Below are 57,671 nucleotides of genomic sequence, written 5' to 3'. Positions count from 1 at the left end.
TCAAAAACTTGAAGTAGAGCTCGCCAGACTTGAGGAGAAAGTGATCCAACAAGCTGAGCAATTAGAAGCCGCAAAATCAGTAATACAGCAGAAGGAATCTGAAACGGCCGAAGCTCGCAACGAAATGAGAATCATCATTAAAGACAACAACATCGCGCGCCAGGCTATGCAGGAGAATCACGAGGCGGAAATCAAGATATACAAAGAAGAGCTGGATAAACGCAGTGAAGATTACAGTGCCCTTTCAGCGGAACTGGAAGCAGCCCGTTCCAGCAATGAAGCTCTACAGGAAAAGTTACGTCAGCAAGGAATCGAAAAGGAAGTCGCCAATAGCGAAGTTAAAAGTCTGAAGTCCGACGTCGTCAATAGGGAGCAGCAGATAGCATCCCTCAGAGAGCAAGTTACAAAGGTCGAGCAACTTCTCTCTAAAGAACGTCATTCGCACCAGCTCGAAAAACAAGAATCCCAACAAGAGCTTTCTGCAATCAAGGCTCGTAACGTATCGCTGTCCAACGACAATACACGGCTAGAGAATGATTGCGCCTTTCTTCGGTCTTTGATTCAGAAGTTTCAGATCTCTAGTGATCAGGCCGAAGATACTTCAGAAGACAGACGACCATAGCCAGCAGAGTAAACATCAGCGGCAATGACGATGCTTCTTAGCTCAGAGCTGTCCCAGGATTTCACCACGAATGGCCGATCTGAGATCATTGGCTCCGGGAACAATCACACTACGCAAAATTGGCGAGCCGGAAATCGATTCACGCGCGCGGCTGGCGAAGCGGTATAAATCCGGGCATCCCGAACTACTCTGTATGCGCCCTTTTGGAGCGCTAGCAGTTTTACCTGAGCTTAACTTCTTAGTTTGGCTCTTGACCACCATTGCTCTGAATCCTGGGTGCTGCTGTATGTGAGGCGCTGGCTAACGGCACCGATGCAGACGAAAGATGGTAAGCAGGAACGACGGAACGTTGGCACACCACAAGGTGGCCCGTTATCGCCAGTTCTGGCAAACCTGTTTCTGCATTATGCATTGGATCGTTGGCTGACCGTTCGTCATCCGGATATCCCATTCTGCCGATATGCAGATGACGGAATACTGCGTTGTCGAAGTGAGCGTGAGGCTCAGTATCTGCATTCCCAGCCAGATATGCGTGAGGTGGACCCAATAGCTATTCACAGAGATGCCCAACAAACGAGTATACTGGCCTGTGTTTGTCCAGGCTGCTCGGATAAATCACCATCAGCTCCTTGCTAAGGCCAGGCTCACTCACGGGAATAGCCACCAGACTTCCATTTTGGACCTCCTCCCGTACAGAACTTTCAAGCACCAACGATGCGCCAAGTCCGACCTTAACCGCTTGCTTGACGGCTTCGGTGCTACCCAGCTGCATAGATACCGTCGGAAATGGCCCATGCTCACCGAAGTAGGTCGCCAAAAGCCGGCCAGTGCCGGTGCCGGGTTCGCCGCCGATCAGAGCCATGTTAGACAGCGTATCGCGGTCGATATCGGTTCGACGGGCTAACGGGTGACCAGGCGGAACGATTAGAACAACGGGCTCGTTACGCCACGCCTGAGCATGGAATCCGGGTAGATCATGCCACCACTCCATAATCGCCACGTCCAGCTCACCGTCCGATAAATGCCGTGCAATAGTCGGATTGGAATCTATTACCACATCCACCTCGGGCCCTACGCCCAGCTCCTTGTAACGACGGATGTAGGGCTGGAGCATATAAATCCCAATATTGGAGCTCGCCCCAACGCGAAGTCGAGCCTCCATAATGGAAGATCTCGCCTGCTCCTCCAGCCGGAGCAGACTTCGGGCAAAAGGCAACAAGGTTAAGGCAGCCCGGGTTGGCTCACAGCCAGAGCGCCCCCTGTGGACCAATAAAACGCCAAGTTGGTTTTCGAGTTTTTGAAGGTGCTGGGACAGTGTGGGTTGTGCGATGTCCAACTGGCGGGCTGCGGCCTGAAACCCGTTGTGGTCCAGCACCGCCACGAAACTCTTCAGCCAGACAAGATTCAGCATGGGCCGCTCTCGCGGCCACTGGGATCATTGATCGCATCACCCGGCCGCTCACCCCGAAGCACTTGCAGAATGTTCCGAGCAGCGCGTTGCTCGATAGCCAGACGCACCTGGCTGACTGCCGATCCGATGTGAGCAGTAAACAGCGTGTTGGGGTGGGCCCTGAGCCCCTGGGCGATCTCCCTCGGACGATCTTCTCTCGCCCAATCTTCCATCTCAAACACATCAGCGGCGTACCCCCCCAACTGACCGGATTGAAGCGCTTGCAGAACACTACCCTCATCCACCACAGATCCACGGCAGGGATTGATAAGGAATGCGCCCGGTTTCATTCCTGTTAGCGTTTCGCGATTAATGGTGTGGAGGGTTTGCTCATTGAGCGCCAGTGCCAGGATCACAATATCTGACTGGGCCAGCAGCATCTTGAGGGGAGTATGGGACAAACCCAGTGCCTGCTCATGCTGCACGGGTAAACGTTCCGGCTGGGAATAGATTAAATCCGCTCCCCATCCGTTCAGGCGCTGCGCCACCGCTTGGCCGATGGCCCCCATACCCACAATACCAATCCGTGAGCCTTCGATCCCCTGCCCATAGAAGCGTGGTGTCCAGCCAGTAAATTCACCGGATCGAACGAAGTGGTCCGCCGCCTTGACTTGTCGGGTGAGACTGATCGTCAGCCCGACCGTTAGCTCTGCAGTAGGCACGGTTAGCAAATCCGGTACAAATGTCAGCCAAACCCCATGACGCGTGCAGGCATCCACATCAAAGTTGTCATAGCCTTTCAGGGCTGCACCAATCACCTTCAAGCGCGGACACCCCTGTAGGAACTCCACTCCAACTCGGTCTGGCATGAACGCCATCATCGCATCAGCGTCTGCAACGCGCGCAGCCACTTCCTCCTGGGGCAACGTGGCGCCGGATTGGTTGGTGACCAGCTCGCAATCTTGGGCAAGTTCATCCAGAACACTGTCATGGACCTTATGGGTTATCACAACCTTGGGTTTCATCGACGCTCCTTATTTGAATTTCTTACGAAGGCGGCCACTGAGACTGTCCACGACGGTGACCATCAACAAGATGACAATGAGAATGGCGCTGACTTCCTGATACTGCATGATTCTCAGCGAGCCCATCAATTCGAAGCCAATACCACCGGCACCCACCATGCCCATTACGGTCGAGGCACGGAAATTGTATTCCCAGCGATAAATGGACACGTCCGCGAATTGAGGAAGTACTTGTGGCAGCACGGCGTGATAGAGCACCTGCAAGCGAGTAGCGCCGGCAGCATCGGCCGCTTCCACTGGCGCCTCATCTACATGCTCAATCGCTTCGGCAAAAAACTTTCCAACCATGCCAATGGAGTGAAGACCGAGCGCCAGTACGCCAGGCAACGCCCCAAAACCAACAGCAGCCACGAAGATGATGCCCATGATCAGTTCCGGGACTGAACGCAAACCGTTTAAAAGGGTTCGAGTTACTTGGAACACCACCGGATGTGGAGAGGTGTTGCGCGCAGCCAGGAATGCCAGTGGCACAGACAAGGTTACTGCAATGGCAGTACCGGCAATGCTCATCGCAAGCGTGTCGATTAACGGCGACACCCAGCTGGCCACATTGGTGAAGTCAGGTGGAAGAGATTCGCCAATGAGTGTGCCTATGGCTGGCACGCCATTGGCAAGTGTATTGAAATTGAGCAGCCCTACGTACCAACTTGCGACAAAAATGATGAGCAGCACTAACAGCGACTGTCCGAGTTTTTTCCGCCAGCCTTTCGCGTGCTCATCCAGCACGGAGGCCGACGGGGCCGGCGACAGAGTCGCCGGTTCCGTCGTTGTATAGTTCATGGGGCACTCCTCACATTTTTGCGAAATCAAGATTGAGCAGGCCACCCATAGCGCGGATGACATCGTAATCTTCGTCGGTAATTGCCGCGAATCCCTCAGCCTTCAGGTTGTCGAGAATCTCCGGGTCATCGATCTGCAGAAAGGCTTTCTGAATGTTGCTCTTCAGCTCAGGGGCCAGGTTCGAACGCATGGCCCAGGGGTATTGAGGAAAGTCACCGCTGTAGCCCAGCACTTTGACCTTGCTCCGATCAATCAAACCGCGGTCCATCACATGCTCGAAGATAACTTCGGACAACCCTCCGGCGTCGGCATTGCCATTGGCGACGTTAACCGCAACAGCGTCATGGCTACCGACGAAATGAGCCTCATAGTCCTTTCCGGCTTCGAGCTCTGCCTTCTCAAGGAGTACGGTCTTGGGGATCAGGTGGCTGGAAGTGGATGCGCGGTCACCGTAGGCCATTTTCTTGCCTTTGATATCCGCGAAGGAGCCAACGCCAGAGTCCGCATTGGCAATAATGATGGAGCGATAAGTCGGCTTCCCGTCTACCACCATGGCGGCAAAGGGTTCAATGTCACTCTTACTCTTGGCCATCACATAGGACAACGGACCAAAGTAAGCCAGGTCAATTCGGCCAAAACGCATGGCTTCGATCATGGAGGAGTAATCGGTGGTAACAATCAGTTCTACTTCCTTACCAAGAGTGGTTTCGAGGTAATCCTTCAAAGGTTGGTTTCGCTTGATCAGTTCTGACGCGTTCTCATCCGGCAGCAAGGCAACTTTCAAAAGATCAGGGTCTGTATCTGCGGCATGGGCTGACCAATGGATGCCGAGCATCATTATCAGAGCCAGCAAAGAGTGAATCATTGTCTTCATTGTGCTATCTCCAGTACGTCTGTCGTTATCGGGGTGGTCTTAGGTTTATGGATGGCTGGTTTGCCTTCCGCAGCTACCACGCTGGGTGAACGGTGGTAAATCTCGTCCAGGTGTTTCGATTTCAGGTTTTCAGGAGCATCGTCAAAAACGATATGAGCGTTCGAAAGGCCGATGATCCGGTCTGCAAAACGCTGGGCGTATTCCAATTGGTGCAAGGAAATAACCGCGGTGATTCCATCTTCCTGACAAATATCGCGCAGTAGGCCGAGTACCTTTTCAGAAGTGGCCGGATCCAGGCTGGCAACGGGCTCATCGGCAAGAATCATGGATGGTTGCTGCACCAATGCTCTGGCGATTCCAACCCGCTGCTGCTGGCCGCCGGACAACTGATCTACTCGGGAAAGCGCTTTGTCAGCCAGACCTACGCGGTCGAGGCATTGCAGAGCCAACTCCAGGTCCTGCCGGGGCAGGGGAAGCAGGCTTCGCCAAGTACCGTGATACGCAAGTCTGCCTGTCAGCACATTCTGTAACGCGGTGTATCGTTCGATCAGCTGGTGATGCTGGAACACCATGGCGGTGCGGCTGCGGTGCTGTCGCAGGATTCTACGGTTGGTCAGTTCACCAAACTCGCCAGACACAACCTTCCCGGTTGTGGGCTTAACCAGGTGATTCAGTGAACGAAGCAGAGTGGATTTACCCGCGCCTGAAAGTCCCAGTAGCACGGTGAATTCGCCCTTGTGAAAGTGAACGTTGGTGGGTTTGAGCGCGAGGACGTTTCCCGGGTAGGTTACGCCCATACTCTCGACTCGAAGCATCACATTGGTTGATTGAGTTGGCGCCACAGGATCACCTTTTGCAATAAATAAGCTCGCCGTATTGCGAGTTACAATTGAACGGTAAAGCTGAGAGATGACACCGTCGTGTCACTGACGTGACAGGTTGATGAAGTGCTTTTGGTTCGCAAGGATTTTCCGAAGGGCTCTGTGAAATACATGGAGCTCAGCCAAAGTGGAACGAGCCACCCAGGAGCTTAAGCAACAAAAATTGCGTTCCACCGTCAGTCGGCGAATCTCACGGTACAGTTCGTCCGTGCTGAGTTCATCGAATTGCTTACCGACTATACTCTTGCCTTCGAGGAGGTCGGACGCGCTCTCCAATAGGTCGCGCTTCCAGGTGCTGATATGGTGGGGTGGATCTGGAAACGGGCAGCAATTCAAGGTGTGGCCTTAAGGGTGGGCAAGGAGGTGCTGCCAGCGCCCCATTCTACAGCATACAGCACGCTCTGATGACACGACAGGCAATCCAAGTACATATTGGATTTAGATTTCCGGGTTTTAGTCGAGCTTGAGTTGCACGCTGGGCATGGCTGCTTAAGGGCAGTGTTCGTTAGGCATTTCTCACAGCGAATATAGTATCCGAAGCGACCGTACTGCGCCGAAAGCGCGGATGTCTCACCGCAATTTTTACAACATATACGAATGGCTGGCTGATTTTGGGTTTTCTTTGGCTCAACAACGCTGCCAGCCAACTTTATATCCGACCCCAAGCTTTGTTCGAGTGGTTGCTGGTAACCCCTTAAAAACTCGAAAATTCGCTCCATTTCATCACATGTGAAACGGGGCTCGGATTTGGCAAAGCTTTTCAGACCGCTGTTCGAAGCTTCTGTTAGCTCCTTGACCTTTTCAACTAGAAATTCTGATTTTACGATATGCTTTGATATATCCGAGGGTATGTTGTCACGATCTAACCGAGCAGAACTCGAAATAGCAATCACAGTTTTGTACTGTCGAAGACCAAAGCCTTTTTGTATGCCCAGGAGCTTTCCAAGTAGCTGCGTGCTGTTATCTCTAAGTAGAGCCTTCAGGTTATCAATCTGCATTGCTGCTTGCTGAACCGGGGAGGCGATGCCAAACCACTGATCTTTGTATGATCGCTCCCATTCACCTGCAGAATTGACGCGGACTGATCCCTGAATACTCTTGCTTTCAATAACAATAAATCCAGCCTTGTAGATAATTAAGGGTATTCGGATTAGCTGGTTGATTTTCTCTTTGGCGTGCAATCACAGATTACACTTTCCCAACGGAAAAACTGGTTGGCGAGGCCTGGAACAAATGCGTAAGGATTGTGGTACTAGAGAATTCATCGCGCATCCTTCTGTCTACCTCGAACGCTCCCTTAGCGCGAATTTGTCCGATGTGCCACTGACTGCTGACAACACTCGTATGGAGTTTTCAACCTAAACCCGGATTCGATGTTCCCGTAAGTACTGGGTGTGGTAACTATGCATCAGGAAATTTAGCGCTTGACCTTCCCACAATAGGAAGGTTTATCTTTCTGGAATATCATCAGGAGATGCTTGTGGAGAAGACGAATGATGCATACTCAAGACAAATTGAATCCGTCGGCTGTGACGGTGACAAGCTTTCCCATCGAAGGTATGAGTTGCGCTTCCTGCGTCGGGCGCGTGGAGGCTGAACTCAAGAAGGTCGAGGGCGTTGACACTGTTACGGTGAACCTGGTGACCGAACGTGCCGATATCCAGTCCGCTTCGCCACTCGACCGCGGATCACTCATCAACGCTATCGAGAAAGCTGGCTATTCGGTGCCTGCTGAGACCACAGAGCTTTCCATCGAAGGTATGACCTGCGCGTCCTGTGTCGGTCGCGTCGAAAAGGCGCTCAAGGCTGTGCCCGGCGTCACCAGTGCCGTTGTCAACCTTGCGACTGAAAGAGCCACGATCCAGGGCAGCGCCGATGCGACCGCCTTGGTGACGGCTATCGAGAACGCGGGATATGATGCCAGGGTAATCGCGGCTGCTACGGGTAGCAGTCGGGGCGAGACCGATGAGCGCACCGAGAAGAAGGACGCGGAACGCCGTGGACTGACACGTGATTTCACGATTGCAGCGGTGTTGACCGTGCCTGTCTTCATTCTGGAGATGGGCTCACACCTCATTCCTGGCATGCACGACCTGATTGCCTCAACGATCGGCATGGAGACGAATTGGTATCTCCAGTTCGTGTTGACAACCATCGTTCTGTTCGTGCCGGGCATCCGCTTTTACCACAAGGGGTTTCCGGCCCTCGGGCGGCTTGCCCCCGACATGAACTCCCTGGTCGCGGTCGGCACCATGGCAGCCTATGGCTATTCGCTCGTGGCGACCTTCGCGCCGGGGTTCCTGCCCGACGGAGCCGTCAACGTCTACTTTGAGGCCGCCGCTGTTATCGTCACTCTCATCCTGCTCGGCCGGTTGCTGGAGGCTCGCGCCAAGGGACGCACCTCCGAGGCGATCAAGCGCCTGGTCGGCCTTCAGGCCAAGATGGCCCGTGTGCGCAGGGACGGAAAGACGGTCGAGTTGCCGATCGATTCCGTCCTGTCGGGAGATATCGTCGAGGTTCGTCCCGGCGATCGCATCCCGGTGGATGGCGAACTCATCGAAGGCGAAAGCTATGTCGATGAATCGATGATCACCGGCGAGCCGATCCCCGTCTCCAAGACGAACGGCAGCGAGGTCGTGGCCGGAACGGTGAACCAGAAAGGCGCGTTCGCCATCCGTGCGACGGCTGTCGGCGGCAACACCGTTCTGTCGCAGATCATCCGCATGGTGGAAGAAGCGCAGGGGTCGAAGCTGCCGATTCAGGCGCTGGTCGACAAGGTGACGATGTATTTCGTGCCGGCGGTCTTCGCCGTGGCCGCGCTCACCTTCGCTGCATGGCTTTATTTCGGCCCGTCGCCCGCGCTCACTTTCGCGCTGGTCAACGCCGTTGCGGTCCTGATCATCGCCTGCCCTTGCGCCATGGGGCTGGCCACACCGACCTCGATCATGGTGGGCACCGGCCGCGGTGCCGAGCTGGGCGTGCTCTTCCGCAAGGGCGAAGCGCTGCAACTGCTCAAGGACGCCAAGGTCGTCGCCGTTGACAAGACGGGCACGTTGACGGAAGGCAAACCCGCCTTGACCGACCTGGAACTGGCTGCTGGATTCGAACGTGCAAACGTCCTGGGTCTGATCGCGGCCGTCGAGGCCAAGTCCGAACACCCGATCGCCCGTGCGATCGTGAACGCCGCCGCGGAGAACATCTCACTGCCGGACGTGTCGAACTTCGAATCGGTGACGGGTTTTGGCGTGAAGGCTGAGGCCGGTGGCAAGCGGGTCGAGATAGGTGCTGACCGCTACATGAGCGAACTCGGTCACGACGTGGCGGCGTTCTCCAAGGTCGCCAAACGCCTCGGCGACGAGGGTAAGTCTCCGCTCTATGCTGCGATAGAGGGCAAGCTTGCGGCGATTATCGCCGTTGCCGACCCGATCAAGGAAACGACGCCTGCTGCCATCAAGGCCCTGCACGATCTCGGGCTCAAGGTCGCGATGATCACCGGCGACAACGCCCACACGGCCAAGGCCATCGCGGCGCGACTCGGGATCGACGAGGTGGTGGCGGAAGTGCTACCGGACGGCAAGGTCGACGCGGTGCGCCGCCTTAAGGGAGAGCACGGCAAGGTGGCGTTCGTCGGTGATGGCATCAACGACGCTCCCGCTCTGGCCGAAGCGGATGTAGGTCTTGCCATTGGCACAGGTACGGACATTGCCATTGAAGCGGCTGATGTGGTGCTGATGTCGGGTAACCTGCAAGGTGTGCCAAAGGCGATCGCCTTGTCGAAGGCAACCATCGACAACATCCGACAAAATCTGTTCTGGGCGTTTGCCTACAACACGGCTTTGATTCCGGTCGCGGCAGGTGTGCTCTATCCGGCCTACGACATCCTGCTTTCGCCCGTCTTCGCTGCCGGCGCCATGGCACTGTCGTCGGTGTTTGTACTCGGCAATGCACTGAGATTGCGTCATTTCCGCTCACCCATGGGGACGGACGACAACGACGTGTCGCAGAGACAGGTGGAATTTGCACAAGCGAAATAAGGACAACCGAGCCTGCCACAGTGCAGGCTTGATGTTATCTGGAGAGGCATGGCTATGAATATTGGAAAGGCAGCGGAGGCATCGGGTGTATCGGCGAAGATGATCCGCTACTACGAATCGATCGGCTTGATTCCGGAAGCGTTGCGAACTGAAGCTGGATACAGGGATTACTCGGACAAGGATGTGCAAACCCTGCGCTTCATCCGGCGCGCACGGGATCTCGGGTTTTCGGTGGCGCAGATGAATAAACTGGTTGCGCTCTGGCGCGACCGGGGTCGTGCGAGCGCCGACGTCAAACGTCTTGCGCTTGAGCATGTCGCGGAGCTTGAGCTCAAGGCGCGCGAACTCCAGGAAATGAGCCGTGCACTCAAGCACCTGGCGGAAAACTGCCAGGGCGACGCTCGGCCGGACTGCCCGATTATCAGCGGTCTGGCCGGGGATGGCGTAGTGAAAGGAACGCCTAAGGGTGAGCGAGAACTTAATTCCACGCGCTTCGGGGCTATCGGGATTGAACCCAATTGCACGCAACGTCGCGGGAAAGAGAAGCGCTGACGCGTCTACTTCAGAAGCGGCGTCCTTGCCCTGACCTGAATGATTACCCGGCAAGGTGCTGATTATCGTACCCAGCCTCGCGGATGGCATCACTGATACGCGCCTCATTGACCTGGCTGCGCACGGTGACCTCGGCGTGTTCTATATCTGTAGATATTTCCGCCTGTGGGTCGATACTTTTAATGGCTTTTTCGACGGCGGATGTGCAGTGGCCACAGGTCATGCCGTTAACGTTGAATCGATACATATCGAACTCCTTCACAGAATCAGAGAATTGAGGAACCTGATCGTCCCAGCGACCAATCTAGTCTTTCCAACGCTGGTAAGGTCAACTGCGGAGCCTCAGACTTTGATTTGTCGAGTGCTCTGTGCCGACGGGCTGCCAAATGCACGGCTATTGATAAGACCTGGCCGATGCCGACAGTCTCTCTGTGCAAGGCATGCAAACGCAGCCTTGACCTTCCAACCATTGGAACGATTACCCTTTTGTGAAAAGTCAGCGCAACCGGTGTTCGGTAATCGCACTAAACACAAAGGAGTTAATCGATATCCACAGAGTCCCCTTCTCACTCAGGCAGACCAGAGCGCCCACTCGGTCTGGCCTTGGCCGTTATCGCCACCGCCCAGCTCATGGTGGTGCTTGACGATACGATCGCAAATATTGCGTTGCCAACACTCCAGAATGACCTCGGAATCTCGGCAGCGAACCTGCCTTGGGTGATCAATGCGTATATTCTCGCCTTTGGCGGATTGCTCCTGTTCGGTGGCAGGCTGGGCGATCTGTATGGACGTCGGCGTATGTTGCAGGTCGGCATGGCGATCTTTACGGTTGCATCGCTTCTCGTTGGCCTGGCCCAGGACACCGTGAGCATGATTGCCTCGCGCGGCCTCCAAGGGTTCGGCGCAGCATTGACAGCGCCCAATGCCCTGGCGTTGATCGCCACGACCTTTCCGGAAGGCAAGGAGCGCAACAAGGCCATGGCCGTCTACGGAGCAATGTCTGGCCTTGGCATTATTGCTGGATTGATTCTTGGAGGATTTCTGACAGGCCTGCTTGGCTGGCGTTGGGCGTTCTTCATCAATGTACCCATCGGTTTGGCGGTGCTCACTGGTTCGAGAACACTTGTCGAAGCGGAATTGCACAAGGGACGCCCCGACCTGACGGGAGCGCTTTCCAGCATCATCGGCATGGCAGCACTCGTCTATGGAATTACCCGTGGTGGTGAACATGGCTGGACCGATGGCATTACGCTCATTGCATTCGCCACTACGGCTATCCTGCTGCCGCTGTTCTTGGTTTTACAGTCGCGCAGCAGTGATCCACTTTTGCCGCTCCGCTTGTTCAAGGATCGCAACCGATCCGGTTCGTACCTGGCCATGCTGCTGCTGGGCTTCGGCCCCATGGGCATGATCTATTTGCTGACGCTCTATTTGCAGCACATCCTCAGCTATAGCCCGACCCTGACCGCCATGGCGTTTCTGCCCTTTGGGGTGGGTATCATCATTGGTGCTGTTGTCAGTTCAAAGCTTGTCATGCGCTTTACGCCGCGCGAGGTCGCAGCTCCGGCTGCGCTGGTCGCTAGCGCTGCATTGTTCTGGCTTTCGACCATCGGGCAACAACTCGACTATAGCTGGCACTTCATGCCAGCCGCCTTCCTCACCGCCTTCGGTTTCGTGGGAGCGGTCATTGCGCTGGCATTGACGGCCGTGAAGGGTGTGCAAGCACAGGAGACCGGCATCGCATCGGCGTTGTTCAACGCGTCGCAACAGATTGGTGTTGCGTTGGGGCTGGCTATCCTTTCGAGCATTTCTGTCTCCGTCACGGCCAGTCGGATGCCCGAGGCATTTGCTTCTCTGTATCGCGGTCGGGAAGTCGGCGATGCCGAACTGGTGCAGTCAGCCGGTGATGCGCTGATTCAGGGTTATGGCTTGGGACTTGCGGCGAGCGGGGTTGCTCTTGGCATCGCAGCCATCATCGTGGCCGTACTTGTCAACGCCAGGAAAGGACAGGTTTCCACACTTGGCGATAGTCCCTTGCATTGACCGGTTCTTCTTCCCTTTACGGCGCAGTCTGCCAAACCCGTACTGCGCCACACTGATGATTAATGGGAATCTGTCGCAATAGCTATGGAGCTTCCACCATGAGGAGAACACCGCATGACCGAAATGCCCGACAACATCCTGCACCTGCCTGAGTACCAGGTGCTGGGCTGCAAATCCACCGACGACGAAATGCACTTCCAGGTGGACGCGCCCGATCCCATCGCCTGCGAGGAATGCGGCGTGCAGGGTGAGTTCGTACGGTTCGGCAAGCGTGACGTTCCCTATCGTGATCTGCCCATCCACGGTAAGCGGGTCACTCTCTGGGTGGTCCGCCGCCGATACACCTGCCGGGCCTGCAAGACAACATTCAGGCCCCAGCTACCGGAGATGGTGGACGGATTCCGTATGACACTGCGGCTGCATGAGTACGTGGAGAAGGAATCCTTCAACCACCCCTACACCTTTGTGGCGGCACAGACCGGCCTGGACGAGAAGACGGTGCGCGACATCTTCAACGCCCGCGCCGAGTTCCTGGGGCGCTGGCACCGCTTCGAGACGCCCCGCATTCTGGGCATCGACGAGCTATACCTGAACAAGCGCTACCGCTGCATTCTGACCAACATTGAGGAGCGAACCCTGCTCGACCTGCTGGCCACCCGCCGCCAGGACGTGGTGACCAACTACCTGATGAAGCTGAAAGACCGGCAGAAGGTCGAGATCGTCAGCATGGACATGTGGAACCCCTACCGGGCAGCGGTCAAGGCTGTGCTGCCCCAGGCCCGTATCGTGGTCGATAAGTTCCATGTGGTGCGCATGGCGAACGATGCCCTGGAAAAGGTCCGCAAGGGCCTCAGAAAGGAGCTGAAACCCTCCCAGAGCCGGACTCTCAAGGGAGACCGGAAACTCCTGCTGAAACGCGCTCACGAAGTATCAGACCGGGAACGCCTCATTATGGAGACCTGGACTGGCGCATTCCCGCAACTGCTGGCCGCCTACGAGCACAAGGAGCGCTTCTACGGCATCTGGAATGCCACCACACGGCCACAGGCAGAAGCCGCCCTGGACGACTGGATAGCCACCATTCCGAAGGGCCAGAAGGAAGTCTGGAGCGATCTGGTCAGGGCTGTAGGCAACTGGCGCGAAGAGATCATGACTTACTTCGAGACGGACATGCCCGTCACCAACGCTTACACGGAGTCCATCAACCGACTGGCGAAGGACAAGAACCGTGAAGGGCGTGGTTACTCCTTCGAGGTGATGCGGGCACGAATGCTGTACACCACGAAGCACAAGAAGAAGCCCCCGACTGCAAAGGTCTCTCCGTTCCACAAGAAAACCATCGGTTACGGACTGCCGGACTTCGCAGAGGAACTCAACTACGGGGTCGATCTATCAACCATCTGAGGGTGGTATCAGGTTGGTGGGGTGAAGATGCCCAATCAACCATTAAATCCGTATACCCATAATTAAATGATCAATCTGGGAGGTAAATCCATTAATCTCGATCTTAAGATTGTTAAGAATTCTGTAGCTATCATCGTGTCCGAAGTATCGGTCAAGAAAATACGATACCTGTGATTCCTGTTTTTCTCCTGCCATCCTTCTGTAATCTGGCATTGTTGAACACTCCCTATGCTATTCGTTCGTAAAATGTGCTCACAGGTGAAAATTCATTTCCAATTGAACTTAGGCCAAGTACTCCAGTCCAGAATCCGAAATTTGAAGAAACTTTTGGGTAACCAGTTGGTTCAAGGCATTCTGAATCGCCACCTCATTGCCTTTGAGTTTCAGCTGGGCAGCGATGTGATTGCGTAAACTAGCAACTTTCTGGGGCCGCTTCGCCTTAGGTATGGAAGACAAATTCTTCATCAATGTCTGCGTGCCGCTTGAGGTTCCGGCAACCCTGAGTTGCTTGCAGGAGCGACCAAGGGTTTTAATGTGGGCGATAAGCGGAGAGAACCCAGCATCATTACTGACGACTTCAAAAGCAACTGACCGACCAGCTTCTGCGTCGAACTTCCCGAGGTAATAAGCAAGGTGAAAATCCAGGTTATTTGCCTGAGTAGCCTTTAATTGGATCACAACTAGATTGATTGGTTTGTCGTACTTCGTTTCCGCGAAATCTAGCTTCTTTTGCTGTGCTCCAAGAAAAATAATGATCCGCTCATACTCTGAGAGACTGATATCTCTCAGGTTTCCAACGTTCTCATAATCGATGAATGCCCACTTCATTCCATAATATCCTATGCTGATTAAATCCCTTTAACTGCCAATACGTACTCAATCAGTATCACGCCGGCGTAAGTCTGCTACACGACCAAGTCGTCTTATCTTTCACTCCAAGTTTCTGAGCTGGTCTCTAATAATTGCTCTGATGTAGCTGTTGGGACAGTTGGTTTGGTAAGGATCCGTAAAGTCACTGATGAACGCATTCGTTATCTGGCTGATCCGATCCAGTTCGTCTGTAGAGAGATCGTTGAATAATTCTCCACTTTCCTCATGAATCAGAGACATTACGACATAGGCAGCTTTCTCTCGTTTCACCTTCGCTTGACTATCCAGGGTGTTGAGCTCTTCCTGTGAGATGGCTGACTGGAATGGGTAAAAACCGCCGACTTTCCACCAGGTTTTCAGGTGTTTTTCGTCATAATTGATCGGATATTTCTTTTTAAGTGCATCAAGAACGAGACCGATCTTCCTCATCGGTGGCGCATTCTCGGAAAACCAACCACGGACAGCGCCATAGGAAAGGTCTCCAAAATGCTCTGGGCTTGCTTGAACCAGATAGTTATGGAGATCAGTGATTTTCCCTCGATTTTTTTCGAAGCCAATCTGAGCGAGAAGATGTTCCAAGCGCGATCCAGGGGTCTGGAACTGCTCGGTGTTGTCCTTTTCCATGACGACCATTATAAGATTCGTTCTTGTTGCCTTGGCCGGTTACAGTCCAGCGCTAATTCTAGATATTAGTGATCAGTGTCGTAAAAATATGACATTGAAAACAATACGCCAGAATTTTTCGTCAGTCCATCATGGAAAGTGGTTAATCCAATCTTTGGGAGCTAGTTTCCGGCACCTATACGAACTACACCCAGCGATCGCTACTATTCTCCCCTCCCCTCAGCACACGATGGCCAAATGCAAGCCCCCCCACTAAAGGTGAATTTTGATCGCAGGATTAGCTGCAAAGGCTCTCAAGGATGGGAAACAGGCTCGATTTAGTAAGTAGACCTTCAGTTCACTCTTTGAACGCTGGCCCTCCACTGAAACGGTCACGATATTTTGTCCATCTGTTCCCCTCTGATGAATATCCAAAACTTCCAGTTCTCGTTGGAGAACTGTGTAAACCCGCTTATCCCCTGCTCTCTTTTCGTACAGGCGTTTCTTTAGCGAGTTCTTATCGAGGAAGAGATTAAAAATTGCCGGAGTGACCAGTGCGACGTGGCCATCAAGGATGTGGACAGGCGCCTTAGGCTCATTTACCCGAATTTGCCGGCGGGCAATGCCTTTCAATAACCAGGCCAGGAAGTCATTTTCTCTCAAAATATCTTCCTGCACTTCACGTTTGGTCTTCCAGTGCTCTACAGCCTTCTCTGAGGTCAAACCGTGAGCTTTGCTTCCTGGTTGAGCTCTAACCTGCGATTGTTTTTCCTTGGCCTCTTCAGGTTCCGCACCGCCCTTCTCTTTGTGAGCCGTAGTTATCTTTGAAGTGACAGGACCGGAGGCTACTTTTGGTGTTTTCTGATTGTACTCATTGTTATGGGTTTCTGTGCGCTGGTGATCCAAGTGGCCTTCCCCTGCCTTTGGATCTGGATCTGGATCTGGATCTGGATCTGGTTCAACGACCTGAGATATCTCCAGGGGGTTACCATTACGGTCGATTGGCGTGACAGTGCCATCAAACATGTCTGGCTGGCTTGTTGGCCAGATGATCTCGTTCTTAAATCTCAGGAAAGTTAGTTTTTGCTGCCAATTCTTTCCGTGGTCATTGATTTCGGCGTACCAGACGCTATCTCCATCGGGATTTGGAACAAGGCAGTCGTGGTCATTCAGAATGCCGAAAAGAGTTACAACATTTTTGGGGATCCCGGAGTGACCTTCGTTGATCAGTTGGATTCGTACTGCCTCCATTGTTGCCTTAGATACCACCCAGGTATCCTGATCGGTAACCCAAACTGCGGCGCCGGGCTTGTTTCGCTTGAGGTCACCATCGTTAACCAGTTTACGGAGTGAAACGATGAGCTTTTCATAGAGTGGGATTGTGTTTGTGTGATCAGCTTTCTTGCCGGTATTCGCACCAACGTTCTTTGAAACACTTGCCCCATCAGCAGCACGAACAATTTCTGCGATTACCTGACCTCCAAAAGTAGAATGTGAAATTGTGCTAAACAACTGTGAAATTAACTCTAGATCCTTGAATAGCCAGGTGGCAGCTTCCTTGCTGAGAAGTCTTGGTAGTAGCGACATCGCTGATTTCTCATGCAATGTCTTGGCTAGCCGTGTGTTCTCGATTTTTCTTCTGAACCGGTAACGGTACGCAGCACCTGGTGGGATGTTTCCATACCAAGGGTGCCAAATCTGAAATTGTTTTTCAGGTAACCGGTAGACCACTTCGATGTCAGTAACGATTTTTCCTAAATCGTGAGAGAGTATTGCGATCATGGCGGCGAATCGCCAACGGTCCGCGGACTCCGCAATAGATTCTGGTTCCGCGTTGGGTGGCAGGATGTATCCCTGGGATATGCGGACGCCTGCGTAGAGTGCTTCCAGAGTGTGATCGATTAATCCGCCTGACTCTGAATGGTGATGAATCTCGGAGGCTGGGACTTCCTGGACTAGCTCGGCGAATTGCTCAATAGCGTAAAGATAGTGTTTGTTCCACACTTGCTCCGTGACACTGAACAATCTCTTGACCCTCGAGATAAGCTCCGTCCTTTTTGGCTGTTTTAATAGATCCTTACCTGAAAGGGCTACTGCGTATTCAGGTGTTTTGGGTTCTGGTGAGCTAGTTAGTTCTTTCCGCATCAATCGTTTAAACATAGAGTCCTCCGCAGAGTGATTCTGATCGAACCCCATTGAAACCTGTACTAAAAAGGGTCGAATCAAGATGACCCAAAACGAAGTGAACGTAATAGCTTGGTGTTAGAAAATTGGGCATCTAACCCCCTACCCTAGAGTCAGATGTGGCTATTCCGAAACTCGTCCCATTCACTTTGAAGATTGATCCAAAAGATCAGCGGCTGGTTAAGATGCTTTGCGCGAAGGATGATTCCATCGATTACCAATACCAGCTTTTGGACTCGGCAGTAGCCTGGGCCTTTGAGCATCGGGTCTCTTTGATGCCCATTGCCCCTCAGAGGAATGGTGTCAGCAAAAGTTACTATATCTGTGAGTCAACGGAATTGTTGATGCATCTGCAGTCTTTCTGGAACTGTAATACTACTCGTGCTCTGCATACGGCCCTGTTTCATTTTCTTAGAGCTCGAGCGGCTGTTGTTGATTAATGTTCAGCTGACATCTGTGGCTGCCCTGCCCTGCTGAGAAAATTCTTTAATTGATCATGTCAGAAAATCTTGTAGCTTGTTGCGGAGTATTGTGGATCGTAGATCGGGTTAAAGAAAAAAGCTGACAAGTTTTTTTCTCTGATTATTAAAGACAAAAACGGATTAATAACGGGTTAACAACGGTAGTGCTACGGAAGACCTTGTTGCGATCGGGCCTGTAGGCCTTGTGGGATAACGGTTTAGCGTAGAAACTGCTATGACAAACCTTAGTAGTTTGCTGCGTGTAACCAGAGTAAACCGCTCTCTTTAAACAGAGTGAATTGCTCGGGCAAACCTTAGTGTTTTTCTATCTCAAACCCTAAACACTCAAATTTATACATTCCTGTCCACAGGTTATAAACATGATATACACAGCTTTGTCCACAAAAATCTACTTAGTAGTTGCCTGAGCACCGTCAATCTATCAACTTCTATCTCAAACCGCAGTAATATTTTTGACCTCTATCTCAAACCCTAGTAATTCTCTATCTCTAACCCTAGTAACAGTTCGAGCGTTTTCTTTAGCTATGGTTCGACAGCCTCCTTAAAAATACAAAAAAACAATATAAAACAATAGGATAGAGATTTTCTTGAAAATCTAAAGTATTTTTCCCTGCTATTTAGTGATCAATCCCCCCAGTTATTTTTTTTGCTTCAGCAAACTCTTCTCGGACACTTCAATGCTTTTTTAAATCAAGCGATAGTAAACGTATGCCCTTAGTGTTCCTGGGATCTGAGCCTAGCGAGCAAGCTATGGTGACTCTAAGACAGGCATGCCTCCAATCCCTTGTGCGACAAGGGACAAGCCCTGAGGAACAAACTCTATGGCAAACCCTAGTATTGTGTTTTTCGTATTAAAAAATTCCTGAATTGCTCGATTTTTGGCCTAAAGGTTACTCAGGTTTGAGATAGGAGTTTAAATTAGGTGGGTCAGAGTACTAGGGTTTGAGAAAGGAGGCGTGTGGTAGTTAGCCGTTTGCTTGGGTTTGAGATAGAAGTGGGTTCTTCAGGAAATACTGCAGGCTGGGATAGACAAGATTTAAAGCCAAAAAACTATGGTTTGAGATAGAAAAGGCAAGGAGAGGCTTTTGTGCTGGTGGTTTCGTAAGGGGCTTACTTGATGGAGTCTTAGGCTTTACTCATCGAAAGGAATCTGATCGATATCTTGGACTGAGTCGTCGCCCTGCCCTGCCCTCGCTTCTGACCACCAACCTTTTTCGTCAGCCTGTTGATGATCTCGCTTGTCTGAGATCTGGGCCTGTGCTTTTCCAGCAATGCGATTTGCTGTTTTGTTACTGGCCGCTTGCTGCTTTGCAAACTCATTCGTAGCTCTTAACTCAAACAGCCAGTCGACGATCTTGGCTTTTATCTTCTTTGGTGTGGCTTCATAGCTTTCAATCACCCGCTCAGCGATAAGCTCTTCAAGGATGTCCTGCAGGAGCGCTTTATCCTGGTAGAGGTTTTTGTAGGGAGCTTTCATGGCGGCAACCAGGGTTGAAAGTTTGACGCGATACGGGTTCCCCGGCCCGGCTTGGATCCAGCGATTACACAGCCGCTTATAAATCAAACGTGTGTACTGTCCCTTAAAAGAAAGAGCCTTTTTGTAGTTATAGCGACGGTAGTTTGCAGTCATGATGATGCTGGTCACCATCGGATGAAAGCAAACAAAGGATTTGGTCTCACCTTTCGTGGCCTTTTCTGCGAAGGCTAGAAATGGGAGGAACGGTGCCGAAAAACTGATGGAGCCATCTTCGGCATCGAATTGGAGATGGGCCCGGTTTAGTACGGTGATTGCTTCACGGATTTCGGAGTAAGAATATTGAACCTTACCGTTATTGATCCGTTTGAGCTCTTCATAGACCTCATAAAGGCTGAACTCAATTCCAACTAACTGCTGTCCCTTGCTGTCACCCGAGGTAATTTCATAGGCTTCTGCCCTTCTCTCTGTGGCGAGCTTTCGAAGTACGTCTTCAATGATCTCTTCTCTGGCTCCAGGTCGCACAAAGACTCTTTTCTTTGTGCCATCGGGCATAATGCGTTCAATGTTTGCATCGGTGACCGAAACATTAATGATTAAGCCGTTGTACTCCGTTTGCCGCACGAACTCAGTGTCATCCGCAGCAGCTGAGAGCCGATATTTCTTCTTTTTGTCGTACTCGAATTTTCCTACGGTGTCATAGATCTCGAAGGAATGGCTGTAATTCTGATCTATTAAGGGATCCAGCCCGAAAAGATCAAGCTTCAGCTGAGACTTTTCTTTTTGTTTGAGAACCTTCCTGTCCATGTGCCCTTCCGCGTCAAGCTAAGTGTCCGGTATTCCGATATCGAACGTCGGATTTTACGAGCCAAAATTATCAATGAATCGCTTGGTTTTGTGTATGTCACCAAAAAGGCATTTTCAAAGGCATTCGGTAACATTAGACTATGATTATCCTACATGTATTCTGGATGTCAAATAATCAGGAAGGGTATCAATATGGCTGACAATGATTCGGAAAAGAGCTACCTCGAAGCTGCGTTGAAAAAGATCAATACGGTCGTGGCGCGCGGTGAAAAAATCATGAAGGAGATCCCTGGCCTTGTAAAGAAAGCACAGATAGATAAGCACGACTTGACCTGGCTTGAGGAGAGTGAGGTTGATGATAGGGTTCAACAGCGTCGATATGGAACCACGCAAGCTGCTGAGTTAGCAGGAATTAGTGTAGGCCTTCTTTATGCTGCTGAGCAAGATGGTCGGTTGCCTGAACCAGAATATCGCAGCGATACGGCGAGGAAGGTACGAGCTGGTTACACCATAAACCATATCAACCATATGCAACGTGTCTTCAATACCGCCCCCAGGAAACCAGAGGGTTCGTCTGCTGCGATTGCTGGAATTTTGAATTTGAAGGGCGGGTCTCAGAAAACAACGACCTGCCACCTATTCTCACAGTACCTCGCAATTCGCGGGTATCGCTGCTTGCTTCTGGATACCGATCCCCAAGGTTCTTTGAGCTTCTATTTTGGCAAACGCCCTGATGACAATGTTCATTACGAAAACACTGTCGCACCTTTTTTTCTGGAAGACGATGAAGCTCTAGTCGAAGCAGGCCATCCGGAAGGAGCTTCGAGGTCTTTGCACTATGCAATTCAGAAAACCTACTGGGATAACATCGATATCATTCCTGCCTGCCTTCAAAACCTCAATATTGATCTTTTGATGCCTTCCGTAATGAATGAAGCCAACGTACCAATGTTGGATCGCATCATGAAATTACGAAACGGCCTGTTGGAAGTGGGTGAAAACTACGATTTCATTATCATTGATGGCACCCCCTCACTAAACCTGTCAACGCTGAATGTTGTAAGCGCTTGTGATGTCTGTTTCGTCCCAACACCGGCTGCGATGTTGGATTTTGCTTCTACGCTTCAGTTTGCCGGCCTGGTTGCGGAGACTGCTGAGATGTACAAGCAAGAAAAAATGTATCCGAACATTCCGGATATGCGTTATTTCATCACAAAATACAGCGGATCAAGCTACGCCCACTTTATGGGGCAAATAATCCGTCGCGTTTTTACTGTTGAGAGAGGTGATGTCCTATCTACGGAGGCTCACGCCTCGGATGAAATAGGGAAGGCCAATACCAGCACTTACTCCATCTATGAGAAGAACCCCGCTGAGTCAGATAACCGAAAACGACTGAAGAAAACGATAGAGATGTTCGATCGGCTCTTTGAAGAAATGCATGATGCGGTCTGGGAAACTTGTTTCGAGGATGCCTTGCGCTCATCACACTTGGATAAAATCGACGAAATTATGTCTAGTGCGGATCTCGCTCGTGATGACCTTAAGAGAGCCAACCGCTTGTCAGATAAGGAGGCCTAAAGATGGTTAAGCCTAACAAGTATGGAAATATCGATGAGCTTCTCCCTGGTGGGGGTGAAGAAACGGATTCGTCATCCAGTACTCGTAAGAGGAGGCGTCCATCGCCAGCTCTTGGTGCGATGCAGGGGGAAAGGCGCCCAATTTCTGTTACAGAATCGCTGAAAGAGGAGAAGGCTAAAGCCGAGCGGGCGCTTGAAGAAGCTACATCGAAGTTTGAGGAAGAGAAACAAGAGCTTCTACGCCTTCTTGAGAGCAAAGAGTCTGAGGAGAAGGGCAAGCCTATTGTTTTGACAATGCCTGTTACTCAGCAGGAAGTGGTTTTCGAGCTTCAGAGAATTGACCCATCCAAAATCGATGTATCTCCGGAAAATGAGCGTATTCAGGAGTTTCTTGATGAGATTTCACTGAGAGACATTCTTCCATCTATCAGAAAACAAGGGCAGCAGTTCCCCGGCACTGTAAGGCCTAAGAAAGATGGTCGCTTTGAGCTCATTGAAGGTTCTCGGCGGTTAAAGGCGGCTGTGCTTGCCAAGAAGCCGTACCTGGCTCTTGTTGGGGACGTTCCAGACGCCGACGTACGTGAATTGAGTGTCATTGAGAACAAGCATCAGGATGTTAGTTATTTCGAAAAAGCGAAAGCCTGGGAGCGGCAAATTAATGATGGTGAGTTTGCCAACTGGACACAGTTGGGGGCCGCCAAGGGTATTAGTTCGTCAAATATCAACAGATACAAGGCGTGTGTTGAGCTTGATGAAAAGTTTGTGCGCATTCTGCCATCACCCTCTGATATGCCTCTCTCTTATGGAGAGATGATTTCGAAGCTGAGAAAGAAGAATGAAAGATCCCTTTTAGCCAAAGTGGATGAGCTGTTAGAGCTTCGCAAAGAGTCGATGAAAGAGGGTGGGGAGTCGCTGGGTGTTGAGGAGGTTATCAAAGCGCTTAAAAGCTCTGTTCGAGTTAGGCAAGCCCAGCCAAAAGCTAAAGCTCCTGTGCTGTACAAGTCGCCTGAAGGTGATCGTTTTCTGAAGCATGGCATTACTAACAAGGGGACCACAAAGTTTGAGATTGATGGTGCGGACGAAGAATCTCTCTCGAAGATTGTGGAGTTTCTGACAAAGACGTTAGGGGTTGAACTTAACGAGAGCAATTGAGGTTCTGGCAATTCCCGCGACGGGAATTGCTAGGAAATCCCGGAGATTCCCGTTGCGGGAATCTTTAGCAAAAAGCCGGATTCCCGCCGCGGGAATCCGGCTTTTCTTTACCCCTAACCACTTGAAATGAAAAGGGTATGTTTATGGATCGCCTTTAAAAGTGCGGAAAAAGTTTCCGGCTTTTTGGGCAACATAGCTGAGAAATCAGGGAAACTTTTTCCTCCTTTAACGGCGGAACCGGAGAGAAAACGGGGGAAGAATTTCCGTTAAATCCCGGGAATAAAGCGTGAGGAATTCGGGATCTGAGATGAGAGATCAAAAGTACTCCGATGGATTAAAACCCAGTTGTCGACACAGATCATCCAGATCATCCAGGTCATAAAAGTTCAGAGTGATGGTTCCGTTCTTTCTCTTCTTGTTGAATCGAATGTCTGTAGGGCGGCCGGTCACTTCACTCATTGTGCTGGCAAACCGAGCAATATCGACATCCTTTTCCTGCGTATCCCCACGAGCTATTGATTCAAATTCATGGACAGGGGAGCGGGCTACTAAGAGTTTTCTCAACAGCTTCTCACGTGTTGGGAAATCGAGCTTTGCGATGGCACGAAGGTGACCCAGGGTAATTCGATCAGGATTGTTAAACCACAGATCCATTTCCCCATCGGTTAAAGCCTGGCTGACTCTGATGAAATGAGTAACTGTATAAACCTTCTCAATACCCAGGGCTTCACGGATGTCTCTGTTCTTGTATCCATCCTGGACCAGAATCCGAATGACGTGGGCTGTGATAGCGTCAGAAGGGGAGTGTGGTTGGGATTTGTAGTAGTCGATTGCCTCTTCGGCGTCCGTTAAAAGCGGTAAATGTGCCATCCTGACCGACCTTTGCGTGTAGGTATGGGTTGCAACCGAGTGGGGTAGCATCCTTGCCTATCATTATAGTCACGTGACTAAAAAATAAAACGTCACGTTGTGGGAAGGCCTAATCATCAGCGTTTAGTCATATGACTAATTCTTTTGGTTAGATCGGACCAAGATCGCTGTCATCTGTAGAGTGCGGCTGGTGAGGGTAGGGCGGGCCTCCATATGCATTTCGTCCGAGGGCGCCATGGAAAGCCATCATGCGCCTTGCAAAGTTTTGCGAACGTCGAGCAGATCTGTCTGAAGGCTGGTGTTACGTCTACCGTGCCAGGCCTGTGCTATGCCTCACAACCGTGATCGATGTCTAAAAAAAACGTCTCAATAAATTTTTAAACTCTAAATAAGTCGAAAAAAATTGACACAAAGCCTCTTCGGGCTAATCATGTCGAAAAAACATGGCATAGAGTTTGTTCTGAAGTACGGATGCTGCTCTCGAGTTCCGAGGTCTACTCTAGTGTTCGAAAAGAGGGGTTCCGTGGCGAATAACTGCGCACGGGCTTGGCTTTTCTAACAACCATGGCCCATGGTTAGCCGACACAGGGGAAAACGTCGTGGCCACCAATGTAAAACTCAAAACTGAATCTTCAAGGTTTCTTTCCACCATTTTGGTTAGCGCACTCGAGTCCTGCCGAGAAGGGGATTTCGGGTTACAGGAAGATCTGGGCCTATCGCTTGAAGCGATGCAGGCTTTGGATCAGTTGAAGGCTGATCAGATCCAGTCGATTTCAGAAAATTACGTCCGGGACGTGCCTAATCTCAAATGGTTTCCTGTTGATGTGTCTAAGCTGACGCGAATCATTGAAATAGAGGCTAGGGAAGCACAGCGCTATGTCATGATCGATGAATTTCTTCGTCGAGGCGCATGCAAAGAGATGATGGCTGAGCTGTTTGGACTTCGAAGCACCCAGGTTGCAAGCCGAAAACGATTCCTGAATGTTCCGACTGTGAAAGGGCGCCTTCCAGCCACGACTCTCGATGAACAGCGCAGAGTTTATGATTCATGGTTAGCCAATATAGCGATTGCCGATAATCGCCAGCGCATGCTTGTCGTTGCTAAAAGCACGGGAATCCCGCTTTCGCAGATTTACCGCGAAGTCCAAATCATCGAACAAGTTGCTGCAACAGCCCACAGCAATGCCTCCCGAATCTGCGCTTGAGGACAGAACAATGACGAAAGAAGCAAAAAGCAAAATGGCATCGATTGCTCCGACACAGGATATCGAAATCGAGTTAGCTACAAGGCCAGCATTGAGGCTTTGGCAAGGCCGTGAAAAGACAGAGAATCGTCACGGCATTCTGGGCTTGCCCGGTTTCTGCTCCCGAGTTCGCTCCATTGAGCAGGCTATCAGAGAGGACGACCCCTACGCTGACTATCACTTTGCTCAGATTGAGGAGGGCATCGAGCACCTCTCCGAAGATCTGGATGAAGAACTGAAAGACATTAAAGCGTTCATTGATGAAAACATTCCACCTGCAATGCGTCTGCCAGATGTCGCGAGTAAGAATCCAGCAGTAGTTCCAGTGCGGTTTGCTTCAAGGTTGGGGTTTCAGTTGGTGTACCAGTTGCTGAAAGTTGATCAGATTGTTCTGAGTGTTCTATTGGCCAATCACATTGGCTTGCTTCCGAATAAGGAGAAGTTCCAGACATTGGCTAGGGTTGAGAAAAGAGTAAGAGGAGTCCTGCACCTCGTTTATCGGTATCGCCATACCGGAGTGACCCGGGACGATATGGCAGCAAACAATCAGCGAGCGCAAAAAGCGAAAGAGCTGATGGGTGATTTGGAGATCGGATATCTTGAAGGCAGTACAAGATCGGATAATGCCCCGACGTTACCGGTTAAAAGGCTCCAGACGCTTGGCGGTGAACTGACGAGACACTCTAAGGCGAAAGGAAAAATACAGGATCCTCGCTTGACTGATCTGGAGTCAGAGCTAGACCGAGTTCTTGCCGAACAGGAAGCTGAAGCTTCTGCAACGGCATGAGTGCTTGAGAAACGTAATTATTAAGGCGCCCTCATTCGGCGCCTTTTTTCGATAGGTACTTGGATCAGAACCGGACTGATCCTGGATCATAACCAGTCCTGGAGCTGGATCAGAACCGGTTATCAGTGGTTGGATCAGGGGCAGAAATTTGATGGCCGATTCTTTAAATATAAATTTACTAATACCTTTTAAGGATAATAGTGGTGCTCGACGTAATCTCTACAAGGCCGAGATCGAGAAATTCCGAGCACAGTTGGATGCGAGGGCATCAGAGATTGGGGATGATCTCGCGACTATTTTTGGTGAAAACTTTGAGTTGGCGATCAGCTCGAGATCAGACGGAACGACAAGAAAATACTTTTGGCGGTTTCGATCGAGCAAACGGGATCGGAAGTATGTCCGACTTGCGGCAGTCTCCATTCAGGACTACCTCAGAAGTCTCGATCACGAAGAGATGCGTCACTTGAAGGTTCTGGAGGAGGAGATTATCTATCTCAATGCAAATTTGCGCCTGCTGAAGGCAATGACAGACTCAATTGAGCAATCAGAAAATGAAATCGCTGAGCTGCAAGAGCTGGCTGTTTAGTTGAAAAACGGAAGGGCTTCTGTAATAGTTTCTGAAATACCCCCAGCCTACGGGCTTATCTGCGAAGAGTCCCTTCGCTATTCTGGACAACACCTCCATTGTGCCAACCCGGCATCGGATTAGGCAATCTTGCTTTTACCTGCACTATTTTGAGCGCTAACCCGAATCTCCTGCGAAGCAGGGTAGGGGAGTCCGGTTAGCGTTCACAATACAACCTTCTCGATGCTGGAAACTCGGTCAGCAAGCAAGCGATTCTTGTATGATGATGACGCCAAACGCCGAGTGGCTTTTGTGTAGCGAAGCTATGCCGTGCGAGTGCTATAGGCCCGCACGAAAAACTAGGGGAAAAACGATCCCGCCGCCCCATTTCCGGATCAGTCTCCAAATATGGGTTTCGCTGAGCCCAGTCTTTATTGAATGAGGGGAGATCATTGATTGATCTCCCCTCAGCAATTACGTTCGCGCCCTTAACTACTTTATAACCCTCCGAATAGGTCAACAGGCCCTGACCTAAAAAAGCAAAGACAGGCCCATCCCCGAGTTACCGTGAGTCTGCTTAACCGTGTTGAGGTAACTCTAATGAAATCAATCTCACTTGCCCTAGTTCTGAGTTGTTTGAGCTCATTCGCACAGGCAGACACACACCCTGGAAGTCCAGATGAAACTGTTGAGCGGATTCAAACGGGCCGCTACAGCTACGTAAAGAATATCCCGCCGGCAGATCAACTGAATCCCTTAAAGGTCGTGGTCCGCACCAACATTCCGCAATCAGTCAGCTCTGTCGGACAAACCGTTGAGTTTTTACTCGCACGTTCCGGGTATGTCCTGGCGGATGCGGCGGTGTTAAGCGAAGAGGCTAAAGCGTTGCTCAACCTCCCGTTGCCAGCAATCCATCGAAAAATAGGACCAATGACGCTCGACAAAGCGCTGACCACTCTCTCCGGTGAGGCGTTCGAACTTGTCGTTGACCCTGTGCACCGGAAAGTTGCATTTGAACTTGCGTCGAACCTGGTTGCGAGGAATCAGTAATGCCGAAGCTGGGTCAAAGTATTATGCGCTCCATTGAGGGTGGTAAACGTCGAGATCGGGCTGACCAGGCGGCGTCTGATGATGCATTCGCAGAAGCTGGACTTTCTGAGTCTGTCGCGGTCCAGAGTGGAGGTATTGAAGACCCGACTCTGGATTTGCCCGAAGAGATATTTGTTCAACCGGAAGTCGAGTCTCGCGGGGAACCGGAACCCATTCCCGTTTCAGAACAGCCGAACCAAAAGAGTCGTAAATCGAATCCAGGCGGCGGAAAGTTTCTCATAGTGTCCGCATTAACCCTCTCACTGGCTGCACTCGTTGCAAGTGGCTATATCGGGTTCCAGCAAGTAACAGGCGAAGTTAGCGTCAGTCAGTCGATTAGCGATATCAAAGAAAGCCTGTCTACTCTCGCAAGTCGCGACAATGAAATCGCTGAAGACTTGTCGGACACGCAGTCGATCGTTCAGGACAACGGTTCAAGAGTGACAACGATTGAGCAATTCGGGCGGGATCTTAGAACGATGCAGGTTGCGATCGAGGACATCCAAGTTGAGCTGGGAGGTATTAAAACCGTCATCGATACCCAGAAAAAGGTTATTGATGAACATCGCCAGGATATCGACAACATGGGCAAGCAGGTCAAAATCCTGAATGATCGCCCGGTTGTAAAAACCATCGTCCAGAAAGTAGCCGCTCCGGCTCCTCAGCCTCAACTCAACCATTCATTGGAAGGTGCAACGGTTGCCTCAATCGATATGTGGGGGAGTCAGCCGTATGTTGTTCTTCGCGATCGCAACGGTGGATGGATCCCACTACAGACCGGTGAATATTACCAGGGCTGGCGTCTACAAGGTGCCGTAGGAAATGAGGCGATATTCAAGTCTGGAAGTAAAACACGCCGGTTGGCGGTGGAGTGAAGCATGGAACCAATTTTAATGGTATCAGCATTCATTCTGTTCGTCGGCGGGGACATCCTTATAAACGATCAGTCTGCGGCAGACATTAGAGATTCTGAGCAAAGTTCACATATTGAGCTGGTGAGAACAAACGCTGCCGTTGGGTACGAGCGTGGCTATTTTGCGTGGTCAGACGATGGCTACTACATCTCGAACCTGACACCTGAACCGATTCAGCCTGAGGGTTGTGACAAACCAGTGCTGGTATCCGACCTCAGTGTGCCTAAGTCTGGCCAGACACTACCTGTCGAATCCGTTGACCTGGGGTGCGGGGGATAGGTTCATGCATCTTGGCAAAGCGATATTGATCTCGTCAGCGGTGGTGTTATCCACGATGGTTCAGGCTCAGGTTTCGCCTTCGGCATTTTCCGGAAGCTCTCAGATTGATTCCGGTTCATCATCTAGCTTGGATCGAAACTCTCCGGACATCCTCACTAACGAAGAGAAAAGTCTCGCCAAACAGTGGATGCTCGAAGAAAGTGATTGGACAAAGTACAAGCAGATTATGAGTGGACCAAGGGGTGTCTGGTCGCCCGGCCTTGATCCCTTGACCGCTCTGGGGGTGTCCGAGACCGATCCCAAAGAGCGTGCCCGGTATGCCGAGATCTGGATGAAGGTTGAATCCCGAAGAATGGAGCTGGAGTTAGCGTTTGAGGTCGAGCGCCAGAAAGCCGCTCAGCAGCTGCTAGGGACTAAACCGGTGATCGACAACCGAGAGTGGATTGAGGACTGGAACAGAAAGTACAACTCAATGACTCAGTACATTGGTTTTTTTGTTACGGATGATTGCCTGGAAGACTGCGAAGACCTTTTTCACGAAGTCAGTGCCTCCGTTTCGAGAACCGCCCGGCTTGATATCTGGTTCGCCGGTGATGCCACAGCCGAGTCCATCGGCCATTGGGCGAATCACATGAAGATTGATCCGGAAATCGTTAGAGCCCGGAAGGTGACCCTCAACTTTGAGTCCGGAAAAGCGGCGGAGTTTGGTGTCGACCTTTCCCGGCTGCCGGCAGTCAAAGTGATGGACGTTGAGACCGGTCAGATTCGGGATTACGAATGAGGTTTGAAGCATGAGCCTCGTTCGTATGCTAACCCTAATGCTTCTATTCATTAGTGGCCCGAGCGCCGCTTCAGACATACCTGAAATGTATCTACAGGTCGCAGAAGAACAAGATGTTCCTGCAAAGCTTTTTTACGCGATCATTTTGAATGAAAGCCGCAGCACCAATAAGCATATCAACAGAGTATTGCCCTGGCCCTGGACCATTAACCACCGGGGCACTCCACATTTTTTCCATAACAGAGCCGCTGCTTATCGGTTTGCACGACAGCTGGTGGAATCCGGTGATTACCAGTTCGATGTCGGTCTTGGACAGATGAACTGGCGCTGGCATCGCCATCGTTTTAGTGACCTGTGGGATGCGTTGGATCCTTACATGAACCTGACAGCGTCAGCCGCACACCTGAGGGAGCAATACGAACGCCCCGAGTGTAATTCCTGGGATCTTGCCATTGGTTGTTATCACAGACCCGCACAGAAGCCATTGGATAAAAGAATTGCTGCCAACTACCGAGAGAGAGTTATGAAACTATGGTCAAACATCTGAGCGTGCTTCTCTTGGGTCTGATGATGAGCTCGGCGACAGTGGCATCAAGCCCGAAAGCGAGCCCTGAAGCACTGACAGGAGTCCACGAGCTTGAGGTCATCGGTGACTTTGGTGGACAGTCTGCGCAGCCATTTCTGCCCCAGAAAGCAGACTTTCGGGCCCAACTGCAAAAGCTGCAACAAGAGCGGAAGGGCCGCAGGTTCATGACCTCAAACATTCCCGTGTCATCGCCATCGCTATCAATCGGCAGAGTGACCGATGAAGAAGCCAGAAATGTCCCGTACCACATGGTCTCCCGGGCCATGTTCCTGATTGGGTACGACCCCGTTTCCCGGAACTGGCTTAAGGAAAACCGCCAGTTCCTGGCATCAAAGAATGCCGTGGGCTTTGTTGTAAACGTACAGACAATTCCCCAGATGAACGAACTACAGTCCATCGCGGGCGAGGGTATTACGCTTCAACCCATGCCCGGTGACCGTTTCGCTGAATACATGAACATCAAACACTACCCGTTCTATCTGGATCGAGATGGAGTTATGCGCTAGTGGCCAATTACCCACTTGAAGGGCTGCTCAGGCCGCCAGTGGAATACTGGTCGATGAGTGTCAGCATTGGTGCGGCCGGGATCTGCCTGCTATCACCCTCCACATTGATGATGACACCGAGTGTTGGCTACACCTCGGCGACGGTATTAACCGCGTTCGCTGTATACCGCTTCATTCAGGGAACACGGGTTACCCGATATCAGCGCAACCTCAAGCGTCTGCCACGATTTGAGATGTCATCGCGCCAGATTCCCTGCTATCGAAAACACCTCTATTTGGGGCAGGGATTTCGCTGGGGCCAGCACCATACCCAGCGCTTGAAAGATACGATGGCTCCAGCATTTGCCAAATACACGAGGCCGTCTCGAATCAACGCCTGGTTTCGGCAATTTGAGAGAAACATAGAGCACACCAGATTAGGCTTCCTTGCGGAATTGACCAGTAAAGATCATCCACTGAATCCTGTGCGACCTTATCCCGCTGTCGGCGGAAATCCGGCCATCCATGCAGTTGAACTTAACGAAAAAGAAGTGCTTCTGGCCATGTCAGAGCGAGTCGGTCACACCCTTTGCATGGGAACGACCCGAGTCGGTAAGAGCCGCCTCGCCGAAATTCTGATTGAGCAGGACATTCGCCGTAACGAAGGGCCCGTCATCGTATTCGACCCAAAGTCAGATCCTGGGCTTTTGACCAGGATGTATATGGCGGCGAAGCGAACAGGAAGAACAGACGATTTTTACATGTTTCACCTCGGTTTCCCGGAGATCAGTGCTCGTTACAACGCTATCGGTAACTTTTCGCGTATCACTGAAATTGCCGGCCGCATTTCTGGTCAGCTGTCGTCAGAAGGAAACAGTGCTGCTTTCAAGGAGTTTGCGTGGCGCTTCATTAATATTGTCGCTCGTGCGCTTGTTTCCCTGGGAATGCGCCCGGACTACAACAACATTCTCCGGTACGTGACGGACATTGAGCCTCTTTTCAATCAGTACCTGGATTGGTGGCTGCCAATGAACGGTGATGAAGGCTGGATGGAAGACATCAATGCGATGACCGCTGATGCCGAACGGCAATACAGATCCAATCCCCGCATGGCTAAACATGCCAATCCGCGAACCGAGGCTTTAAGGAAATACGTTGAGCAAATGCAGGTGAGTGATCCGATCCTGCACGGACTGCTTTCAGCCTTACGCTACGACAAAACGTATTTCGACAAGCTGGTAGCGAGTCTTTTGCCCCTTCTTGAGAAACTCACCACAGGTAGAATTGGCAAGCTACTGGCACCCGACTACTTCGATGTCGACGATGACCGGCCGATTTTCGACTGGACGCAGATCATTCGTAAGCGAGGTATTGTCTATATAGGTCTGGATGCCATGACGGACACAGAAATCTCCTCAGCCGTTGGCAACTCAATGTTCTCAGACCTGGTCAGCGTCTGTGGATCTATCTATAAGCACGGCTTCGAACATGGAATGCTCGAAGGCAAGGCGAACGTTATGCCCAAAGTATGCTTACATGCAGACGAGTTCAATGAACTGATGGGGGACGAATTCCTCCCCATGGTCAATAAATCGGGCGGTAGCGGCATGCAAATTACCGCCTATACGCAGTCCCGGGGCGACATCGAGGCTCGTTTGGGGAATACCGCGAAGGCCCGCCAGGTGGAAGGCAACTTCAACAACCTGATTATGCTGCGGGTCAAGGAAAAGGAAACAGCTGAGCTGCTCACCAATCAACTGCCTGAAGTTGAAATTGCGCAGATCATGACGGTATCTGGCGCGAGTGATTCCTCAGACACCGAGTCCAGTGTGGACTTCACGTCTAATACCCAGGACCGGATCTCAATGCTCCGTGTACCGATGCTGGAGCCCGGACACATAACCTCATTGCCAAAAGGGCAGGCTTTTTGCCTGTTGGATGGCGGTCAACTCTGGAAAGTTAGATTTCCGCTGCCCGTGGAAGATGATGAAGACATGCCCGAGAATCTTCAGGCGCTCACCCGGGAAATGGATAAAAACTATCACACGGCGGAAAATTGGTGGGCATGAGTAATGGCTGAGGCGAGCACTGAACACCCGGCCCGGCGGCGAGGGCCCATAGGCAAGACGATTGAGCTGGTTCTCAAAATAATCGGATTGCTCCTTTTTTCTGCCTTTATGTCCGTAGTAATCGAGTGGGTCGGTATGGCGTTTTTCTACGACGAGCCAGGATACGCCCACGCCGAGTCCATGATGCAAACGGAGATTGGGTATTTGAGCGAGTCCCTGACAGGCGGGGACGGCATGAATGAAGGTGCGATTTCATCGGCCAGTGAAACCGTAAGTACCGTAGCGAATTTTCTTTTTATCGATTCAGGTATTGTCGACAATCTTCAAGCGGTAAAAACGGTGTCTCCGGATGACGGTGAGATCAAAGCTGCAGTAAAGAGGCTAGTAGCAGGATATTACGACTACCTCATGGCGGCAGTTTACGTTCTGATCATGTTCCTGGTTCGAATGGCCATTCTCTTTCTGTCGATGCCGGCTTTCATACTGTTCGGCATTGTAGGGATCAGCGATGGACTGATGCAGCGGGATCTGCGGCGTTGGTGTGGCGGGAATGAATCCGGGTATGTCTATCACTGGGCAAAACGATTCTCCCTACCGGTATTGGCCCTCGCCTGGATTCTCTACCTGTCGATTCCAAATTCGATCCATCCGAACTTTATTATCACGCCGTTTGCGGTTCTTTTTGGGCTTTGTCTGATGGTCATGACCTCGAAGTTCAAAAAGTATCTTTGAATGCTGGCTGTTCTAATTCCCCATACTCCCTTGAATCCGCGGGGGGGTATGGGTGAGACGGCTATGTTCCGAGATCCGGCTGGCGAAAAGCACTACCGCCCAAACACCTCTTGCTGGATTTATCTTGCGCCCGTTTGTAGCCATCACCTCAGTCATTGCTTCACTTTCACTACAGCTGTTCTGTCCTTGGTAAGCCAATGTTTCTTTGCCAATCCGTAACGAAATAGGTCAACTTCTGTTGACCTAATAAACCCGATGCCCTCCGCTCGCTCTGATTAAATTCAACTCATCTCCGGTAAGCCAGTCCAATGGATTCGTGATGAGTAACCTGAAACACCTTCTGCTGTTTTGCCTCCTCGCATTTGTGCCAGTGTCCAACGCGGACGTATGGGCTGAGCGTGAGGCCCTTTCCAATATCAGAACAGAACTTGCCGCTCTTGAAGTGTTGGTTATGAGTGCTAAGGCCCGTTCCAACTCAAACGAACGCACCCAGTTCGAATACGAAACTCTCTTGGCTGACCTGCGCAAGATACAGGCAGGTATTGCCCATCATCTGACCGTTCCGATGGAGCCCATTATTCCGTCGGCTATTGATGCTCTCAGTGAATCCTACACGGAGCATCAGTAATGAATGCGCAACAACAGCAGTGGTTCGCTGAAGGCGCAGGGTGTGGGGGCGGCCCTTGCTTCCAGACCTCTGCGGCCATGCTCGATGCAATTCAGCTCATTGGTGGGACGGCGTTTTTCCTCTACACGGCCTGGCTCTGTATGCAGGCCTATGAGGATTTTGGTGCGGAGCGAATCAGCGGTACAAGCATGCTCGTCATCTGGTGTCGGAGTGTTTTTCTGTTGATGGTTCTTTTGTACCTACTCGTTAGCTAATAAACCAACCTAAACAACCGGGTAATTGAAAAATGGAAAGAGCGATTCATCAAGGTTTGCACAAAGCGCGGGCCTTTAAACACGGTGTTGCCATGGCAATGTTGGCGTTTGGAACACAGGTCCACGCTGCATTGCCGACGACAACTAACCCCTCCCAAGCGCCAGCCCAAGGCGATTACATCGGACTGCTCAAAGGCTACGCCTATGACATCGCCATCGTACTTGGTTTGATTCTGGGCACCATCGCGTTTCTGGCGGTCGCTCGCAACATGATCTCGACCTACAACGAGATTGGGGACGGCAAGAAAACCTGGGGCGATATGGGGATGCACGGTGGTATGGGCGTGCTGCTGCTCGTCTTTGTTGTCTTCCTGCTTACCGAAGCCTCAACCGTTATCTTCTGATGAATCAACCAGGAATGAAGGGTCGAGAAATCGACTTCATCCCCGACCGGCTCATTGAAGAGCCGGTTGTTTTTCGGGGGCTAACGGATACGGAAGTCGTTGTTCTCATCAGCGTTGGCCTAGTTTTTTGGATTCCTGTCTCCGTTCTGGTGCTACTGCCGTTCGGGTGGGGGTTGTTTGGCGTTGGGATCGGAGTGGGTATGGCCATCGCCAGTTTGCTGGTCATAGGGAAATACCTTCAGGAGCTGAAGCGCCGCAGACCTGACGGTTTGCATATTGTCTATCTGAAGAAACTAGCCCAGAAAAAATTCAGTTTCATCAATTTCAACTACATCGAGACGTCCCAAGGCTGGGATATACGGCGCGAGAAGCCCGTTGTTCGAATTCACATGGAGACGGAGGAGTGACAATGGGGCGTACAAAAAAAGCTCTCGATGGTCGCGATTCGCACATTCTGACCCTACGAATACTGCTCGGACTTTTAAGTGTCGCACTGATTCTTACGATCATGGGATGGAGGGATGCACCCGAGCACATCAAAGTGGATATACCGCCCGATCTTCGTTCTGGCTCTACCCGAGGAATCGACGAACGGCATCCATTCAATATTTATGCGTTTGGCTACTACATCTGGCAACAGATGAACAATTGGCCAGTTGAAGGCACCGATAACTATAAACAACAGATCGAGCGTCTGAGCTGCTACATCACTCCACGATTTAAGGGTGAACTGGAGCGGGATTATCAGCAGCGCCTTTTAAACCACGAGCTCACCCGCTCTCGCGCACTTCAGGAAATGCCGGATCGCCCGTACACGGCCAAACGAGTCTATGTGGAATCTGGAGACAGTTGGGTGGCGTTCTACGACGTCAACGTAAAAGAGACGTTTCGTTCCGAGATCGTCAAAGACATTTTTGTTCGATACCCCCTTCGAGTCGTGCGCTGGGATGTGGATCCCGAGTGCAATCTGTGGGGCCTGGCGCTTGACGGTTTCTATAAAAAACCGAGGCGACTGGAAGGCGGCAGCCGGGAGCAGGATGACGTTCAGAACACCTCTTCGGAAATCGGTGAATAAACATGCGGAAATTCATTATCACATCAGTCGCCTTCCTGTGTGTCGCCACATCAAGTTGGGCGGAACAGATTATTCATTATGACAATCTGCCGGTGACCATTGAGCTGCATAATGGCGAGGAACGATCCATTCAGTTCGGTTCCCATGTTCAGGTTGGCATCACCAAAGGACAGCAGGTTAAGAAACTCTTCCGGGCCCAGTCCGCGCAGGGGGCCGTTCATTTCCTCCCTTACGAGGCATTTGATAAACAGCGTGTTCAAATCCGACGCATGGACGACGGAAAAGTGATCCTTCTCGATCTCATCGCTACCGACAAAGCAGATGGAGAAAAATCACTTGAGGACGTCCGGATCGTGCTGGCATCGGACAATGTGGTTTCTTCGGACGACGCTGCCGCATCTATGCCTGAAAAGGTTGAGCTGATTACGCCCATTGACCTGACTCGCTACGCGGCGCAAAGGCTCTACGGCCCCACCCGACTGCACCACGATCAAGCCGGGATTTCGGAAACGCCGCTTGCGGTCAAAGGCGCGGTACGAATTTTCAAAGGCCCGGCCCGTTACAAAACCCTTTCAAAGCCTGTTGTGGCCTACCAGGGCGGCGGGTATTACCTTGCGGCGCTGTACATCCGGAATGTTTCTGACGAAACGGTTCAACTGGATTATCTGGACCTCAACCTGCCGTTTTCACATGCCACGTTACAGCACCACAGTCTTGAGCCGCAGGGAACGCCCGGCGATAGCACGGTGTTGTACCTGATCTCTGAACGGTCCCTCAAAGAGACACTCTATCCCTGGACGTACTACCAGGACCTGAAGCGTGAAACCCAAGCGTCTGTAGCGGACAGCTAAAGGAGAGCCTGATGAAAGCCAACATTGTTGTCAAAGCACTGGCCGTCGTCGTGGTTGCGGTTCTCTTCGTTATCATCATGAAAGGCGGCCGTTCCAATGACTCTCAGGCCCAATCTGATCCCGGCTCGATCGAGACTTCGGGTCTCTCAGCTATTGAGAGCGGTCCAGGCCAGATCGATAACGGTCTTGGGATAGATCCCCTGGAAGCGGATTACCTTCAGGAAGAGTTCGGTGTAGACGTTGATACTCCCGTTGAAACGATGCGGACGTTGACCAATGAGACGCGTGCGGTTCGCGAGGACAGCATTAAGCTGCAGGAAGAAAACGAACGCCTGAAGGCGAGGATCGACAGTCTTCTGAAGATGGAGGAGAGCCTCAATAAGCGGATTGCCAATCGATTCGAGAACGCCGAGCGAGATGCAGCGGTGCAGAAGCGTCAGCTTGAAAACACTCAGGATCGCACGCGAGGCCTGATTGCTCAATTGGAAAGCCGGCTGGAGGAACTTCAGGGCTCGAATGAAAAAAGCCAGACCACGGCCAACGGCTACGACATTAACTCAGCCGGAATCCCTACGGGCCTTGGTTATGACGACAGCGGCTCGCCCGTCGACTTTGATCAAGTGATTTGGACAAATCCTCTGGAAGCCGAGGTAGACCCCCGGGACCCATCAAAGATTTCGCTGCCTGATTTTGATCTGGGCGCCAGCAGTGTTTCCTCGGTCACCGGCCTGGAGATGCCACAACAAAAGCAAAAGTCTAAAGAAGAGCGGCTGGTGAAAGCGTACACCATTCCCGATAACGCTACGTTACTCGGTTCAGTCTCGATGACAGCCCTGTTGGGGCGCATTCCAATCGGGGGGCAGGTGGTTGACCCGTATCCGTTCAAGCTGATCGTTGGACCTGAGAACCTGTCTTCAAATGGCATCAAAATTCCCGGTCTTACTGGCATCAAGATGTCCGGGATTGCCAAGGGCGACTGGACTCTGAGCTGTGTCAGCGGACAGATCGACTCGATGACGTTCACGTTCCAGGACGGAACAATCGTGAGCTATCCCGAGCCAGGCGAAAAGTCTATAGAGGCCATTGCGTGGTTTTCGGATAAATACGGTATTCCTTGCGTGACAGGCCAGCGGATTACAAACGCGCCAAGTTATCTCGCTCAGAAAGTTCTCCTGACGGGGGCCAGTTCTTATTCCAAAGCCAAAGCGGACTCCGAATTTACCACCTCAACCAATGCCCTTGGTGGACAGACCAAAGGGCTGACGGGCGATCCCATGGTGGTCGCAAAGAACGATGCCATTTCCAGTAGCCTCGATGAGGTGACGGATTGGCTTGATGCCCGCCAAAGCAATTCGTTTGACGCCATTTACGTTGAGCCAGGAACGGAGCTGGTGATTCACATCTCGGAACAACTGGCCATTGATTACGATCCCGAAGGTAGAAAGGTAAACCACTATGCGAATGTCAATCGCCGCTCTGAGTATTTCCTTGATTAGCGTTGCGCTGACCGGTTGCGCGAGTAAGGACAACTTTATTCCTCAGCCCAGTCAGGACATGAAAGCCGTTTATGCAAATCACATGAGCGGAGTTGGTGATGGACAGTTGCTGGATACCCGTGCTCTGGTTCGCCGTCCAATGGTCGAGGGGGACGTTCGGCTCAGCGATTACGTACGTTCCGAAAAAAATCAGCTACAGAAACGATTCAAACTGCTTCCCAATCCGACGATGTACATGTTTGTCGCTCCGCACTTGGCCACCAGTGACCAGGTCCCTATACCCGGTTATTTGACCGAGTTCCGTATGTGGGAGAAAGACCACTATGCGATGCCGGGCGAGCTCAGTGATATGCGGAACGAATTCGGAGAGTAACGATATGGATTTCGCCAAGGCACTTAAAGATGTTTTCTCCCCCTCAGGGAATGCCCGCCAGAGAGAGGGAACAGCTGAATCTCCCGCGCAAATTGAACATAAATCGAAAGCCAAACCGCTTAGTACACTGGAGGCCAAGCGCATGTATGGGCGGCCTTCGTCGTTCGTTCAGAAGCTGCCTTGGTACGAATTCCAGACCGACTCGAAAACCGTCCTGCTCGATGACGGTAAGAGCGTAGGCGCTGTCTTTGACATCATGCCGATCGCGACCGAGGGCCGATCCTACAACTGGCTCCAGAACCGGCGGGACATGATTCAGGATGCGTTGCAGGACTGTTTTGAGGAGCTGACCAGCGGTCCCTGGATTATACAGCAGTACACCTACGACGATGACGACATGGAGTCCTACATCGCAGCGTTGAGGGAGTATCCCAAGCATTACTGTAAAGGCTCAGAGTTCACCCAGGACTGGCTCGAAAAAATGGAAGCCCATCTGAGAGGGATTTGTAAAGAAGGCGGCCTGTTCGAGGACAAAGAAGTCCTGGATGCCCCCTGGAGCGGGAAAATTCGTCGTATCAAAATGGTGGTCTATCGCAGACTGCCGGCAAAGTGGAAATCGTACGCGGGGATGACGCCTGAAGAAGAGCTGAACGATACAATTGAAAAGCTTGAAGCCTCTTTCCGCGATGCGGGCATCACGTTGGTGCGCAATGACGGCAAAACCTATTATGAGTGGCTGCTTAAATGGTTCAATCCGCGCCCGGAGCTGACCGGTGGCAACCGCCGGAAATTTGTTGAATTAGCCAGTTATCCCGGAGAAGAGGCGTTGCCTTACGGTGATGACTTTGCGGAATCCCTGTTTTTCAGCATGCCCAGGTCGGATGCCGATTCGCAAACCTGGTGGTTCGATGGCTTGCCGCATCGGTGCATTCGTGTTCATAAGATCCGTCGAACACCGAAAATCGGCCAGATTGCAGGGGAGGTCAGCGCGGTAACGCCGGACGGTCTCACCACCGGTAAAGCGTCCTGCATGATGGATAAAATGCCGCCGGGCACAGTCATGGCGACGACCATCATCATCACACCTCAAGATGAGGTTCAGAACCATATCAACCGGATCCAGGATAAATCCAAGGGTGAGTCAGTTGATGCGACGATGGCCCGGGGTGACTGTGAGACCGCCAAGGCTTTAATGGGCAACAAGCACAAGCTCTATCGGGCGATGATGTGCGTCTATATTCGCGGTGAGAATCTTCGCGATCTTCGCAAGAAGTCCAACGCAGTCAGTACGATCCTTCTGACCAACCAGCTATCACCGGTGCGAGAGGAAGACGAATCTCTTGGACTCGATGCCTATGTTTACAACCTGCCCATGGTTTATGAGCCCGGCATGGACGCTAACTTTAAAGCCACGCGTCCGGTTTGGTCTCAGCACCTGGCAAATCTCTCCTCCGTTTTTGGTCGCCACAGAGGCACAGGTAATCCGGGACAAACCCAGTACAACCGGGGTGGGGAGCCGGTGTCCTTCGATCCTTTCAATGGCGCAGACCGAAAGAAAAACGCACATGGACTGATCCTGGGCCCAACCGGTGCGGGCAAATCTGCGCACATCACGAATATGGCAGGCCAGATCATGGCCTTGCTTCGGCCCCGGCTTTTCATTGTCGAGGCGGGTAACTCCTTCGGGCTTTTGGGTGACTATTTCGCCAGCAAGGGCCTGTCCGTGAACAAAGTTCAGCTCAAGCCCGGCGCGGGGGTATGCCTGCCTCCGTTCGTGGACGCTGACAAACTTCTCCAGACCAATAAAGAGGATCTTCTGGGGTCTCGGATCGTCAGCGATAGCTCATTAGTCGGCGAGGAGGACCTGGCAGCCCATATTCCAGAAAAGATTCGAAGCGATGGTGTGATGAAATCGTTTCACGAGCTGAACGAAGCCGAGCAGAAGCAGGTGCGAGCCAAAGCGGCAATGGATGTTCTGGCAGAGATGATGATGGCCGAGGACACAACCGCCGATGACGATGGTGATGACCAGCGTGACATCATGGGTGAGATGGAAATTATCGCCACGCTCATGATCACCGGAGGCGAAGAAGAAGAGGCGAAAAAGCTGTCCCGCGCAGACCGCCGAATGATCAGGGATGCCATTTTCAATGGTGCCCGAAAAGCAGAGCAAGCCGGTCGGAGAACCATGACCTCAGATGTGGCTGACGGCTTTCGGATGATCAACGAAGACAGGGACTATCCGGAGCACCGGAGAATGCGGGCCTTCGAGATGGGCGAATCCCTTCGGATGTTCTGTGATGGGTTCGAGGGTGAGGTTTTTAATACAGACGGTGAAGCCTGGCCCGATACCGATGTGACCATCGTGGATCTCGCGACGTTTGCCCGGGAAGGCTACAACGCCCAGCTGGCCATTGCCTATACATCGATCATGATGCGAATCAACAACCTTGCCGAGAAACACCAGCATGACGAACGGCCCATCGTCATGCTCACCGATGAAGGCCACATCATAACAACCAATCCTTTGCTGGCGCCGTTTGTCGTCAAAGTCGTGAAAATGTGGCGAAAGCTGGGTGCCTGGTGGTGGGTGGCGACTCAAAACATGGCCGACTTTCCGAGTTCTGCGAAAAAGATGCTCAACATGATTGAGTGGTGGATTTGTCTGGTTATGCCACAGGACGAGATTGAGGATATCGCCCGCTTCAAGAACCTGACAGAAGAGCAGAAGCAACTGATGCTTTCGGCCCGCAAAGAACCCAAGAAGTACACGGAAGGGGTCGTTCTGTCGGAAAACATGGAGGCGTTGTTCCGAAACGTGCCGCCGTCGTTGTACCTGAGTCTTGCAGGTACAGAGAAAGATGAGAAAACGGAACGTGCCCGATACATGAAACAGTTCGGAATCACTGAGGTAGAGGCCGCTGAATACGTCGGGAAAATGATCGACTACTACCGGGGTATTGCGGAAAAGCCGGCGGATCCCGTTCCGAACCGCGAAAGAAAAACCGCGGCAGAGACAACGCTTGAGCGGCTGGAGAAAATGCACGCTGATCAGGGCCAGGACGCGGTAGCCAAGGAAGTATTGGAAACGCTGCGTGCTGATGTGGCCGCCGAGAAGGAGACAGCCTTGTGAGGACGACGACTGTTGCCCTTTCCCTTCTGGTCAGCCTGATCACGGGAAATGCCCAGGCGTTGGAGCCCATCCACAGCCTTCGGATATTTCAGACCCAGGAAACGTTTGTGCTGGATGACGTTTCATTGCCTCCCGGGCTACCGGTCGAGGTTTATGAGCTGGATGCGAGCCAACGAGCGACAGAGGAGCTTAACCGGCAGGTTCGATCCCGCTTGCAAGAGGATCTCAATCTCCAGACCTACGAAGATGCCCACCGGCGCGCCTTCAGCGACTTGTTGAACAGTCCTGATTGGGGGGGCGTCTATCAGCAAATTGAAGTGGGTAGCCGGGCGATCGAAGCCGCAGTTAGGTTACAGATCAAAAAAATACCTGCAGTGGTGTTTAACGACCAAAAAGTTGTCTACGGCCAGCGCTCGCTCAAGGCCGCTCTGGAGGTTTACAACAAGGAGGGTAGGCGGTGAACCCGTGTCTGAAATTACTTGCTTCAGTCTGGTTGTTGCTGGCGTCCGGATGGGCCGTTGGATACCCGTCAGATTGGACCAACTATAACCCGTCCTCCACGGACGCTGTTCGGGACACTACGATTGGCAGCACTCAACAGCTGCTTGAACAGCGCGGCACGGTTGAGTGCATCGCTTGCCACGGCGAAACCAACGACCAGTATAGCGGGGTCATCAATACGATCGATATTACGCAGCAGACAATGGCCGCGGCCATGTCCTGTATGGACTGGGAGTTACGGGGCGCCTGTGTTTGGATGAGCTGTGTGGTTCCGCCGATCTGTACTTTTACCACCAGCATCAAGGTCAAAAACTTTGTCCCCGATCTGGTGGTTCAGAGTTATGACAGGGCAAATGGTGAGCCCTGGACAGAAAGCCAGGATATCAATCAAGTCAGCCAGGGGACGTCGGATAGCAGCTGGGTGACAACGATGATTTCCTGGGTCGAGAATTACAATGTCACTGAGGTCCGAGGCGGACAATCGAACGAAGCGGTCAAAAATGACCACGTTAACCTGGATTTTAAACTCGTCGACGCCTACGGAAACCCCGCGTTGATTGCCTACAATGCGATGGCGACCGGCCTGTTTGGTATGGTCTGCTCCGGCCGGTCGTTTCCCTTTTTTCCGTATTACATTTCAAACCTGGACTCCATTGCCTGGCGGTGGAACCTGCCAGAACTCTTCTACCCGCAGTCCTGGGCTGTTGGCGTACCTGCCTACAATCTCGGCACGATGACGAATAACTACGGCTCGATCTTCCCGAGAATGGGGTTTCTGACACAGGCCGATGGGTTGAAGAGTGCGGTTCTGACGTCCTTCCGGGCGATGCATTTCATTACACGTACTTTTGAACCTCACCTGTATTTCTCAATTGGCCAGCCCAGTGAAGATGGCTACTGGCCCGCCGGCCCCTTGGATCAGAACGACAAGGACACGGGCGTGTTTCAGATGCTTTATCCGGACAACGAGAGTTCCTGCGCCCAGTTCCCCATGTCCGCGATGCCGGGCCCTAGTAAGCGCAGCTCGGATGGTTCTTACGTTTGGAATTTCTGGAAAGCCTACAAGTGCTGCCAGCGGGTTGGACAGACCCTCGTTTGGCACAGTGGTTGATGACCGCCACCAGGTAAGCTGTTTACGACAAGGATAGGTGTATGAAAAACCCTAAAGAACGTTTGGTTTGCTTTGCGCTGGCAGTGTCACTGGTGGCACCAGCGTTTGCGCTGGATACCAGCTCACCGCGATTGAAAAATGCGTTTGATTACCGAATCGGAGGCGGAATGCTGTCAGGGCCTCCAACGGCCGTTCATACCGTTCCGGTGCTCAGTTTCGGTTCAGGCTGGGATCTCGGTATGGAGTGCGGGAAGTTTGATCCGAAGATTACGGTGTCAAATCAGTTAAACGGTATCACCGATGGCTTCAAGAACATGATGAACAACATCATCCAGTCGGCCACCGGAGCGGTAGCATCCTTACCCGCGCTGGCAATCCAGCGAGCGGACCCGGCACTGTATGACCTTCTTCAGCAGGGCATTTTGCAGGGAAAAATGGACTTTGAGTGGGCCGAGACCTCCTGTCAGGAAATGGCGTCGGTCATGATGGGCGATCAGGGTTTTCCGTTTGAGAAATTCAAAGTGAATGCCCAGGTTTCCGAGTGGGCTTACCAAATTGGGGCTAAAGGTGGTGATGCTAAAGCCACCAAGGATGAAGTTGATAGGCTGGAAGCGGGTAACGAAGGGGCGGAGTGGATCTGCGGCGTCAAGAAAGGGGGCGTAGCAATGCCGCCCATCAATGCGCTGCGAGATGTCGTGATTGTCGGGTACAACGTGTTGTTCGATCAGAGTAACCCCTGCACCACGGCCAGTATCCCTCCGGCTGCCGGTCAGGGGACACCGCTCTGGGAGTACTGGAGTGGTCCGGTCGCCGCCGCCACATGGGCTATGGAAGTGGTGGGTGATACTGAAATCCGAACGTGTGAGACCTGTAAAAAACTGGAAACCACGCCGGGTAAAGGCCTGACCTACAAGCACCGGGATATGTCGGACAGTATCTACAACGACCTGGAAGACCTCGTGAACGGAGTGACGCCAATGACCTGGCAGAACCTGAACAGAGTGTCTGCACCACCGGGAGTATTGGTTGACGACACGGTGATTTCGGCGATTCGAAAGCGACCGCTGGACAGCCAGCCAACCATGATTCGGAAGTTAGCCGGTGAAATTGCTTACACCCGCCTGGTCGAGCAGGGCAGGTTACTGACACAAATGCTTCGTTCGGGTGTTAAAGAGCCCAATGTGTCCAATCTGCAGTCGGCCAAAGCTGTGGTCAATGATGCAATTGATCATCTGCAGGTTGAACTCGACCAACTCGATAATGAAATCAAAACCCGTCAGGCCATTGCGAAACTGACCATTCAACGCATCGTTGGTGCTGAAGAGCGTGAAATCCAGAATACACGGGCGCCTTCGAGGGCAAAGCCAACCGGCCTGAACTCGCTGGGGCAGCCTTGAATGAACAGGACACGGAAGTTCTTACTGATAAGTGTCGGCGGTTTGATCGCTTTAATGCTGGTTGGCATGGTTATTTCCGTCTTTACCGAAACCTCGGCTGAAGAGTTATCCACGCTGAACCTGATTTCTGAATGGAAATGGTATCGGATGGCCATGTACGCAGCTTTAGTGGGCTGCTGGCCTCTCATTTCCCGTTGGGCAACTCGCGCAGGACAAGGTGCAAACGGCTCAGAGTCAGAGGAAATCCTGGGTAAACGGCACGCGGACTATCTGCACATGTGCTCGCAGTGGTGGAAGATTGTTTTGTTGCTGATCTTCATTGAACTGGTTTTGATTCAACAATTGGGTCTGGGGGGCTGACAGGGATGGTTGCCAATACGCTGCTGGAAATTTACACCCTGATGTTCGGGTGGAACATGTATGAGGCGATCTGGGACGTGCTGGTCGGTTCCGGACTGGCGTTGGTCCCGTTCATCGTCGCCATCATCTCTAACTTCAAGGATAACTACTCGACGGGCGAAGCCGCTCAAACCATCAGAAGCATGGAAACCACATTGCTCGGAATGATCCTGGTTCTGATGTTGTGCGTGCTTCCTTATAAAGGTTTCTCAACACAGTTGTCGACCGTGCGCTATGAACTCGGCGTACCGGACTGCAACGCCCCGTCCAATATCTCTGGGACGGGAAACAATGTGTCTCCGGCCTACAACTCCACGTTCAGTGACCTTTCCGGCTGGCAGGTTCACAAGCCGGTGGCCTGGAGCTTTGTGGAGTTCCTTTCGACAGCGATCACGCACACCACCATCAAGAGCATGACGTGCGTGAATAACTACGAATACATGTTGATGCGGATTTCTAACGTCAGCATCCAGTCCGAACGGCTTCGGGAAGAAGTACAGCAATTCAACGAGGTGTGTTACCAGAAGGCCATAGCGCGTTTCCGGGAAAATCCACCGACGCCGGAGCTACCGGCCAACGTGACACCCTGGGCGAACATTGACTGGATGGGAAGCCACATCCTGCTGGGCTACCTGGACGAATACTACGAACATCCCTCGGCTTACATGCACCGGATGGAGGATAAGGGCTTCACTCGACAAACTGTGATGCGCCAGAGCGATCAGGTCAATGAATTCGGTGCTAACCCCTCCTGTAAAGAAGTCTGGCTGGGTGAAGAAAGTCTTGGGGGCGGCGTCAATGCGAGCCTGGGGCTAAGACACAAACTTCTCAATGACATACCTATGGACGAAGCTGGCGATATTCTTGCCGACTGGAAAACATGGGGCTTCAACGTCTTTACCACGACCAATGTGACCGAAGAGCTCAAAGAAGACATGATCCTGAAGCTGGTTCTGCAGAATAACGCTGCGAACCTGAAATCCAGCACAGACGTCGATATGAGCAATAATTTCGAGGCTGAACAGTCACAGTGGCGTTCGGTTCTCGACAAGATCTTCGATATCGCCAATGTCGGTACCTCTGCAAACGAGTTTCTGCAGGCAAACTCCATTCGCCAGATGTTCAAGATTGCAGGCCCGATGATTTTGGTGATGCTGCAGATGGTGATTATTCTCGCGGCACCTTTTGTCATGCTGTTTGGTAACTACGGTCTTGTTTCATTTTTCGGGCTGGCCCTGACCTATTTCAGCCTTGAGTTCATCAATGCGATCTGGGCAGCTGCCTACTGGTTTGATAACCGAATCCTCGATATGTATGGCTCCCAGGCGGGATGGTTTGATGAAGCAACTAATTCGTTGCTGATTTCCACCGTTGCTACGTCATCGATCCTGCTACTACCGATGGTCTGGTTGTCCGTCATGGCCTACGCAGGGGCGGGTATGTTAAGAGGAATATCTGGTGGTGGCGTTGCTGGTGGTACAGCAGCAGGTGCAACGGGCTTCTCTCGCGGCGTCGGTGGAGCCGCAGCTGGAGGTATGGCTGCTGCACGGGGCGCGGGTAGGGTGGCAAGCAAAATGGGAGGCCGGAGCGGCCGACCATAAATTGGTTAAGGGAGCTGCCGAATAGTGGCTCCCGTCCTCACAAGTGGTAGAAGGGGGGGCATGGCCAGCGTCCTGGCCTACCTGGAACCGTACCTCTGTGTATCCGTCGTTGGACGGAGAGACTCAAGACATCCACCCGTTAACAGACCTCGGTTAGAAACCGGCCTAAAGCGGTTATCAAACTCAAAAAACAAGGGAATAACGATTAATCAGGCATGGATGCCACTGATCACGGTTTATCGGTCAAAGGGACCCGGTGCCTGCTTTTCATAATACCTGGCGGGATCGCTCTCCCAAATTGCATCTACATTCGGTTCAACCATGTCGGCTATTCCAGAGTGGCGGCGGTTAGCTCTCGTTTCCGCTGTAATGAGCCCAAAAATAGCGCCAACAATCAAGGCGGCGCAGTACAACACGGCTCGGAGGGTCCACCTGAGAATTCGGTAACCAGCGAACTCTCCATACTTTCCGTCCATATGATTGACCAGCGAAGCTACACCGTGCCTCTGTCCGTAGAGGCACAAACCTGTACCCAACATCAGAAATATCGGAGCAAATAAAGACTGGCTGACCAGCGAAAGCACCAGAGCTATCGATCCTACGCACAGGCCAATCCTGAACAGCCAATAGTCTCCTTTAGTCGCTGCCTTGATCTGTACTTTTGAACTTGGTTTGATCATAAATTAACCATCCATGTAACTCCTTGCTGTAACGACGATTTCCGTATTTTTTTGCCAACTTATCCATCGATTTCTGTGGATAACTCGCGATCACAGCTCAAACCACTTGGTCATGCCACCATATTGTGGCCGGAGATTGACACCATGAAATGGCCGAAGGGGTCGCAAAGCGAACATTCAGGTTTTGGAATAACGCCGCGCTCTACGGCAAATTTGGAGCGCAGTGGAAAATATGTCCGGCAGCAGCGCCTTCTTAGGCGATACAAAGCACTGTAGGCAAATCAAATGGCCACCCCAAAAAGGGCACCGATCCCCGCAGTCAGGGCCATTGCCAGGGCGCCCCAAAAAGTTACCCGAGAAGCAGCCACAAGAACGGGAGCGCCCCCCGTTCTTGCTGCTAGTGAGCCCAGCAACGCAAGGAACAAGAGAGAGCTGCTTGGAACAGCCCACATAAGTATGTGACTCGGCAACAACAAAACGATGAGCAGGGGAAGTGCCGCGCCAACCGAGAATGTACCTGCCGACGCAAACGCGGCCTGAATCGGGCGAGCCGTCGATACCTCTGAAATACCAAGTTCATCGCGTGCGTGAGCCCCAAGCGCATCATGCTTCATGAGCTGAATTGCTACTGTGCTTGCAAGCTCTGGATCCAACCCTCGCCTTACGTAGATCTCAGCCAATTCCGCTTGTTCTTGTTCGGGCTCCCTAACGAGCTCTCCACTCTCTCTGGCAAGATCCGCCCGCTCCGTATCAGATTGAGAGCTGACTGACACATACTCACCCGCTGCCATCGACATAGCGCCTGCAACAAGACCGGCAACACCAGCAACCAAGACAGCCTTCGAGTCCGCCCCTGCCGCCGCAACCCCAAGAACCAGACTAGCGGTAGATACAATTCCATCATTTGCGCCCAGAACCGCAGCACGGAGCCAGCCAATCCGTTCTGTCCTGTGCCTTTCAGCATGCCTCATACCAAGTTCCAATTAAAAAGGAAGAGAAAGTTACTAACGTTTGCAGCATGCGCGCCCATGAAATGGAGCCGAAGGCGCAATGTAAAGGGTGGACTTACCCGGGTCCACTAGAAACTTCTAGCCTATGATTAGAGCATAGCAGAGAGTGCCATGAGCAACCAACGTTATCCCGCGGAATTCAAGAATGACGCGGTCTGGAATAGTGTGCGTGCTAATCAGCACGCGGTGCATCGAAAGATCGACCATAAGCAGACCTGAGAACCTGATGGCGATGCTTGAAAATGAACCGGTAAACCGGTGTCAGTAACAAGGTGAACATGGGCAACCTGCATTGAAATTCGACAGTGTCGGTTAGCCTGCATGCCGTCCCGTATCGATCTATGTTCCGATGATGGCGCCACAACCTATTGCAAAACGAGCTGGATTCTTCCGCGAATCCCACTTGTCGATCGATGCTAGCGAAAAAGAACTTGTGTCGATCGATAGGCACGATACCAAACAGGAGTATCCAGCTTGAAAACAGCACCCTACCAGTAGGCCAATCGGAGATTGCCTTGTTTGACCGCTCGGAGGGGGCCGTCTGCGGATGAGAGGACTTAGCTCCCTATTGACCCCTTCCATCGTAAACAGCTCAGAGACAACTTCAGGACTGATTTCAAGATTGCTGGATATTTCAAATATCATTGTAGTCAACCGTGGGAGTTAACATGGCAATCACCCATACGCATCAATCGCATCCGGACATTTCCTCGACGATTCTGTCTGGCCTCTACAGCCAGGTCGGCAGGCCATCGATGAAGTCAAGGCAACAGTTTAATACCTGAAATCACCGATGCTCGCCGGTTTGAATGCCGGGCCTAAGTGACTCTGAGCCTCAGAAACGAAACTTACAGGTGGCCGTATAATATCCAGGCGCCCACCGCAACCAGCGTAAGACCGCCGAATATTTCTGCTCGGTGCCCCATCACAGCTCCGATAGCGCGGCCCAGCATTATGCCAATAGTCACCATCAGGGTTGTTGCCAGTCCGATTAAAGCCGCAGCAATCCAGATATTGACGTTGATAAATGCCAGGCTCACGCCCACCGCCATGGCGTCAATACTGGTACTGAAAGCGGTAATGCAGGTCCGGAGCAAGGACTTTTCCGCCGGCTTTTCTACGCCGTCTTCCTCGGGTTTCATACCCTCATAAATCATATGAAGACCGAGAATCATCAGTAGCGCAAACGCGATCCAGTGATCCCACGCTTCCACATAACCAGATGCTGACTTTCCGATCAGCCATCCTACCAATGGTGTAATGGCTTCTATTGAACCGAAGATGAGACCTATCTTAAAGGCTTCTGGAAGACGAGGGCTTTTTAGCGTCGCACCTCTGCCAATTGCAGCGGCAAAGGCATCTGTGGACATGGCAAAGGCAAGTAAAAGAAGGGTAATCGGGTTCATCTAACTGGCTCCGGTCGGGCATTTCGAGTCCACGATATATCCACACGCCCGACCTTGGGCATGGATATATCGATGGTCTCGCCAACCGAGAGGTGTTCGTACCATGGCATATGGCCAATTATGTTGATACGAACTCTTCCGAACTTCGGAAGCAGGCTACTCCCCAACGAAGCGCGAATATAGCAATCATCCATAGGGATCGCAAACTGCCCTGCCTTCATTGCAGGCTCAGCAAGTTTCCGGTGCGAAAGCGTGGTGTTCGGTGCATTGGTGTAATTCGACCGTTACATGCACCAGGGATCGACACTGGGCCTGAATGCGATCCTTGTAGACCGAAGGCGATTCGGGCTGGTGCGAAACCACCGAAACAATAGCAGCATGAATGTTGGGACCAATCGACCAGACGTGCAGGTCACCGACTTTTGCATCGTTATTTTCGACGGCCTGTTTGACAGTTTTTTCCAGGTCTTGATGCTGTTCGTCAAGGAGCACTTTCGAAGTGTCTTTCAACAGATGCCAGGACCAACGGGTGACCAGAATGGCACCGATGATACCCATCATAGGGTCCATCCAATTCCAACCAGCATATTTTCCGGCTAACAGTGCCACAATGGCCAGAACCGATGTCAGAGCATCCGCAAGCACATGAAAGTAGGCGGCACGGCGGTTATGATCATGGTGAGAATGGTCGTGGTGATGCCCGTGATCATGGCCGTGACTGTGTCCATGGTCATGCTCTGCACCCCCCAATATCCAGGCCGATACGCCGTTGACCACCAGGCCGATGATGGAAACAAAAATCGCACCGTCAAAGGAAATGGGGACTGGCTGTATAAACCGTCCCACGCTCTCGATGACCATGTAGAGGGCGAAGGCTGCCAGTAGAATCGCGCCGGTAAAACCACCAAGCGCATTAACTTTACCCGTACCAAAAGAGAACCGTGCGCTGCCTGCATTCTTCCTGGCGTAGGCATAGGCGAATGCAGCAATACCAAGCGCTACTGCGTGCGACCCCATGTGAAGCCCGTCTGCCAACAATGCCATTGAGCCATAAATTATGCCGGCCAGAATTTCCCACACCATCATCGCAAGCGTGAGGCCTACGACAACAAGTGTGCGGGCCTCACCGGAGCGTCTTTTGTCCTGACCAAAAATGTGGTCGTGTTGCCAATGGTCAAGTCGTTCGTGGTGCATGGCAGTGTTCCTGGCGAGCGTGGAATGGCGGTCGGGAAAGCCGAGGCAGTCTTTTGATCTATACCTAAAGGGATATCAAACGGACGCTATGGTAACAAAATAATGGGCACCGCCCGGGTGATCCCACCAAACGACTGTGAAATCAAATCATATTGGAAAGCGGACTTTTTTTGCCACTCGACGCCTTGCTGGCCATGCATAATTTGTTAGCAAGACCGGCCATCCCACCAATCCAACTGCGCCAAAAACGCGGCGAAAACATCACAAACACACTGAGCAATTCCAACCTCCCCAGCAACATAGCAATTATCTAAAGACGCAGTACGAATGTTCGCTTTTGTTTTAGCGACTGGAGGAACCTGATCTAAACCCGAGGGTAATCATCGACTGGAGCTGGCAGCGGATGCGGCATCCAGGGACCAAGAAGCCAAGTTACGCCTTTAGATCTCAATACTCTCAGCTATCTCCAGAGCATCTTCAACCTCGACGCCGAGGTATCGCACGGTGCTCGACATATTTGTGTGTCCCAATAGCAACTGTACGGCTCGAATATTTTTGGTCTTCTTATAGATCAATGTCGCTTTGCTACGTCTCATTGAATGGGTTGCGTAGACTGAGGGATCAAGTCCAATGCTGGTTATCCACTTTTTGACGAGACGGGCGTATTGATGAGTAGTGATATGGTCAAACTTTCGCATCCGGCTCGGCCACAAATAATCCATTCCTGAGAGTCCGCGCAATTCGATCCACGCTTCGACCGATTCGCGGGTCTTTTTGGTTATCTCAAACTGGACAGGCTGACTGGTTTTTTGCTGGATGACTTGCGCCCGATCCATAACCTCACCGTTTCTGGAAATATCTCGAACCAGAAGCTTCACCATATCGCAGGATCGGAGTTTGCAATCAATCGCCATGTTGAACATCGCCAGCTCGCGAATGTTCTTTGCAATCTCTAATCGAATGCGGATAGCCCATATTTGTTCGAGTTTGAGCGGTAACTTCTGGCCAACGAGCTTTCCCTTGTTCCAGGGAGCTTTGCTGATAGGAAATGTCATGACGTGGCCCTCTTTGGAGGGTAAGGGCCTTTAAGTATGGCTCAGAAGATTGCTCTCTGCTGGCCAACCTGGTCGCAAAGCGGGCATTCAGATTCGGGCGTAACGCCTGCGCTTTTTCTCAAAAGCGGACATTCTGGAGGGCCTCATTTTACTCTGTGGAGCTCTAATGACCCATGCACCGATTTTAGGGGATGGTTATGGAATGACCGACCTCAGAGCTTTGGCCTGGTCAAGCCTGGCGAGAAAGGAGGCGTTTTTGATCGGGAGTTTCTAAGGGTCTGGCCAACTGGCGTCCGGATAGCTACGGACAGGGTCGCGTTTGTTGGAACGGTTGGGGCGGAAGCCCGAGCGGATTGGCAACTGGTCCCTCAGCCGCTGCCCGCGTTTAACCAGACACTTGGGGAGCTGGAGCGCCAGTTGCAACAACTTGGTCTGGCAAACCAGGTTAAGGACATTGCCTATCCGGGCGACCAAACGCCAAAGTCTGCTGATCAGTTGCGATCTGGCAGTGACCGTGTTCGCCTGATTGAGTTGGCTCCAGGCTGTTGAGTCCCGACAACCATGGTTCATGCCTGTGTCGTTCTATCTTTACCTGGTCTAATGGCCAGCCCTATCAGTGTCACCACGCAGAAACCGGCCCCGCCATAGAACGTCAGGGCTGGCCCGCCGTATTGCCACAGTAGGCCGGCCAGCACGCTCGCAATCAGCAAGGCAATGCCCGACACCAGATTGAAAAAGCCAAAAGCGGTTCCGCGCTGGCTTTTTGGCGCCGCGTTCGCAACCATGGTTGCGAACAAGCCCTGGGTCATGCCCATGTGAAACCCCCAAACCACCGAGCCGACCAGTGTCCAAAGCCAGTGCTCTCCAAGGGCAAGGATGATATCGGCAACAATCAGCAAACCCAGCCCGATCATTAACAGATGTTGGTGATTGACCCGGTCGGCCAGTTTCCCGCAGGGGTAAGCCGAAACCGCGTAGGCAACATTCATGGTGACGAATACGATGGGCATCCAGGCAATGGCAAGCCCGTTGCTTTCGGCGCGAAGCAGAAGAAACGCCTCGCTGAAACGCGCCAGGGTGAACACCGCGCCAAGGATTACGACCCACCAGTAAGCACGGTCGAGCTGGCGTAACGCATCACGGCTGATAGGATTCCGGCGCGCCTCGGTGACCGGCTGCTGGGGTTCGCGAACGCCAAAAATCAGCAGACCGACCGCCAGTGCGGCGGGAATCACCGCTACCCAGAATACTGCCTGGTAATCGTTGGCCCAGAGGAGCATCAACCCAATAGCGATTAACGGGCCTGCAAACGCACCAACGGTATCGAGTGACTGTCGCAGGCCATAGGCAGCCCCACGCATTGAGCTGGGCACCAGGTCCGCGACCAGAGCGTCTCGCGGTGCTCCGCGGATGCCTTTGCCAACCCGGTCAGTCAGTCGAGCGGTCAGTATCCAACCGACGCTGGGCGCAAGCGCAAATATGGGTTTGGTTGCGGCGCCCAGGCCATAACCTAATATCGCCAGCCCCTTGCGCCTGCCCAGATAGTCGCTCAGTGCGCCCGAAAAAATTTTGGTGATCTGCGCCGTCGCCTCGGCCGCTCCCTCAATAAAACCAATGGTGACAGCACTAACGCCAAGAACGGAAAGCAGGTAAACCGGCAACAAGCTGTGAATCATCTCGGATGAGACATCCATCAGCAGGCTCACGAAGCCAAGTATCCAGATTCCGGTGGGCAATCGGGGCTGGTCGACTCGGCCCTGGGTCTTCACGCCTCTGATGCTGCGATAGGGGTTTGCATAGGGATAGTGTCCAGATTCGTTCGGACGACGAACTCAACAATAGGGAACGCATCCCTGAAAGCATGACTCATTACCGGCCACAATCAAGCTCGCCTCGGATCAGGCCACGGGTCCTGTCCTGGCTTTCCACGACTTTGACAATTCCTTGACCTTACCACCACCTCTCCCTGACAGGGCCGACGCTAACATGGCCACATTATCAAACCACATTTGATGTTTATTGCACCTTTTCAGGCCCCCATTGATTGTGAGATCAAACGCTTTTAATTCGCCGTTAAATCAAACCCTCGGCAGACAGGTAACCGGTTTTCTGGCTGCAGGCGGGCTGGCAACGGCTATCCACTGGGCTTCAATGGCGCTTCTTGTTCTGGCCGGACTGCCTGCACTGACAGCAACCGCTATAGGAAGCATTTGTGGCGCAGTAACCAACTATTTTTTCCAGCGGCGACTGGCCTTTCCCGGCGCCGGCTCCCACCAAAAGACCGTCTGGCGTTACGTGCTGTCGTGTCTGCTGGCGTGGGTAACCAATTTTGTTGTTTTTTCCTTCCTTCAACAGGGGCTGTTGCTGTCGGTCACTGTTTCCCAGCTCGCCACAACGGCAGTGCTGGCTCTACTGAACTTTACCGTCTACCAGAGGTTGGTATTCCATGAAAGGATCTAATGTCCAGCCGGCCAATTTCGCCGGTAATCCTGTTGTGTCCGTGGTAGTGCCCGTTTTTAACGAGCGCACGATGCTGCCGGTATTTCTGGATCGAGTGCTTCCCATCCTCGACTCACTGACGGTAGCTACCGAATTGGTGTTTGTTGACGACGGAAGCGAAGACGGAAGCGCTAACTATCTTGCCAGCACTCTGGCCCAGCACAGCCACATGCGGTTGGTGAAACTCAGCCGTAATTTTGGCAAAGAAGCCGCTGTTACCGCCGGCCTGGAACATGCCACAGGCGATGCCGTCGTGGTGATTGATGCCGACCTGCAAGACCCACCCGAGCATATTCAGGCAATGGTCGAGGCGTGGCAGTCGGGATCTGATGTGGTGCTGATGCAGCGTCGTTCCAGGCAGGGCGAGTCTGTGATGAAGCGCCTGAGCGCTCACCTTTTCTATCGACTGCTGAATTGCACCAGCCGTACCAACATTCCCGTCGATACCGGCGATTTCCGCCTGTTGAGCCGCCGGGCGGTCGACGCATTAATGTCTCTGGGCGAACGTAACCGCTACATGAAAGGGCTTTTTGCCTGGATCGGCATGCCCACAGTCGTGCTTCAGTACGATCGCGCACCCCGGGCAGCGGGCGTCACCAAGTGGGACTATCCAGGACTGGTCGGGCTGGCTCTGGAGGGGCTTACCTCATTCTCAACATCGCCCTTACGCTGGGCCACTGGCGTGGGCTTGATTGCAGCAACCGTAGGCGCTCTGTTTGGCGCCTGGATTGTGCTCAAGGCGACACTGCTTGGAGATGCCACCAGTGGCTATCCCTCGCTGGTCGCCATCATTACATTCCTTGGCGGCATTCAGCTGCTGAGCGTTGGCATCGTTGGCGAGTACGTCGGCAAGACCTACGTCGAAACGAAGCAGCGGCCCATCTATCTGACAGAGGAGGTTATCGAAAGCCGGCAAGCAAACAGCAAATCAGGCAACATCAGCAAAGGGCACTACCGCCATGCGAAGACTTCTTAGCCCCTGGTTTCTTGTCCTGGCAGCCATTCTGGCAAGTCGCTTTATCGGCATGGCGCTCTTTCCGTTCGCCGACACAACGGAGCCACGGTACGCTGAGATTGCACGCCTGATGGCCGAAACCGGTGACTGGATAACTCCCTGGTTTGAACCTGGCGTTCCGTTCTGGGGTAAACCACCCTTATCTTTCTGGGCACAAGCCGCCTCAATCAAGCTATTCGGGGTTTCCGAATTTGCCATCCGGCTGCCAGCCTGGCTCGCCACCCTCGGCATTGTCTACCTGACCTGGCATTTTGCCTTGCTGCTCTGGGGGAAGGCAGCGGCTCGCTGGTCGGCGTTGGTGTTCTCGTCCATGGCCCTGACATACATCAGTGCCGGCGCGGTGATGACCGACGCCTTTCTGGTGCTCGGCACAACCTTGTCTTTAGTGAGTTTCGGTCTGGTTATGAATGGGCATGTCCGTTACTGGCGATCTCTGTTCTTCGTCGGTCTCGCCATTGGACTTTTAGCGAAAGGGCCACTAGCCCCGGTTCTGGTCGGCATCCCAATTGGCTTATGGTTTTTATTAATCCGCACATCACTGGCAAAGCTGAGACACTTCCCCTTGTTCTGGGGGAGCATCCTGACCGTCTGTGCCGTCCTGCCCTGGTACATTCTTGCCGAATGGAAAACCCCCGGCTTTCTCGACTACTTTATTATAGGCGAGCATTTCCGTCGTTTTGTTGATCCCGGTTGGGCGGGCGACCTTTATGGCTCGGCGCATGTTCAACCCAAAGGCATGATCTGGATTTTCTGGACCTGGGCCAGTTTTCCCTGGGGTATTATCGCCATCAGCGGTCTGGTTATTTCCTGGATCCGGCGGGGCACCGCCAGGGAATCAGTGCGTGCACTGCGCGACCCCGCACTGCTTTTCGTTTTACTGGCAACCATCAGTCCGCTGCTGTTCTTTTCCATGGCTGGCAATACACTCTGGACCTATGCACTCCCATCGTTACCGTTTTCCGCCATACTGATTGCCCGGTGGCTTATTAGTCTGGATCTAGCATGGTTTAAAAGGTTCAGGTGGCCGCTGGCAGGAACCGTGCCGGTGCTGTTGACGATTTTTGTTGTACTCGTAACCCAAGGTGTCGCGACGCCGAAAACCGAGAAACAAATGGTTCTCAAATACCAGGAACTGGCGCAGGTTCAAAGCAGCCCGCTCTTCTATTTGGGCGACTTGCCTTTCTCTGCGAGATACTATTCCAGGGGAACTGCTCAGGAGTTAGCACCTGAGGAACTGCCTGCGACGATAAGCAATTCAGAGTACGAAACCTACTTTATTGCCGTTCCGAAAAACTGGGAGCCAGTGTGGGCGGAACAATGGATCGAGGATGCCAGGACCGAAGCAATAAACCGGCGATATCGTCTGCTATCGTTCAGTGGGACTAATCATCGACAGGAACTGTCACAAAATGACCAGTAAATCTTCCAATGCGTTGATTCAGACGCGGCTGCGCGTCCTGATTGTCGAGGACCAGAATGACCTCGCCGAGAACCTGTTCGAATTTCTGGGTGATGAGCACTACAGCCTTGACTACGCCGCCGATGGGCTCACCGCTCTGCATTTACTGGCAACCCAGAACTACGACGTTATTGTTCTGGATTTAATGCTTCCCGGCGTCAATGGCTTCGAGATTTGTCGTCGTATCCGCCAGGACCTGCAATGCCAAAAACCGGTCATTCTGATGACCGCACTCAGCGCGATCAAAGATAAAGAAAAAGGCTTTGAAATGGGGGCTGACGATTACCTGGTTAAACCGTTTGAGCTCAGAGAACTCCAACTGAGGATTGACGCCCTTCATCGACGCTATAACCCGAGCCTGAAAGGGCTTCAGGCGGGCGAACTGCGATACGACCCCGGAACACTCAACGTTAACTATCGAGGCAAATCGGCCGAACTGTCGGGCACGCCCGCCAGGCTCTTTGAGCTGCTGATCCGCGCCTACCCAAGCTTGATCGGTCACGATGCCCTTTCAGAATCGATCTGGGGCGACGACATTGCGGACCACGCCGAAAATACTCTGCGCACCCACGTCTATGCACTGCGAAAAACTCTTGAGAAAGCATTCGGGGACGGCTTGATAAAAACCGTTCATGGTCGTGGCTATCGCCTGAACCTGCCAGGTGACGGCGAGGCGGAACGATGAAGCAGCACTCGCTCTCCCGGCGCCTGTCGACCACAATCTTTGGCGTTATTGCCGTCACGGTTGCGGTTTCTATGGTGGCCGTGGAAGTATTCGTCAACGATGTGGAGGACACCATTCGGGGCCTGGAGCTGAAACTTGATGCCGAGTATTTCACTCAGCAGATTTCAGAACCGACCTTCCAGACCTGGAAAACGGGTCGCCTTGACGTTTATTTCCTGCCGGAGGAT

Annotated in this window: 55 protein-coding genes, 1 pseudogene and 1 riboswitch (2 of these 57 only partly in view); of the genes and pseudogenes, 37 read left to right on the top strand and 19 right to left on the bottom strand. The window is 52.3% G+C overall.

Annotation, left to right across the window (positions count from 1 at the left end; genetic code table 11):
• Both QUE75_RS20240 and QUE75_RS20235 read left to right on the top strand, forming a co-directional pair.
• Positions 1-622, top strand: the 3' portion of a protein-coding gene (locus QUE75_RS20240) for a coiled-coil domain-containing protein (protein ID WP_138435722.1). Its footprint begins 419 nt before the window's first position; 622 of the gene's 1,041 nt are visible here — the last part of the coding sequence; the start codon falls outside the window, past its left edge; the stop codon is at positions 620-622.
• Positions 623-934: 312 nt separating this feature from the next.
• The gene (locus QUE75_RS20235) at positions 935-1,258 is read left to right on the top strand and encodes a reverse transcriptase domain-containing protein (RefSeq protein ID WP_236075131.1); all 324 of its coding nucleotides are present in this window, start codon (positions 935-937) and stop codon (positions 1,256-1,258) included.
• Here QUE75_RS20235 and QUE75_RS20230 read toward each other — a convergent pair.
• The 6 genes and pseudogenes from QUE75_RS20230 to QUE75_RS20205 all read right to left on the bottom strand — a co-directional run bounded on the left by QUE75_RS20230 (position 1,173) and on the right by QUE75_RS20205 (position 6,813).
• Positions 1,173-2,033, bottom strand: a complete 861-nt coding sequence (locus tag QUE75_RS20230; RefSeq protein WP_011783503.1) for a LysR family transcriptional regulator — start codon at positions 2,031-2,033, stop codon at positions 1,173-1,175. The two genes, QUE75_RS20235 and QUE75_RS20230, sit on opposite strands and share 86 nt — an antisense overlap.
• Positions 2,027-3,037: a phosphonate dehydrogenase gene (locus QUE75_RS20225; protein ID WP_026949874.1), complete on the bottom strand. Its 1,011-nt coding sequence runs from the start codon at positions 3,035-3,037 to the stop codon at positions 2,027-2,029. Before QUE75_RS20225 ends, QUE75_RS20230 begins: the two co-directional genes overlap by 7 nt.
• A gap of 9 nt (positions 3,038-3,046) precedes the next feature.
• The gene (gene phnE / locus QUE75_RS20220) at positions 3,047-3,877 is read right to left on the bottom strand and encodes a phosphonate ABC transporter, permease protein PhnE (RefSeq protein WP_011783501.1); all 831 of its coding nucleotides are present in this window, start codon (positions 3,875-3,877) and stop codon (positions 3,047-3,049) included.
• A 10-nt stretch (positions 3,878-3,887) separates the two neighbouring features.
• On the bottom strand, positions 3,888-4,751 hold the full coding sequence (phnD, locus tag QUE75_RS20215; protein ID WP_011784780.1) for a phosphate/phosphite/phosphonate ABC transporter substrate-binding protein: 864 nt from the start codon (positions 4,749-4,751) through the stop codon (positions 3,888-3,890).
• A gap of 95 nt (positions 4,752-4,846) precedes the next feature.
• Positions 4,847-5,593 (bottom strand): annotated as a pseudogene (gene phnC, locus QUE75_RS20210) (phosphonate ABC transporter ATP-binding protein); the annotation flags it as partial.
• A gap of 371 nt (positions 5,594-5,964) precedes the next feature.
• Entirely contained in the window at positions 5,965-6,813 is an 849-nt protein-coding gene (locus tag QUE75_RS20205) for a nuclease-related domain-containing protein (protein WP_286255811.1), read from the bottom strand.
• 315 nt (positions 6,814-7,128) lie between these two features.
• On the opposite strand from QUE75_RS20205, the gene QUE75_RS20200 reads away from it, so the two are divergent.
• A complete protein-coding gene (locus QUE75_RS20200; RefSeq protein ID WP_087720513.1) occupies positions 7,129-9,666 on the top strand; it encodes a heavy metal translocating P-type ATPase in 2,538 nt (845 codons plus the stop codon).
• Positions 9,667-9,720: 54 nt separating this feature from the next.
• Positions 9,721-10,218: a Cu(I)-responsive transcriptional regulator gene (gene cueR / locus QUE75_RS20195; protein WP_075610838.1), complete on the top strand. Its 498-nt coding sequence runs from the start codon at positions 9,721-9,723 to the stop codon at positions 10,216-10,218.
• 43 nt (positions 10,219-10,261) lie between these two features.
• On the opposite strand, the gene QUE75_RS20190 is transcribed toward cueR, so the two are convergent.
• Positions 10,262-10,465 (bottom strand): heavy-metal-associated domain-containing protein, encoded by a 204-nt coding sequence (locus QUE75_RS20190; RefSeq protein WP_087720496.1) that lies wholly within the window; start codon positions 10,463-10,465, stop codon positions 10,262-10,264.
• A gap of 356 nt (positions 10,466-10,821) precedes the next feature.
• On the opposite strand from QUE75_RS20190, the gene QUE75_RS20185 reads away from it, so the two are divergent.
• Together QUE75_RS20185 and QUE75_RS20180 are read left to right on the top strand one after the other, a co-directional pair.
• A complete protein-coding gene (locus tag QUE75_RS20185; protein WP_198517598.1) occupies positions 10,822-12,261 on the top strand; it encodes an MFS transporter in 1,440 nt (479 codons plus the stop codon).
• A gap of 114 nt (positions 12,262-12,375) precedes the next feature.
• The gene (locus QUE75_RS20180; RefSeq protein ID WP_286255801.1) at positions 12,376-13,665 is read left to right on the top strand and encodes an ISL3 family transposase; all 1,290 of its coding nucleotides are present in this window, start codon (positions 12,376-12,378) and stop codon (positions 13,663-13,665) included.
• Between the two features lie 42 nt (positions 13,666-13,707).
• Here QUE75_RS20180 and QUE75_RS20175 read toward each other — a convergent pair whose 3' ends face one another.
• The 5 genes from QUE75_RS20175 to QUE75_RS20155 form a co-directional block, all read right to left on the bottom strand.
• Positions 13,708-13,860, bottom strand: a complete 153-nt coding sequence (locus QUE75_RS20175) for a nuclease-related domain-containing protein (RefSeq protein ID WP_286256030.1) — start codon at positions 13,858-13,860, stop codon at positions 13,708-13,710.
• An 87-nt stretch (positions 13,861-13,947) separates the two neighbouring features.
• Positions 13,948-14,493 (bottom strand): PIN domain-containing protein, encoded by a 546-nt coding sequence (locus QUE75_RS20170; protein WP_072678417.1) that lies wholly within the window; start codon positions 14,491-14,493, stop codon positions 13,948-13,950.
• 102 nt (positions 14,494-14,595) lie between these two features.
• Complete coding sequence (locus QUE75_RS20165) at positions 14,596-15,168, bottom strand: hypothetical protein (RefSeq protein WP_011783531.1); 573 nt, start codon at positions 15,166-15,168, stop codon at positions 14,596-14,598.
• A 243-nt stretch (positions 15,169-15,411) separates the two neighbouring features.
• Positions 15,412-17,298 carry a MobH family relaxase gene (mobH, locus tag QUE75_RS20160; protein ID WP_286255798.1) on the bottom strand — a complete coding sequence of 629 codons (1,887 nt, stop codon included), beginning with the start codon at positions 17,296-17,298 and terminating at the stop codon, positions 15,412-15,414.
• Between the two features lie 1,638 nt (positions 17,299-18,936).
• Positions 18,937-20,085, bottom strand: a complete 1,149-nt coding sequence (locus tag QUE75_RS20155) for a replication initiation protein (RefSeq protein ID WP_011783533.1) — start codon at positions 20,083-20,085, stop codon at positions 18,937-18,939.
• 192 nt (positions 20,086-20,277) lie between these two features.
• Here QUE75_RS20155 and QUE75_RS20150 point away from each other — a divergent pair, with 192 nt between their 5' ends.
• Positions 20,278-21,666 (top strand): AAA family ATPase, encoded by a 1,389-nt coding sequence (locus QUE75_RS20150; protein WP_041657483.1) that lies wholly within the window; start codon positions 20,278-20,280, stop codon positions 21,664-21,666.
• Positions 21,667-21,668: 2 nt separating this feature from the next.
• Entirely contained in the window at positions 21,669-22,817 is a 1,149-nt protein-coding gene (locus QUE75_RS20145; protein ID WP_072678419.1) for a ParB/RepB/Spo0J family partition protein, read from the top strand.
• A 315-nt stretch (positions 22,818-23,132) separates the two neighbouring features.
• Here the strand turns inward: QUE75_RS20145 and QUE75_RS20140 are convergent, their stop codons facing one another.
• Positions 23,133-23,687, bottom strand: coding sequence for a transcriptional regulator (locus tag QUE75_RS20140; protein ID WP_286255791.1), 555 nt, complete (start codon positions 23,685-23,687; stop codon positions 23,133-23,135).
• 599 nt (positions 23,688-24,286) lie between these two features.
• Here QUE75_RS20140 and QUE75_RS20135 point away from each other — a divergent pair.
• The 24 genes from QUE75_RS20135 to QUE75_RS20020 all read left to right on the top strand — a co-directional run bounded on the left by QUE75_RS20135 (position 24,287) and on the right by QUE75_RS20020 (position 46,441).
• On the top strand, positions 24,287-24,892 hold the full coding sequence (locus tag QUE75_RS20135) for an STY4526/YPO1902 family pathogenicity island replication protein (protein WP_286255789.1): 606 nt from the start codon (positions 24,287-24,289) through the stop codon (positions 24,890-24,892).
• 10 nt (positions 24,893-24,902) lie between these two features.
• Positions 24,903-25,718, top strand: a complete 816-nt coding sequence (locus tag QUE75_RS20130) for a PFL_4669 family integrating conjugative element protein (RefSeq protein WP_072678422.1) — start codon at positions 24,903-24,905, stop codon at positions 25,716-25,718.
• A 151-nt stretch (positions 25,719-25,869) separates the two neighbouring features.
• A complete protein-coding gene (locus QUE75_RS20125; RefSeq protein ID WP_286255786.1) occupies positions 25,870-26,304 on the top strand; it encodes a hypothetical protein in 435 nt (144 codons plus the stop codon).
• Between the two features lie 579 nt (positions 26,305-26,883).
• On the top strand, positions 26,884-27,333 hold the full coding sequence (gene pilL2 / locus QUE75_RS20120; RefSeq protein ID WP_286255784.1) for a PFGI-1 class ICE element type IV pilus protein PilL2: 450 nt from the start codon (positions 26,884-26,886) through the stop codon (positions 27,331-27,333).
• The gene (locus QUE75_RS20115) at positions 27,333-28,247 is read left to right on the top strand and encodes a hypothetical protein (RefSeq protein WP_286255782.1); all 915 of its coding nucleotides are present in this window, start codon (positions 27,333-27,335) and stop codon (positions 28,245-28,247) included. The genes pilL2 and QUE75_RS20115 overlap by 1 nt, the downstream gene beginning before the upstream one ends.
• 445 nt (positions 28,248-28,692) lie before the next feature.
• On the top strand, positions 28,693-29,346 hold the full coding sequence (locus QUE75_RS20110) for a TIGR03759 family integrating conjugative element protein (RefSeq protein ID WP_286255780.1): 654 nt from the start codon (positions 28,693-28,695) through the stop codon (positions 29,344-29,346).
• Between the two features lie 10 nt (positions 29,347-29,356).
• A complete protein-coding gene (locus QUE75_RS20105; RefSeq protein ID WP_011783543.1) occupies positions 29,357-29,893 on the top strand; it encodes a transglycosylase SLT domain-containing protein in 537 nt (178 codons plus the stop codon).
• Complete coding sequence (locus QUE75_RS20100) at positions 29,878-30,438, top strand: integrating conjugative element protein (protein WP_228257509.1); 561 nt, start codon at positions 29,878-29,880, stop codon at positions 30,436-30,438. Before QUE75_RS20105 ends, QUE75_RS20100 begins: the two co-directional genes overlap by 16 nt.
• Positions 30,438-32,486 carry a type IV conjugative transfer system coupling protein TraD gene (gene traD, locus QUE75_RS20095; protein WP_286255773.1) on the top strand — a complete coding sequence of 683 codons (2,049 nt, stop codon included), beginning with the start codon at positions 30,438-30,440 and terminating at the stop codon, positions 32,484-32,486. The genes QUE75_RS20100 and traD overlap by 1 nt, the downstream gene beginning before the upstream one ends.
• Before the next feature lie 3 nt (positions 32,487-32,489).
• Positions 32,490-33,218 (top strand): TIGR03747 family integrating conjugative element membrane protein, encoded by a 729-nt coding sequence (locus tag QUE75_RS20090; RefSeq protein ID WP_011783546.1) that lies wholly within the window; start codon positions 32,490-32,492, stop codon positions 33,216-33,218.
• A gap of 319 nt (positions 33,219-33,537) precedes the next feature.
• Positions 33,538-33,846 carry an integrative conjugative element protein, RAQPRD family gene (locus QUE75_RS20085; RefSeq protein ID WP_127334571.1) on the top strand — a complete coding sequence of 103 codons (309 nt, stop codon included), beginning with the start codon at positions 33,538-33,540 and terminating at the stop codon, positions 33,844-33,846.
• Positions 33,846-34,100, top strand: coding sequence for a DUF3262 family protein (locus QUE75_RS20080; RefSeq protein WP_041657474.1), 255 nt, complete (start codon positions 33,846-33,848; stop codon positions 34,098-34,100). The genes QUE75_RS20085 and QUE75_RS20080 overlap by 1 nt, the downstream gene beginning before the upstream one ends.
• Positions 34,101-34,132: 32 nt before the next feature.
• A complete protein-coding gene (locus QUE75_RS20075; RefSeq protein ID WP_011783549.1) occupies positions 34,133-34,504 on the top strand; it encodes a TIGR03745 family integrating conjugative element membrane protein in 372 nt (123 codons plus the stop codon).
• Between the two features lie 14 nt (positions 34,505-34,518).
• Positions 34,519-34,911 (top strand): TIGR03750 family conjugal transfer protein, encoded by a 393-nt coding sequence (locus QUE75_RS20070; protein WP_199447792.1) that lies wholly within the window; start codon positions 34,519-34,521, stop codon positions 34,909-34,911.
• Positions 34,912-34,913: 2 nt separating this feature from the next.
• Positions 34,914-35,579, top strand: a complete 666-nt coding sequence (locus QUE75_RS20065) for a PFL_4703 family integrating conjugative element protein (protein ID WP_011783551.1) — start codon at positions 34,914-34,916, stop codon at positions 35,577-35,579.
• Between the two features lie 2 nt (positions 35,580-35,581).
• Entirely contained in the window at positions 35,582-36,430 is an 849-nt protein-coding gene (locus QUE75_RS20060) for a TIGR03749 family integrating conjugative element protein (RefSeq protein WP_199447791.1), read from the top strand.
• A gap of 11 nt (positions 36,431-36,441) precedes the next feature.
• The gene (locus QUE75_RS20055; protein ID WP_286256029.1) at positions 36,442-37,926 is read left to right on the top strand and encodes a TIGR03752 family integrating conjugative element protein; all 1,485 of its coding nucleotides are present in this window, start codon (positions 36,442-36,444) and stop codon (positions 37,924-37,926) included.
• On the top strand, positions 37,886-38,299 hold the full coding sequence (locus QUE75_RS20050; RefSeq protein WP_072678434.1) for a TIGR03751 family conjugal transfer lipoprotein: 414 nt from the start codon (positions 37,886-37,888) through the stop codon (positions 38,297-38,299). The genes QUE75_RS20055 and QUE75_RS20050 overlap by 41 nt, the downstream gene beginning before the upstream one ends.
• A 4-nt stretch (positions 38,300-38,303) precedes the next feature.
• A complete protein-coding gene (locus tag QUE75_RS20045) occupies positions 38,304-41,432 on the top strand; it encodes a conjugative transfer ATPase (RefSeq protein WP_286256028.1) in 3,129 nt (1,042 codons plus the stop codon).
• A complete protein-coding gene (locus tag QUE75_RS20040; RefSeq protein ID WP_011783556.1) occupies positions 41,429-41,893 on the top strand; it encodes a DUF1525 domain-containing protein in 465 nt (154 codons plus the stop codon). Before QUE75_RS20045 ends, QUE75_RS20040 begins: the two co-directional genes overlap by 4 nt.
• Entirely contained in the window at positions 41,890-43,044 is a 1,155-nt protein-coding gene (locus tag QUE75_RS20035; protein WP_011783557.1) for a TIGR03756 family integrating conjugative element protein, read from the top strand. The genes QUE75_RS20040 and QUE75_RS20035 overlap by 4 nt, the downstream gene beginning before the upstream one ends.
• 41 nt (positions 43,045-43,085) lie before the next feature.
• Entirely contained in the window at positions 43,086-44,441 is a 1,356-nt protein-coding gene (locus QUE75_RS20030; protein ID WP_286256025.1) for an integrating conjugative element protein, read from the top strand.
• Positions 44,442-44,801, top strand: coding sequence for a hypothetical protein (locus tag QUE75_RS20025; RefSeq protein WP_072678439.1), 360 nt, complete (start codon positions 44,442-44,444; stop codon positions 44,799-44,801). It abuts the gene before it with no gap.
• A gap of 5 nt (positions 44,802-44,806) precedes the next feature.
• Positions 44,807-46,441 carry a conjugal transfer protein TraG N-terminal domain-containing protein gene (locus tag QUE75_RS20020; protein ID WP_286256021.1) on the top strand — a complete coding sequence of 545 codons (1,635 nt, stop codon included), beginning with the start codon at positions 44,807-44,809 and terminating at the stop codon, positions 46,439-46,441.
• A gap of 236 nt (positions 46,442-46,677) precedes the next feature.
• On the opposite strand, the gene QUE75_RS20015 is transcribed toward QUE75_RS20020, so the two are convergent.
• From QUE75_RS20015 to QUE75_RS19990, 6 genes are all read right to left on the bottom strand, one after another.
• Positions 46,678-47,121 (bottom strand): hypothetical protein, encoded by a 444-nt coding sequence (locus tag QUE75_RS20015; protein ID WP_286256019.1) that lies wholly within the window; start codon positions 47,119-47,121, stop codon positions 46,678-46,680.
• Positions 47,122-47,402: 281 nt separating this feature from the next.
• Positions 47,403-48,092 carry a VIT1/CCC1 transporter family protein gene (locus tag QUE75_RS20010; RefSeq protein WP_022989546.1) on the bottom strand — a complete coding sequence of 230 codons (690 nt, stop codon included), beginning with the start codon at positions 48,090-48,092 and terminating at the stop codon, positions 47,403-47,405.
• Between the two features lie 887 nt (positions 48,093-48,979).
• On the bottom strand, positions 48,980-49,537 hold the full coding sequence (locus QUE75_RS20005; protein WP_023010643.1) for a manganese efflux pump MntP: 558 nt from the start codon (positions 49,535-49,537) through the stop codon (positions 48,980-48,982).
• 7 nt (positions 49,538-49,544) lie between these two features.
• A riboswitch (yybP-ykoY riboswitch) is annotated at positions 49,545-49,714 on the bottom strand.
• A 51-nt stretch (positions 49,715-49,765) separates the two neighbouring features.
• Positions 49,766-50,731: a CDF family Co(II)/Ni(II) efflux transporter DmeF gene (dmeF, locus tag QUE75_RS20000; protein WP_022989549.1), complete on the bottom strand. Its 966-nt coding sequence runs from the start codon at positions 50,729-50,731 to the stop codon at positions 49,766-49,768.
• Positions 50,732-51,171: 440 nt separating this feature from the next.
• Entirely contained in the window at positions 51,172-51,786 is a 615-nt protein-coding gene (locus QUE75_RS19995; RefSeq protein ID WP_232903283.1) for a tyrosine-type recombinase/integrase, read from the bottom strand.
• Positions 51,787-52,352: 566 nt separating this feature from the next.
• Complete coding sequence (locus QUE75_RS19990; RefSeq protein ID WP_286256008.1) at positions 52,353-53,555, bottom strand: MFS transporter; 1,203 nt, start codon at positions 53,553-53,555, stop codon at positions 52,353-52,355.
• Between the two features lie 277 nt (positions 53,556-53,832).
• Here QUE75_RS19990 and QUE75_RS19985 point away from each other — a divergent pair, with 277 nt between their 5' ends.
• The 5 genes in view from QUE75_RS19985 to QUE75_RS19965 are tightly spaced (each overlapping or abutting the next) and all read left to right on the top strand, a layout consistent with a single transcriptional unit that may run on beyond the window.
• Positions 53,833-54,246 carry a GtrA family protein gene (locus tag QUE75_RS19985; RefSeq protein ID WP_286256007.1) on the top strand — a complete coding sequence of 138 codons (414 nt, stop codon included), beginning with the start codon at positions 53,833-53,835 and terminating at the stop codon, positions 54,244-54,246.
• Positions 54,233-55,261 carry a glycosyltransferase family 2 protein gene (locus QUE75_RS19980; RefSeq protein ID WP_286256005.1) on the top strand — a complete coding sequence of 343 codons (1,029 nt, stop codon included), beginning with the start codon at positions 54,233-54,235 and terminating at the stop codon, positions 55,259-55,261. The genes QUE75_RS19985 and QUE75_RS19980 overlap by 14 nt, the downstream gene beginning before the upstream one ends.
• On the top strand, positions 55,245-56,720 hold the full coding sequence (locus QUE75_RS19975; RefSeq protein ID WP_286256003.1) for an ArnT family glycosyltransferase: 1,476 nt from the start codon (positions 55,245-55,247) through the stop codon (positions 56,718-56,720). The genes QUE75_RS19980 and QUE75_RS19975 overlap by 17 nt, the downstream gene beginning before the upstream one ends.
• Positions 56,710-57,444, top strand: a complete 735-nt coding sequence (locus QUE75_RS19970; protein ID WP_286256001.1) for a response regulator transcription factor — start codon at positions 56,710-56,712, stop codon at positions 57,442-57,444. Before QUE75_RS19975 ends, QUE75_RS19970 begins: the two co-directional genes overlap by 11 nt.
• Positions 57,441-57,671: the 5' end (the start) of a sensor histidine kinase gene (locus QUE75_RS19965; RefSeq protein WP_286256000.1), read on the top strand. The gene runs 1,050 nt beyond the window's last position; 231 of the gene's 1,281 nt are visible here — the first part of the coding sequence; its start codon is at positions 57,441-57,443; the stop codon falls past the right edge of the window. The genes QUE75_RS19970 and QUE75_RS19965 overlap by 4 nt, the downstream gene beginning before the upstream one ends.

The sequence above is a fragment of the Marinobacter shengliensis genome (genome assembly GCF_030297115.1).
GTDB lineage: Bacteria > Pseudomonadota > Gammaproteobacteria > Pseudomonadales > Oleiphilaceae > Marinobacter > Marinobacter shengliensis.
Note: the sequence above shows the minus strand (reverse complement) of the source record. Positions and strands in the feature narration are given on the sequence as shown.

Coding starts and splice junctions, on each gene's coding strand:
- QUE75_RS20235 (WP_236075131.1), top strand. CDS start 935: ATGCAGACGAAAGATGGTAAGCAGGAACGACGGAACGTTGGCACACCA.
- QUE75_RS20230 (WP_011783503.1), bottom strand. CDS start 2,033: ATGCTGAATCTTGTCTGGCTGAAGAGTTTCGTGGCGGTGCTGGACCAC.
- QUE75_RS20225 (WP_026949874.1), bottom strand. CDS start 3,037: ATGAAACCCAAGGTTGTGATAACCCATAAGGTCCATGACAGTGTTCTG.
- phnE (WP_011783501.1), bottom strand. CDS start 3,877: ATGAACTATACAACGACGGAACCGGCGACTCTGTCGCCGGCCCCGTCG.
- phnD (WP_011784780.1), bottom strand. CDS start 4,751: ATGAAGACAATGATTCACTCTTTGCTGGCTCTGATAATGATGCTCGGC.
- QUE75_RS20200 (WP_087720513.1), top strand. CDS start 7,129: ATGCATACTCAAGACAAATTGAATCCGTCGGCTGTGACGGTGACAAGC.
- cueR (WP_075610838.1), top strand. CDS start 9,721: ATGAATATTGGAAAGGCAGCGGAGGCATCGGGTGTATCGGCGAAGATG.
- QUE75_RS20190 (WP_087720496.1), bottom strand. CDS start 10,465: ATGTATCGATTCAACGTTAACGGCATGACCTGTGGCCACTGCACATCC.
- QUE75_RS20180 (WP_286255801.1), top strand. CDS start 12,376: ATGACCGAAATGCCCGACAACATCCTGCACCTGCCTGAGTACCAGGTG.
- QUE75_RS20175 (WP_286256030.1), bottom strand. CDS start 13,860: ATGGCAGGAGAAAAACAGGAATCACAGGTATCGTATTTTCTTGACCGA.
- QUE75_RS20170 (WP_072678417.1), bottom strand. CDS start 14,493: ATGAAGTGGGCATTCATCGATTATGAGAACGTTGGAAACCTGAGAGAT.
- QUE75_RS20165 (WP_011783531.1), bottom strand. CDS start 15,168: ATGGTCGTCATGGAAAAGGACAACACCGAGCAGTTCCAGACCCCTGGA.
- mobH (WP_286255798.1), bottom strand. CDS start 17,298: ATGTTTAAACGATTGATGCGGAAAGAACTAACTAGCTCACCAGAACCC.
- QUE75_RS20155 (WP_011783533.1), bottom strand. CDS start 20,085: ATGGACAGGAAGGTTCTCAAACAAAAAGAAAAGTCTCAGCTGAAGCTT.
- QUE75_RS20150 (WP_041657483.1), top strand. CDS start 20,278: ATGGCTGACAATGATTCGGAAAAGAGCTACCTCGAAGCTGCGTTGAAA.
- QUE75_RS20145 (WP_072678419.1), top strand. CDS start 21,669: ATGGTTAAGCCTAACAAGTATGGAAATATCGATGAGCTTCTCCCTGGT.
- QUE75_RS20140 (WP_286255791.1), bottom strand. CDS start 23,687: ATGGCACATTTACCGCTTTTAACGGACGCCGAAGAGGCAATCGACTAC.
- QUE75_RS20130 (WP_072678422.1), top strand. CDS start 24,903: ATGACGAAAGAAGCAAAAAGCAAAATGGCATCGATTGCTCCGACACAG.
- QUE75_RS20125 (WP_286255786.1), top strand. CDS start 25,870: ATGGCCGATTCTTTAAATATAAATTTACTAATACCTTTTAAGGATAAT.
- pilL2 (WP_286255784.1), top strand. CDS start 26,884: ATGAAATCAATCTCACTTGCCCTAGTTCTGAGTTGTTTGAGCTCATTC.
- QUE75_RS20115 (WP_286255782.1), top strand. CDS start 27,333: ATGCCGAAGCTGGGTCAAAGTATTATGCGCTCCATTGAGGGTGGTAAA.
- QUE75_RS20105 (WP_011783543.1), top strand. CDS start 29,357: ATGAGCCTCGTTCGTATGCTAACCCTAATGCTTCTATTCATTAGTGGC.
- QUE75_RS20100 (WP_228257509.1), top strand. CDS start 29,878: ATGGTCAAACATCTGAGCGTGCTTCTCTTGGGTCTGATGATGAGCTCG.
- QUE75_RS20090 (WP_011783546.1), top strand. CDS start 32,490: ATGGCTGAGGCGAGCACTGAACACCCGGCCCGGCGGCGAGGGCCCATA.
- QUE75_RS20085 (WP_127334571.1), top strand. CDS start 33,538: ATGAGTAACCTGAAACACCTTCTGCTGTTTTGCCTCCTCGCATTTGTG.
- QUE75_RS20080 (WP_041657474.1), top strand. CDS start 33,846: ATGAATGCGCAACAACAGCAGTGGTTCGCTGAAGGCGCAGGGTGTGGG.
- QUE75_RS20075 (WP_011783549.1), top strand. CDS start 34,133: ATGGAAAGAGCGATTCATCAAGGTTTGCACAAAGCGCGGGCCTTTAAA.
- QUE75_RS20070 (WP_199447792.1), top strand. CDS start 34,519: ATGAAGGGTCGAGAAATCGACTTCATCCCCGACCGGCTCATTGAAGAG.
- QUE75_RS20065 (WP_011783551.1), top strand. CDS start 34,914: ATGGGGCGTACAAAAAAAGCTCTCGATGGTCGCGATTCGCACATTCTG.
- QUE75_RS20060 (WP_199447791.1), top strand. CDS start 35,582: ATGCGGAAATTCATTATCACATCAGTCGCCTTCCTGTGTGTCGCCACA.
- QUE75_RS20055 (WP_286256029.1), top strand. CDS start 36,442: ATGAAAGCCAACATTGTTGTCAAAGCACTGGCCGTCGTCGTGGTTGCG.
- QUE75_RS20050 (WP_072678434.1), top strand. CDS start 37,886: ATGCGAATGTCAATCGCCGCTCTGAGTATTTCCTTGATTAGCGTTGCG.
- QUE75_RS20045 (WP_286256028.1), top strand. CDS start 38,304: ATGGATTTCGCCAAGGCACTTAAAGATGTTTTCTCCCCCTCAGGGAAT.
- QUE75_RS20030 (WP_286256025.1), top strand. CDS start 43,086: ATGAAAAACCCTAAAGAACGTTTGGTTTGCTTTGCGCTGGCAGTGTCA.
- QUE75_RS20025 (WP_072678439.1), top strand. CDS start 44,442: ATGAACAGGACACGGAAGTTCTTACTGATAAGTGTCGGCGGTTTGATC.
- QUE75_RS20020 (WP_286256021.1), top strand. CDS start 44,807: ATGGTTGCCAATACGCTGCTGGAAATTTACACCCTGATGTTCGGGTGG.
- QUE75_RS20015 (WP_286256019.1), bottom strand. CDS start 47,121: ATGATCAAACCAAGTTCAAAAGTACAGATCAAGGCAGCGACTAAAGGA.
- QUE75_RS20010 (WP_022989546.1), bottom strand. CDS start 48,092: ATGAGGCATGCTGAAAGGCACAGGACAGAACGGATTGGCTGGCTCCGT.
- QUE75_RS20005 (WP_023010643.1), bottom strand. CDS start 49,537: ATGAACCCGATTACCCTTCTTTTACTTGCCTTTGCCATGTCCACAGAT.
- dmeF (WP_022989549.1), bottom strand. CDS start 50,731: ATGCACCACGAACGACTTGACCATTGGCAACACGACCACATTTTTGGT.
- QUE75_RS19995 (WP_232903283.1), bottom strand. CDS start 51,786: ATGACATTTCCTATCAGCAAAGCTCCCTGGAACAAGGGAAAGCTCGTT.
- QUE75_RS19980 (WP_286256005.1), top strand. CDS start 54,233: ATGAAAGGATCTAATGTCCAGCCGGCCAATTTCGCCGGTAATCCTGTT.
- QUE75_RS19975 (WP_286256003.1), top strand. CDS start 55,245: ATGCGAAGACTTCTTAGCCCCTGGTTTCTTGTCCTGGCAGCCATTCTG.
- QUE75_RS19970 (WP_286256001.1), top strand. CDS start 56,710: ATGACCAGTAAATCTTCCAATGCGTTGATTCAGACGCGGCTGCGCGTC.